The organism is Bradyrhizobium nivariense (genome assembly GCF_029846695.2).
Lineage (GTDB): Bacteria > Pseudomonadota > Alphaproteobacteria > Rhizobiales > Xanthobacteraceae > Bradyrhizobium.
Map to the genome: position 1 here is coordinate 1 of NZ_JARWCR020000035.1, position 56118 is coordinate 56118.

A 56118-nucleotide genomic window follows, 5' to 3' on the forward strand; every position below is an offset into this window, starting at 1 on the left:
TCTTCTGCAAGCTCAAGGAATTCAAACGTATCCCGTTGCGCGCAGATAAGACCGATCAAAGCTTCGCAGCCATGATCCATCTGGCCGCAGCCGTGATAAACTCCCGATGAATCCCAACAGACCCTAGCCCGCAGTCATGATCTGAACAGCCGCGTATATTGCGTCTCGTGCCGCAGGCTGGCGAGGTCGGCGCGAAACGTCGCGCCACCGAGGTCGTCCAATGTCGCATTCAGCGCACGATTGGCAGTCGCGGCGACCGCGGCTTCCAGCCTCACCAGTACACGCTGGCTGTCGGTCTGGCCGAGCGGAACGAGGCGGCTGGCCGCCGAAATCCAGTTCGAGACCAGCGCATGCAGGAAGCCGTGCAGCGTCGGCGCCAGCGGGACGCCGTGCACCGCGGCAACGACGCCGACCGCCACAGGGTAGACCAGCGGCGTGCGGCATGCCGCAATCATGGCATCCAGGCCGTCGGCATCCCAAGCGGCGCGGGCGATGTCGATGAAGGCACGGCCCTGCGAAGTCGTCTCCAGTTGCCGCTCGCGCGACGGCACGAAGGCTGCGGCAAGCTCGGCGATATCGCTCAAGGTGGCGTCCTCGCCCACTTCAGTGGCGCGATGGGCGTGGACCAGAAACGTCGCGTCGCAGAAGCCCGAGCCATCGCGGAGCATCGCATCGAGCCAGTCCGCCAGCGATGCGGTGTCGGTGATATCGCCGGCCTCGACCGCCCATTCGAGGCCGCTGGAGTAGGAAAAGCCGCCGACGGGAAACGCCGGCGACAGCCAGGTCATCAGCCGGTACAGCGCCGCTGCCTCGCGCTCCGCGAGATCACCGGCGCTGACCGGCTCATTTGTGGTCATGAGCATGCTTGTGGCCGTGGTGATGATCGGGATGGTCGCAATGCTCGTCGTGGTGATGATGGTGATCGTGACCATGGTCATGCGCAGCATGATCATGCTGGTGGTGATCATGGTGATCGTGGCCGTGATCGTGATGATGCCCGTGATCGTGATGCGCGTGGTCGTCGTGCCCATGTGCATGGCCGGCATCGGCATAGGCGCCGCCTTCGGGATCGAATGGCGCCTCGATCTCGATCACGCGCGCACCGAGGCCCTTCACCATGGCTTCGATGACGTGGTCGCGGCGGATGCGCAGGCCCTTGGCCATGATCTGCGTCGGCAGATGGCGATTGCCGAGATGCCAGCCGACGCGGATGAGGTGGTGCGGATCGTGGCCGCGGATCTCGAGCAGCGGCTCGGGCGCGGCGACCACCTCGACCAGCCGGCCGTCCTCCAACACCAGCGCGTCGCCGCCGCGCAGCGCGACGGCATTCTCCAGGTCGAGCAGGAACTCGAGCCCCCGCGTCCCCGTCATCGCCATGCGGCGGCGGTGCCGATCGTCGAAATCGAGCACGACCGTATCCGCCGGCGCTTCCGTGAAGCGGTGTTGTCCCCTGACCTGCGTCGCCCGGATCATGCGCTTTTACCCCGTTACCGTGTCTCGACCTTCTCGGGCGTGATCACTTCGATCTTCGGCGGTGCCGTGAAACACTTCACCGCGACGCGGCCAAACGTCTTCATGTGCTCCTGGCCGCGATGCGGCACCAGCGCCTCGGCATTCTCCCACTGCTCGACGAACACCATCTTGGCGGGATCAGTGACGCTCTCGTGCAGATCATAGGCGATATTGCCGGGCTCTTTCCGCGTCTCCTTGATGCAGGCGGTGGCGGCTGCAATGAATTCGGCGCGCGTTTCGGGCTTGATGGTCAAGGTGGCAACGACGTAGATCACGAGAAATCCTCCCGGCTTTTCTTCTGGGCTTCAGATACCGGGCGGGACATTAGACCAGGCGGGATCGAACGCAAAACCGTAAATCCGTTCCCCGGACGCGCCGGGGAGATGTGTCGAGGCGCTATTTCAGTACATGAAATATCGCTGCGCCATCGGCAGCACCTCGGCCGGCGCGCAGGTGAGCAGCTCGCCGTCGGCGCGCACCTCATAGGTCTCCGGATCGACCTCGATATTGGGCGTAGCGTCGTTGTGGATCATGCTCTTCTTCGAGATTTTTCCACGGGTGTTCTGGACCGCATAGAGCTTCTTGTCGATGCCGAGTTTTCGCGCCAGCCCGCCGGTGATCGCAGCCTTCGAGGTGAACACCACGGACGATGCGGTGCGCGCCTTGCCGAAGGCGCCGAACATCGGCTGGTAATGCACCGGCTGCGGCGTCGGGATCGAGGCGTTGGGATCGCCCATCGGGGCGGCGACGATCATGCCGCCCTTGACGATGCAGTCCGGCTTGACGCCGAAGAAGGCCGGCGACCACAGCACGAGATCGGCGAGCTTGCCCTTCTCCACCGAGCCGATCAGTTTCGACACGCCGTGCGCAATGGCCGGATTGATCGTGTACTTGGCGATGTAGCGCTTGACGCGGAAATTGTCGTTGTCCTTGCCCTTGTCCTGCGGCAGCGATCCACGCTGCTTCTTCATCTTGTCGGCAGTCTGCCAAGTCCGGATGATGACTTCGCCCAGACGCCCCATCGCCTGCGAGTCCGAAGAGATCATCGAGAGCGCGCCGAGATCGTGCAGGATGTCTTCGGCCGCGATGGTCTCCTTGCGGATACGGCTCTCGGCGAAGGCGAGGTCTTCCGCGATCGAGGGATCGAGGTGGTGGCACACCATCAGCATGTCGAGATGCTCGTCGAGGGTGTTGCGGGTGAAGGGCCGCGTCGGATTGGTCGAGGACGGCAGCACGTTCTTCAGGCCCGCGACCTTGATGATGTCAGGCGCGTGGCCGCCGCCGGCCCCCTCGGTGTGGAAGGCGTGGATGGTGCGGCCCTTGAAGGCCTTGATGGTGTCCTCGACGAAGCCGGATTCGTTCAGCGTATCGGTGTGGATCATCACCTGGATGTCGTAATCGTCGGCCACCGACAGGCAGTTGTCGATCGCAGCCGGCGTCGTGCCCCAGTCCTCGTGCAGCTTCAGTGCGCAGGCGCCGGCTTTGATCATCTCGACCAGCGCGGCGGGCCGCGAGGCATTGCCCTTGCCGGAAATGCCCAGATTGACCGGGAAGGCGTCGAACGACTGGATCATCCGCCCCATGTGCCACGGCCCCGGCGTGCAGGTGGTGGCGAAGGTGCCGTGCGAGGGACCGGTGCCGCCCCCTAACATCGAGGTGACACCGGACATCAGCGCGTGCTCGATCTGCTGCGGACAGATGAAATGGATGTGGCTGTCGAAGCCGCCGGCGGTGAGGATCTTGCCTTCGCCCGCGATCACGTCAGTGCCGGGGCCGATGATGATGGTGACGCCCGGCTGGATGTCGGGATTGCCGGCCTTGCCGATCGCGGCGATCATGCCGTCCTTGATCGCGACGTCGGCCTTCACGATGCCCCAGTGATCGACGATCAGCGCATTGGTGATGACGGTATCAGCCGCGCCCTGCCGGTTGGTGACCTGCGACTGCCCCATGCCGTCGCGGATCACCTTGCCGCCTCCGAACTTCACCTCCTCGCCGTAGGTGGTGAAATCCTTCTCCACCTCGATGATGAGATCGGTGTCGGCCAGCCGCACCCTGTCGCCGGTGGTCGGCCCGAACATGTCGGCATAGACGGAACGCTTTATTTTGACGGACATCACAAGCCCCGTTTGCGTTTGAATTTTGGATCGGTGCTCACAGCGAGGCCCTCGCTGTGAGCACCATGTCGTCGAATGCCGTATCGAGCCAGGCGGCACCGCCGCGACAGCCCGCGACCACCTGCTCGGCCCAGCCGGCATAGTCGGCGAGGTCATCGCGCTCCTCGGCGGTCGGATCGGAATGAATGCGTGCGCCGATGTTGCTGATCTTGTCGGCGATCTTGATCAGCTTAGCGCTCGCCGATTTCTTCGGTGCATCGACGATCTGCCGGCGCCGTCGCGCGGGTTTGGGCAGGCGCATGTCGTCGGTGCATTCAACGACGAGGGAGGCAACACGTTCAGAGAACTTCTCCGCGAGCTCCTCGCACGTGGTGTCGGTGTCCTCGATCGAGTCATGCAGCCAGCCGGCTGCGACCAGCTCGGCATCGGCGCCATCGGTCGCGGTCGCAAGCAGGTTCGCGACCTCGGCGAGGTGGTTGATGTAGGGCTCATGACCGCGGCCCTTGCGCGCCATCCCGTTATGCCGGCGCGCGGCGAGTTCGGCGGCTTCGGAGACGAGGCGGACGGGTGACAGCATGGCAAAGACCTCCGTTTTCGTCTCAACCGTGCCGCGCCGCGCTCGTTCCTGTGGAGTTCACAGCTTCCCCATCACGTCGCCGCGGAAGCCGTAGATGGTCTTCTTGCCGGCCACCGCGACAAGCTGGACGTCGCGGGTCTGGCCGGGCTCGAAGCGGACGGCGGTGCCGGCGGCGATGTCGAGGCGCATGCCGCGGGATTTCTTGCGGTCGAACTTCAGCGCCGGGTTGGTCTCAAAGAAATGGTAGTGCGAACCGACCTGGATCGGGCGGTCGCCGGTGTTGGCGACCGTCAGCGTCACGGTCTTGCGGCCGGCATTGAGCTCGATCTCGCCGTCCTGGATGAAGAGTTCGCCGGGAATCATGCTCTCGCTCCTACCTGATCGGCTCGTGCACGGTGACGAGCTTGGTCCCGTCCGGAAACGTCGCCTCGACCTGGATGTCGTGGATCATCTCGGAGATGCCGGGCATCACCTGGTCGCGGGTGAGGACCTGCGCGCCTGACTGCATCAGCTCGGCGACGGTGCGGCCGTCGCGCGCGCCCTCGAGGATGAAATCGGAGATGAGCGCGATCGCCTCGGGATGGTTGAGCTTGACGCCGCGATCGAGCCGGCGGCGCGCCACGATGGCCGCCATCGAGATCAGAAGCTTGTCCTTTTCGCGGGGAGACAGGTTCATTGCGAAATCTCTTCCGTTCAACTCATCAATTCAGCCACAATCGCGGCAGTGCCGCACCGGTGCGCGCCAGCACGGTCATCATGTCGGCGCGTAAGCACGCCGCATCTTGGGCACAGAACCGAGCCATTGCAAAGCCATTCCAGGCGGATATCCCGACCTCACCGGCGAAGGATTCCGAAGCTTCCCGGATGCGCTCGATCAATGCCTCGTCGCCGGGCACGATCAGCGCCGTGCCGATCGCGGCGCCGCCCTTCGCCACCGCCGATCGCCCAAGTTTTGCGCCGATATTGCCGTCGAGCCTGATAGTTTCGGCGAACACCAGCTTGCCGCCACGACGCAGCCGCCAGCGATCGACGAACTCGCCCTGCTCCATCCGTTCGCCCATGGCGATACGACCGAATACGACGATCTCGCAAAGCAGGAGTGAAGCCGTCTCATCGAGCGCGATGTCGAAGCTACGATGGACACGGGCGCGATCGAACAGGATCGTCTCTTGCGGCAGCCAGCCGAGATGTGCACCCGCGGCGACCTTTAGCGCGATATTGAGCTCTGCCGTCTGCCCCGGCGCGCGATAGACCTTTTCTGCGGCCGCCGTAGTCAACGTCAGCCGGGCGGCATCAGCGGCCGTGATCTCGATGTCGAAGCGATCGCCGCCGGCGACACCACCGGCCGTATTGACGAACACGCCGGACAAGCCCTCGTCCTCCGGCGAAGGAAAGCGCACGCGCAAGGAGCCGGACTCATGCAAGGTCCCCCGACGCGTCACGCCATCGCGCGCGTGGACGTCGAAGCGCACTGCGCCGCGGGCGCGGTTGGCTTCAAACACCGAAGAGGTCGTTAAAACGTCGCTGCGCATCCGTCTCCCCAGCCGGCCGCGGCAGAAATTTTGGGATTACAGCGCCATCTGGCGGCTGATTTCGGCCGGGTCGAGATTGGAGCGGTCGCAGGTGAACTTCACCGCGCCGCGATCCATCACCGCAAAACTGTCGCCGAGTTCGCAGGCAAAGTCGAGATATTGTTCGACCAGCACGATGGCGATGCTGCCGAGGTTGCGCAGGTACGAGATGGCACGGCCGATGTCCTTGATGATCGAGGGCTGGATGCCTTCGGTCGGCTCGTCCAGCAGCAGCAGCTTTGGCCGCATCACCAGCGCGCGGCCGATCGCGAGCTGTTGCTGCTGGCCGCCGGAGAGATCGCCGCCGCGCCGGCCGAGCATGGATTGCAGCACCGGGAATAGCGAGAACACGTCGTCGGGGATGTGCCTGTCCTCGCGCTTGAGCGGGCCGAAGCCGGTCTTGAGGTTCTCCTCGACCGTCAGAAGCGGAAAGATCTCGCGGCCCTGCGGCACGAAGCCGATGCCTTTGCGCGCGCGTTCATAGGGCTTCAGGCCCGTGATGTCGCTGCCGTCGAGCACGATCGCGCCCGACGATATCGGGTACTGGCCGACCATGGCACGCAAGAGCGAGGTCTTGCCGACGCCGTTGCGTCCGAGCACGCAGGTCACCTTGCCGGGCTCGGCCGCGATCGAGACGCCGCGCAAGGCCTGCGCCGCGCCGTAGAACAGGTTGATATCCTTGACCTCAAGCATGGCTCAGCGTCCCAGGTAGACTTCGATGACCCGCTCGTTGGACGAGACCTGGTCGATGGTGCCTTCCGCGAGCACGGTACCCTCGTGCAGGCAAGTGACCTTGACGCCGAGCTCGCGCACGAACGTCATGTCGTGCTCGACCACCATCACGGTGTGGGTCTTGTTGATCTCTTTCAGCAGCTCGGCCGTGAGATGGGTCTCGACGTCGGTCATGCCGGCGACGGGCTCGTCGACCAGCAGCAGCTTCGGATCCTGCGCAAGCAGCATCCCGATCTCCAGCCACTGCTTCTGGCCGTGGCTGAGGCTGCCGGCGAGACGGTTGCGGGCGTCGGTGAGGCGGATCGTCTCCAGCACCTTGTCGATGCGTTCGGACTCCGCCCTGCTGCCGCGCCAGAACAACGTGCCCTTGACGCTATGATCGACATTGAGCGCGAGCAGCAAATTGTCCTGCACGGTCTGGCTCTCGAACACCGTCGGCTTCTGGAATTTGCGGCCGATGCCGAGCTCGGCGATGCGGGTCTCGTCCAGGCGCGTCAGATCGGTGACGCCGTCGAACAGCACCGTGCCTTCGTCCGGCTTGGTCTTGCCGGTGATGATGTCCATCATCGTGGTCTTGCCGGCGCCGTTCGGGCCGATGATGGCCCGCATCTCGCCGGGTTCGAGCGTCAGCGACAGATTGTTGATGGCATGGAAGCCGTCGAACGAGACGTGCACGCCGTCGAGATAGAGCATTGCGGAGGTCGCGCGGGTGTCCATGACGTTCATCGCGCTACTCCGCCATCTTGGGATGGGTGACGCCGTCTTCGGCCGCGGCGCTCGCCGTCGTCGCAGCGGCGCGCTTTTCCTTTGACGAGTCCCACCAGGCATTGAAGGTGCCGACGATCCCCTTGGGCAGCAGCAGCGTCACCAGGATGAACATCGCGCCCAGCATGAAGAGCCAGTAGGGCGCGAGCATGCCCGAGGTGAAGACCGTCTTGGCGTAGTTGACGACGACGGCGCCGAGTGCCGCGCCGACCAGCGTGCCGCGGCCGCCGACAGCGACCCAGATCACCGCCTCGATCGAATTGCCCGGCGCGAATTCGGACGGGTTGATGATTCCGACCTGCGGCACATAGAGCGCACCGGCAACGCCGGCCATGCAGGCCGACAGCGTGAACACGAACAGCTTGTAGGATTCGACGCGGTAACCGAGGAACCGGCTGCGCGATTCCGCGTCGCGGATTGCGATCAGGACCTTGCCGAGCTTGGAGGACACCACGGAGCGGCAGATCAGGAAACTCGCGATCAGCGCCAGGCAGCTCAGCGCGAACAGCGCAGCACGGGTGCCCTCAGCCTGCACGTTGAAGCCCAAAATGTCCTTGAAGTCGGTCAGGCCGTTGTTGCCGCCGAAGCCGAAATCGTTGCGGAAGAAGGCGAGCAGCAGTGCATAGGTCATCGCCTGCGTGATGATCGACAGATACACGCCGGTGACCCGCGAGCGGAAGGCGAGCCATCCGAAGCCGAAAGCGAGCAGGCCGGGCACGAACAGCACCATCAGCGCCGCAAACCAGAACATGTCGAAGCCTTGCCAGTACCAGGGCAGCTTCGAATAGTTCAGGAACACCATGAAGTCGGGCAGGATCGGATTGCCGTAGACGCCGCGGGTGCCGATCTGCCGCATCAGATACATGCCCATGGCGTAGCCGCCGAGCGCGAAGAAGGCGCCGTGGCCGAGCGAGAGGATTCCGCAATAGCCCCAGATCAGGTCGATCGAAAGCGCGAGAATGGCGTAGCAGACATATTTGCCCCAGAGCGCGACCAGATAGGTCGGCACCTGCAGGAACGAGCCCGCGGGCAGCAGCAGGTTGGAAAGCGGGATGAGGATGCCGCAGGCCGCGACGACGGCAAGGAAGATCGTCGCGCCGCGGTCCAGCGATCGGGTCAGCATGTGAGGGGTCATGCTTCCACCGCACGGCCCTTGAGCGCGAACAGGCCGCGCGGCCGCTTTTGAATGAACAGGATGATGAGAACGAGGATCGCGATCTTGCCAAGCACGGCGCCGGCGACCGGCTCCAGGAATTTGTTGGCAATGCCGAGCGTGAAGGCACCCACCAGCGTGCCCCAGAGATTGCCGACGCCGCCGAACACCACGACCATGAAGCTGTCAATGATGTAGCTCTGGCCGAGATTGGGGCTGACATTGTCGATCTGCGACAGCGCCACGCCGGCGATGCCGGCAATGCCCGAGCCGAGACCGAAGGTCAGCGCGTCGACCCGCGAGGTGGCGATGCCCATCGAGGCTGCCATGCGGCGGTTCTGCGTCACCGCGCGCATCTCGAGCCCGAGCGCGGTGTAGCGCAGCATCGCGAGCAGGATTGCGAACACCGCGAGCGTGAAGACCAGGATCCAGAGCCGGTTATAGGTGATGGTGATCTGGCCGAGCTCGAACGCGCCGCTCATCCAGGAGGGATTGCCGACCTCGCGGTTGGTCGGACCGAACATGGTGCGCACCGCCTGCTGCAACACCAGCGACAGGCCCCAGGTCGCCAGCAGCGTCTCCAGCGGACGGCCGTAGAGGAAACGGATGATGCTGCGCTCGATCAGGACGCCGAGCGCGCCGGCGACCAGGAAGGCGAGCGGCACCGCGATCAGCAGCGAATAGTCGAACAGGCCGGGATAGCGGGTGCGGATCACTTCCTGCACCACGAAGGTGGTGTAGGCCCCGATCATCACCATCTCGCCATGGGCCATGTTGATGACGCCCATGACGCCGAAGGTGATGGCAAGCCCGATCGCGGCCAACAGCAGCACCGAGCCGAGCGAGAGGCCGTACCAGGCATTCTGCACCATGGACCAGACCGCGAGCGAGCTCTGGATCGAAGCAATGCCGCTCGCCGCCGCCTTCGTCACCGAAGCCGGCTGATCGCTGCCGATGCCGGTGAGAAGCGCGAGCGCTTCCTGGTCGCCGCGCGCCTTGATGATGGCAACGGCCTCGAGCTTCTGCACTTCGGTAGCGTCGGGTTTGTACAGCAGAATTGCGGCACGAGCGTCGCCCAGCGTGGCCTTGACCGCCCTGTTGGTTTCCTTGGCGAGCGCGCCTTCGACGGCTTCGAGCGCGGACTCCTCGTGCGACTTGAAGACGGATTGTGCGGCTTGCAGGCGCATTCCGAGATCCGGCGACATCAGCGTCAGGCCGCCGACGGCAGCGTCGACGCTGCGGCGCAGACGATTGTTGAGACGGACTGCGCTCGCGCTGTCGGGGACGCTGGCGACCGGCTGGCCGGTCGCGGCATCGATCGACTTGCCGTCCGCGCCGGTGACGTAAACCTTCTTGCTGTCCGGATCGGCCATCAGACGGCCGTCCTGAAGCGCGCTGATGATGGGGTAGGCCAGCGGATTGCCGCTGCTCGCGACCACGCCGATCGCTTCCTCGGTGTCGGAAAAATCGTCGTTGGCGAATTTGGCGACCGCATCCTCGAACGGACCGGCGAAGGCCGGCAGTGCGAACGCGATCAGGGCCAACGAGAGCACAAGCGAACAGAGACGGGCGGACAGATTGGCTGGCACTGTGATTGACCCCGGCAGAAAAGAGTGGAGAAGGCGGCGGGATCGCCGCCTTCTCCGATCGTGCAATGGAGCGTCAGATCCGGATCAGGAGCCCGAACCGAGGCACTTGTTGGTCTTGGTGTTGAAGTTGCCGCACTTCTTGCCGACCCAGTCGCCGACCAGGTCCTTGGAGCCGTCGAGCTCCTTGGACCAGGCGTCGCCCGCGACAAGACCCGGGGTCTTCCACACCACGTCGAACTGGCCGTTGGCTTTGATTTCGCCAATGAACACCGGCTTGGTGATGTGATGGTTCGGGAGCATCTTGGAGGTGCCGCCGGTCAGGTTCTTGGCTTCGATGCCGGGCAGCGCGTCGATCACCTTGTCCGGATCGGTCGACTTCACCTTCTCGACCGCCTTGACCCACATGTCGAAGCCGATCACGTGCGCTTCCATCGGATCGTTGGTCACGCGCTTCGGATTCTTGGTGTAGGTCTGCCACGCCTTGATGAACTTCTCGTTCTCCGGCGACTTGATCGACTGGAAGTAGTTCCAGGCGGCGAGATGGCCGAGCAGCGGCTTGGTGTCGATGCCGGCGAGCTCTTCCTCACCCACCGAGAACGCGACCACCGGGATGTCTTTCGCCTTGATGCCCTGGTTGCCGAGCTCCTTGTAGAAGGGGACGTTGGCGTCGCCGTTGATGGTCGAGACCACCGCGGTCTTCTTGCCGGCCGAGCCGAACTTCTTGATGTCGGCCACGATCGTCTGCCAGTCGGAATGACTGAACGGCGTGTAGTTGATCATGATGTCTTCCTGGGCGACACCCTTCGACTTCAGATAGGCTTCCAGGATCTTGTTGGTGGTGCGCGGATAGACGTAGTCGGTGCCCGCGAGCACCCAGCGCTTCACCTTCTCGTCCTTCATCAGATAGTCGACGGCGGGGATCGCCTGCTGGTTCGGCGCGGCACCGGTGTAGAACACGTTGCGCTCGCTCTCCTCGCCCTCGTACTGCACGGGGTAGAACAGGATGCTGTTCAGCTCCTTGAACACCGGGAGCACCGACTTGCGCGACACCGAGGTCCAGCAGCCGAACACGACCGACACCTTGTCCTTGGTGATCAGCTCGCGCGCCTTCTCGGCGAACAGCGGCCAGTTCGAAGCGGGATCGACGACGACGGCTTCGAGCTTCTTGCCGTTCACGCCGCCCTTCTTGTTCTGCTCGTCGATCAGGAAGAGGATGGTGTCCTTCAGCGTGGTTTCGCTGATGGCCATGGTGCCGGACAGGGAGTGAAGCACGCCGACCTTGATGGTGTCGTCCGCGGCCTTCGCACCGGAAATGGAGGCCAGACCGAGCATCAGTCCGGCGGTCGCGGCGAGAACGCCACGGCGGCTAAATGACGCCGCTATATCGTGAGTGGATTTGCTATGCATGAGTGTCTCATCTCCCTGACGCAGACGTGAAAAACGCTGCGAAACGGCCCCACGGCCGCCTGCGATTAACGGATTCGCAAGAACCGTGCCATGGCTTGAGCACCCATCAAGCCCTTGGTTTTGTTTATAAAATCGTCAGAAAACGAAGTATGGTTACAGCCGATCCGCCTAGACATTAGGCAACCCAAATGTGTGCGAAAGCGGCAAACAGATCATTTTCTGAGCAAATTGCGCGCTCTGGCTAAATTTCCGGCACAACTATTTCTGCACCGCAATCGCCATTTGTGGTGGGCGTGCCTTGAAAGCGCCGCCTCAATGTTCCATATCGAGGCCGAGGCTTCTTGCGAATCAAAAGGCCGTTGCGAGCCGCGTGTTCTTAAGCCCTTACGGGCGTCTGGCTTGCCCCATCCCATCAAGCCATCCGACACCCCAAGCACGCAGGTGTCCTTCTCGACACCCTTTTGCGCGCGCCGCGCCGAATGCGCCGGGCGCCCGCTTTTGACATGGAAAGAACCCCGCTTTTGACTTCGTTTCAGGATTTCGGCCTCGCCGAACCCATCGCTCGTGCTCTCACCGAAGAGAACTACGTCACCCCCACCCCCATCCAGACCCAGACGATTCCGACCGCGCTGACCGGCCGCGACGTCGTCGGCATCGCCCAGACCGGAACCGGCAAGACCGCGTCCTTCGCGCTGCCGATCCTGCACCGCCTGCTCGAGAACCGCATCAAGCCGCAGCCGAAGACGACCCGCGTCCTGGTGCTGTCACCCACGCGCGAGCTGTCCGGCCAGATCCTCGACAGCTTCAACGCCTACGGCCGCCACATCCGCCTGTCCTCGACGCTCGCCATCGGCGGCGTGCCGATGGGCCGTCAGGTCCGCTCGCTGATGCAGGGCGTCGAAGTGCTGGTCGCCACCCCCGGCCGCCTGCTCGATCTTGTGCAGAGCAACGGACTGAAGCTCGGCAGCGTCGAATTCCTCGTGCTCGACGAGGCCGACCGCATGCTCGACATGGGCTTCATCAACGACATCCGCAAAATCGTCGCCAAGCTGCCGATCAAGCGGCAGACGCTGTTCTTCTCGGCCACCATGCCGAAGGACATCGCCGAGCTCGCCGACGCGATGCTGCGCGACCCCGCCCGCGTCGCGGTGACCCCGGTCTCCTCGACCGTGGAGCGCATCCAGCAGCGCATCATCCAGGTCGACTTCTCCGCGAAGCCGGCGTTCCTCGCCCAGCTGTTGAAACAGGAGCCGGTCAACCGCGCGCTGGTTTTCACCCGCACCAAGCACGGCGCGGACAAGGTGGTGAAGACGCTTGAGAAGGCGGGCATCCCCGCCAGCGCCATCCATGGCAACAAGTCGCAGAACCATCGCGAACGGACGCTCGCTCTGTTCCGCTCCGGCGATATCCGCACCCTGGTCGCCACCGATATCGCCGCCCGCGGCATCGATGTCGACGGCATCACCCACGTCATCAATTTCGACCTCCCCAACGTGCCCGAGACCTATGTGCACCGCATCGGCCGCACCGCGCGCGCCGGCGCCGAGGGCACCGCGATCTCGCTGGTCGCAGGCGGCGAGGAACTCGCCTATCTCCGCGACATCGAGCGGCTGATCAAAGTGGCGCTGCCGCGCGAAGACCACCGCACCGACGCGGGCCGCCGCGATGCAGGTCCTCCCCCGTCGCAGCAACGCCAGGGCCGCCCCGGCCGCCCAGGCCAGCGCCCGCAAGGCGCACGGCATGGCGACGGGCGACGTGCCGACGAAAGGCATGCCGACGGGCGCCACCACAGCGCCGGCAAGCAGGGCGACGGAAGGCCCGGCGAGGGACGGCACGGCGAAGCCAGGCATGTTGACGGACGGCCCGGCAGTGGCCCGAAGGCTTCGAAGCCAGCTCGTCGCGGCCACTCCGGCGGCAAGGCGCATTCTTCGCCAAACGGCCGTCCTGAACAGCGTTCCGCGCATAGCGCCGGCGCGTCTGATGGGATACAAGGCGTTGCCTTTTTGCGCCGCGAGAGTCGGCCGAACGGCCAACCGACCCGCAAACCCCATTCGCACTAGCCGTCCACGACCTGGAGAAATTCATGGCTAAGGAAGAGCTGATCCAGTTCGAAGGACTGGTCACCGAAATCCTCCCCGACGCGCGCTACCGCGTGCAGCTCGACGCCGGGCACGAGATCGTCGCCTACACCGCCGGCAAGATGAAGAAGAACCGCATCAAGACGCTGGCGGGCGACCGCGTGACGGTGGAGATGTCGCCCTATGACCTCGAAAAGGGCCGGCTGATTTTCCGTCACAAGGACGAACGCCCGAGCGGCATGGGCGGACCTCCCCGTCCCGGGCAGCGTGGTGGCCAGTTCCGCCGGCGCTAATCGGGGCTCGGCGCGCGAGCGCGGACGTAGAATTCTGACCCGTATGCTGATCCGCCGTGGACATTACGGCGGATCAAAAAATCGTGCATGTCAGGATTGTTATGGGGCCTTATTTCCAGTAAAAACAGCTCATCGATTTTCGGCCGGACGACATTGGCATCCACCGGTACAGCCGGTTCAGACACGCTGACGACCCTTCCAAAATTCGATCTAACCTGCCTGCGCGAGCGGGCTCTTACATTGTGTTATCTGAGAAGGGACTACCCCATGAGCATGGGAACCGTGAAGTGGTTTAACGCGACCAAAGGCTTCGGCTTCATCCAGCCCGACGACGGCGGCCAGGACGTATTCGTCCACATCAGCGCCGTCGAGCGCGCTGGCCTCGGCACACTGAACGAAGGCCAGAAGATCTCCTACGAGATCGTGGCCGACCGCCGTTCCGGCAAGTCGGCAGCGGACAACCTCCGCTCCGCCGGCTGAGCCTACCGCTTACGGCCCCGATCGGCTCAAGCGAACAAGTCAAAAGAAAAGGCCGGGCGCGACGCCTGGCCTTTTTTCACTCCAGGACCTGCTTTCATTCAGGACCTGCTTTCATTGCTTTCAGTCTAGGACCTGCTCGCAGATTTCAGCACGTCGACGGCACACCGTTGTAGGGAACGCAGGTGACCTGGCGCGGCCGCGTGTAGGAGACATCGCTCAGCGTGATGCCCGACTTCAGGACGAATTTGACGGAAGGCGTGTACAGGTAACTCGCCTGGCTGAAGATGAGGTAGGTCGACGGGATCAAGAGCGTTGACGGAATCATCGAGGTGACCGTGGTACCAGGTGCCAGAGACGGAGGCGGAGCCGTCAGCGTGGCCTGCGTCGCACCGTTCGCAATGGTGGCGGACTTGCTCCATTGAATCTTGGCGACGCTGCTTGCGTCGATATAGATCTGAACAATCGTGCCGTTCACGAGCGTAGCGTCGTAAGGCATGATGATCGATATGCTTGCCGTGAACGTGTCCTGCATGTCGGTATCGGCGAGCGTCGTTGACTGCGACGTCAGATCGGACAGGGTCCGTGCGATCATCGTGACTTTGCGATCGATCGCCACGGCTGAGGAAAATTCGACGGTGCCGAAGAACATCACCAGCATCAGCGGTACGATGACCGCGAATTCGGTCGCGGCGAGCGCGCGCTTGTCGGCGACGAAGTCGCGCACGAAGCTACGGGCATTTCTCCAGATATTCGCAATTGCCTGCATCGGTCCGCTCGGATCCATCTGTCTCAGAAGGGTTCATTCTTGAAGGCCGCGGTCGCCACCAGCAGCCGCTTGTTGCTGCACCCCATGTTGAAGCCGAGGCCGGTGACGAAGAGCGGCCACTGATAGAACAGCCGCACCACGACGACCTGGCCGGCGCTCCCGGCACCGTATTGCACGCCGGTTGGATTGAAGCTGCAGGAATCGCCATAGCTGGTGAGGCTTAGCGATCCGAAGGAGCTCGTACTCACGACGTCGACGTAGAGCTTGCTGCAGTCAAAGAGCGCCGGGATCTGGCTACAGACATAAGCCTTGAACGTCGTTTGCGAGCAGGGTGTGCTCACGCCGGACACCGCGCAGGCCGTCACCGAACCAGATTGCGCCTGCCCGGTCAGCAACACCCTCGCGGAATTCTGGGTGATGGTCTCGAGCACCTGGCTCGCGAAGAACATCAGCGCCGTCTCGATGACGGCGAAAAGCAGCGCGAAGAACATCGGTGCGACCAGCGCGAACTCGACGGCTGCGGAGCCGCGGCGACTGCCGCGAAACCGGCGGAGCGCAGCGAGGAGCGTGAACCTCTTAGGTGCAGGCGATGGCATCAAATTCCCCAGCAGCGGCGATCATCTGCCCATTCAGTAGCGGAAACTGATTGTTTAAGTGTTTCAAGCGATCCGTCCCCGGCGGCCCGCGCCGTTAAGGGTGCGTTAATCACGAACGACCCAAGGCACTGAGAAGGCACTGAGACAAGGCACTGAGCGAGGAACACGCACGCGCACGCGCGCGTGTCGGGCGGAACGGTCGTGCCCGGGCAAACCCGCCAATCGGTCTCGCTAGTTGGACTTGCTAGTTGGTCTTGCTAGTTGGTCTTGCTAGTTGGTCTTGGCGCCCGCACCGGCACCGCTGGCCGTGCTGCTCAACGAACCGGCCTGGTTCATCGTGTTGTTGAAGTAGGTGTCGCTGTCGCCGAGCGTCACGCGGCGCTGGCAAAGCGGCACGCAACTGTAGGACTCGCGCTCGATCCCGCGATAGACGGTGACGAGCCGGTCGCTCGGACCTTCGACCTGGATCTGGCGGTCGACCAGAATCTCGCCGCCCCGGTCGAGCGCGATGAAATTGGTGGCGCCATAGCCCTTTCCGGTCACGATGATCATGCCGCCGGGCTGGAGCGTGACGTCGGCGATCATGGGATTGCCGACCACGATGGTCGCCACCTTGCCGGGCAGCCGCACCAGCTTGGCCTGGTCGACATTGACGGCGATGGTATCGGCGGTCGATTCGGCAAGGCCGGCAGCCGGCGATGCCAGCACCGTAGCCGCAACCAGAAGACAGACGCGCGCATGACGGCGCAGCAATTGTTTACGCATACTCATACCCCCGGGACGACACAAACCGGCAGAAGCGATCAGATAACAGCGGAGCCGGTGCCCGACCCGGCTAACCTGCCCTCAATTCGTGAACGTTCCGCAAATTCGCCGACTATTGTTTGAACGGACTGGCGTTTTGCGGCCATCGAGGACTCTAGCGGCGGAACGGATAGGCAAGCTGCCCTCCAATCTCCTTCGGCATAGTGGCTTCGTCCTTGCCGTAATCCTGCGGCAGTTTCCCCTCGGGCATGCTGAAGGTGCCGAACAGCACGTCCCAGATCGGGAACGTGCCGGCAAAATTGGTGTCGCCGCCCTCTTCAAGCGAGGTGTGGTGCCAGCGGTGGAACACCGGCGTCGCCAGCAAATATTTGAAAGGCCCGAAGGTCCAGTTCAGGTTGGCGTGCACGAAGGCCGAATGGAAGGTCGTGAACGGGGCGAGCCAGACCATGGCGTTCGGCGAAATGCCGGCCATCAGCAGCACGACGTCGACCCCGATCGTGCCGAGCATGAGATTGACGGGATGGAAGCGGGCCGCCGAAATCCAGCTTATCTCCTCCGAGGAGTGATGGATCGCGTGGTACTTCCAGAACCCGCCGCCGTGGAACAGCCGGTGCAGCCAGTACAGCATGAAATCGGACAGGACCAGGAACAGCACGGCCTGGACCCAGAGCGGCAATAGCGACAGCGGACCGTGGCCATTGTCGTAGAAGGCGATGAGCTCGTCGGCATCGTGGATGTTGAAGACGAAGCTCGCGCCGACGATCAGAAGTCCGATCCGCATGATGCGTGCGAACACCGGAACGAAGAACCAGTAGCAGATGTCCGTGAGGATCTCGCGCTTGCGCCACCAGGGCACGCCGGGATTGCAGGCCCAGAAATGCTCGAGCACGGTGAAGACCACCGCGAGCGCGAAGGTCGTGGGGATCACCTTCGCGATGGTCTCGCCGAGCATCAGGGCGACTTGCATGGGCAGGCTCGACATCGTCGCCTCTCTTGCGAATTGCTGTCCCGCCTACGCGTACTCCCCTAAATTTAAGGGACGGTGAAGCCGGTGCTGCGCTTGCTGCACATCCGGAACCGGGACGAATCGCGGCTGCCCCCTTAAGGCGAAATTCACTCTGGCCGGCGGGAAGCGGGTTTGCCCGGTCGAATTAACTTTACCGAAAGAGCTCGGATCTCATGGTCATTGCGTCAAGCACACCGCCGAACGAGGCGATCTCACCCTAGATGGAGTTTTGTTCATGAAGAACTTGATTGCGCGTTTCGCGAAGGATGAATCCGGCGCCACCGCCATCGAATACGGTCTGATCGCCGCCGGCATCGCGCTGGCCATCATCACTGTCGTCAATAGCCTGGGCGTCACGTTGAACGGCAAGTTCACCTCGATCAGCAGCTCGCTGAAGTAAGCCACCGGCGAACGACGGCAAAAGCCCCGGACCTCCGGGGCCTTTGTTTTTTTGAAGACGGCGAGTTCCAGTGGCGTTGCGCAAGTACAGAACCGGTGCCGCGGTCGCGGCGAACGAGGCGGAAGCGGCGCAGGCCGGTTCGCCGGCCTTCTGGGTCTGCCTGGCCCTGCTGCTTGCGACGGCCGCGCTCGCCGCGCGCATTGCCAGCCTCTGGTAAGCACGCTTTCGGCGGTCCCGCCTCGCGAGACCGCTGCCGCCGTTGTCGGTTTGTTTAGCACTGCCGGCTAGCATCCGGCGACGCCGGCTCCGCGGCAAACCCCAGGCCTCAAGACGCAGCCCATGCTCCTCGACCTTGCGCGCCTTCTGCTTTTCCCTGCCCTGATGGCGTTTGCCGCCGCGAGCGATCTCTTCACCATGACGATCTCGAACCGCGTGTCGCTGGTGCTGGTCGCCGGCTTCTTCGCGCTCGCTTTCGCCGGTGGCATGGCACCTTACGAGATGCTGAGCCATGTCGGCGCCGGCGCGCTTCTCCTGGTCGTGGCCTTCACCTGTTTTGCAATGGGCTGGGTCGGCGGCGGCGACGCCAAGGTCGCGGCCTCCGTCGCGCTCTGGTTCGGTTTCGCACAGCTGATGAACTTCCTGCTCTACGCCTCGCTGTTCGGCGGGGCGCTGACGCTGCTCCTGCTCCAGTTCCGGCAGTGGCCGCTGCCTTACGGGCTAACGGGCCAGGCCTGGCTCGCGCGGCTGCATGCCAAGGAGAACGGCATTCCCTACGGCATCGCGCTCGCACTGAGCGCGCTGATGGTCTACCCGGAGACCGAATGGGTGAAGGCGATCGACCTCGCTCACCTTGCATTGCGCTGAACGCACCGGGTGAACCCGGCGTTAAGGCGATTTAGATACGCCTCATTAACCATGCTTTGACGAATAGCTGGTCAACTGCCGATTACGGCGGCGGCCGCGTCGCGGCGTTTAGTTGGAAAGTGAAGCGTATGAATAGGGCACGCACTGTCGTCCTGACGGTCGCGATCTGCGCCGGCGGTGTCGCCGCGTACCTGGCGAGCGGCTCGGACAATTCTGCGCCCCCTCCGGCTCCGGTCGCGCAGCTTCCGACTGTGGACGTCCTGGTGGCCAAGAACGACATCGGCCTCGGCCAGACCGTCAAACCGGAAGACGTGCAATGGCAGACCTGGCCGACCGCGACCGCCAGCGCCACCTTCATCCGCCGCACCGAGCGCCCCGAGGGGGCAACCCAGGTCACCGGCTCGATCGCACGCGCCCCCTTCATCCAGGGTGAGCCGATCCGCGACCAGAAGCTGGTCAAGGCCGAAGGCTCCGGCTTCATGGCGGCAATCCTGCCCACCGGCATGCGCGCGATCTCGACCGAAATCTCGCCGGAGACCGGCGCAGGCGGCTTCATCCTGCCTAACGACCGCGTCGACGTGCTTCTGACGCGCCGTCTCAAGAACCCGGACCAGAGCAGCGGTGCCCCTGATCTGGTCACGTCCGAGATCATCCTGGCCAATGTCCGCGTCCTGGCCATCGACCAGGCGCCGAAGGAGAAGGACGGCCAGAACGCGGTGGTCGGCAAGACCGTCACCCTCGAGCTCAACCCCGCGCAGACCGCGACGCTCTCCTCCGCGCGCCAGAGCGGCACGCTGTCGCTGGCGCTGCGCAGCATCGTCGACGTCAAGCTGAGCGAGATCACGCTCGATGAATCCGCACAGAAGCGCGATGGCGTCTCGATCATTCGCTACGGCATCCCAAGTCAGACGGCGAAAGCACGATGAGGACAGGCGATATGAAATGCGGGGCGGAGTTGGCGACGATGCGAGCCTCAATGGTCCGCGCCCTGTCGTTTTCGGCTGCCTTCGCGTTGGCCCTCAACCCGGTGCTGACCCCTGTGGTCGCCGCCGACTATCGCCCTGTGGCGCAGGCTGCAGCGGACGGTCAGATGAACGCACGCTTCCTCTCGCTCGGCGTCGGCAAATCGATCGTCATCGACCTGCCGCGCGACATCAAGGATGTGCTGGTCGCTGATCCCAAGATCGCCAATGCGGTAGTCCGCTCGGCGCAGCGCGCCTACATCATCGGTGCCTCGATCGGCCAGACCAACATCGTGTTCTTCGATTCCGCCGGCCAGCAGATTGCGGCCTATGACATCGCGGTCAAACGCGACCTCAACGGCGTGCGGGCCGCGCTGAAGCAAGTCCTGCCCAATTCAGACATCCAGATCGACGGGCTAGGCGACGGCATCGTCCTGACCGGCTCGGCCGCGAACCCAGCCGAAGCCCAGCAGGCCAACGACCTCGCCGCGCGCCTTGCCGGCGGCTCCGAGAAGGTGGTGAACTCGATCGTGGTCCGCGGCCGCGACCAGGTCATGCTCAAGGTGACGGTCGCCGAAGTCGCGCGCAGCATCGTCAAGCAGCTCGGCATCGACCTCACCGCCAGCCTCAACTACGGCACCTCGGTCGTCAGCTTCACCAATTCCAATCCGTTCACGGCGCTTGGCCACAATCTCGTGGACGGCAACAGTCTGACCACGAAGTTCGGCGCGACCCCGTCTGTGCAGGCCACCCTGCGCGCGATGGAAACCGCTGGCGTGATCCGCACGCTGGCCGAGCCGAACCTGACCGCGATCTCCGGTGAATCGGCAACATTCATCGCCGGCGGTGAATTCCCGGTCCCTGCGGGCTATTCGTGCGACCCCACCACGCATGTCTGTACCACCCAGATCAGCTTCAAGAAGTTCGGCATCTCGCTCAACTTCACCCCCGTCGTTCTCACCGAGGGCAAGATCAGCCTGCGGGTGATGACCGAGGTCTCGGAGCTCTCCAACGAAAATGCGATCACGCTGTCCCAGGCCGTGACCTCGACTTCGGTCAACTCGCTGACGGTGCCCTCGATCAAGACCCGCCGCGCCGAGACCTCGCTGGAAATTCCCTCCGGCGGCGCGATGGCGATGGCCGGCCTGATCCAGCAGCAGACCAAGCAGGCCGTCAGCGGACTGCCGGGCCTGATGCAGCTCCCGATCCTCGGCACGCTGTTCCGCAGCCGCGACTTCGTCAACAACGCGACCGAGCTGGTCGTCATCGTGACGCCTTATATCGTTCGGGCAGTTTCGCAGAAGGACCTGTCGCGGCCGGATGACGGCTTTTCCGCGCCTGCGGATCCGCAGGCCGAGCTGCTCGGCAACATCAACCGCATCTACGGTGTGCCCGGCCGGACCGACCCGGCCAAGAACTACCGCGGCACCTACGGCTTCATCACCGACTGAGGCGGAACGGGGACTTCATGAAGATCACAAGACCACCCCAGATTCGCAGCCGCGCCATCCATCTCGGTGGCGCGCTCGTCGGCATGGCGCTCGCCCTTGGCGGCTGCCAGCACGACGAAGCGGTCACGGCCTCCATTCCCGACGACTACAAGCAGCGCCATCCGATCGCGATCGAGGAACAGAACCGCTCCATCGTCGTCTTCGTCGGCCATGCCCGCGGCGGATTGACCGCCGCCCAGCGCGCCGACGTGATGGGAGTTGCATCGGCCTGGCTGCACGAAGGCACCGGGGCGATCCGGATCGACGTGCCATCCGGCACGCCCAACGCGCGTCCGGTCGCGGACACGATGCGTGAAATCCAGGCGATGCTGTCGGCAGCGGGCGTTCCGCCGCGCGGCGTCAGCGCGCGCCCTTACCAGCCGGAAGACAAGCGCTTCCTGCCGCCGATCCGGCTCACTTATTCCAAGATCGCCGCGGTCGCGGGTCCCTGCGGCCTGTGGCCGGAGGACATCGGCCCTTCGATGAAGAACAAGAGCTGGTTCGAGAACAAGGACTATTACAATTACGGCTGCGCTTATCAGCGCAACCTCGCGGCGATGGTCGACAATCCGTCCGATCTCGAGCAGCCGCGGCCCGAAACGCCGTCCTACACGGCGCGGCGCACCGCCGCGTTCGAGAAGTATCGCAAGGGAATGTCGACGGCGATCACCTATCCTGAGGCCGACAAGGCCAAACTCAGCGACACCGGCAGATGATCAGCTACGCTCGCCAGCCCCAAGAAGAGCAGCCTGAGGCATCTCTCCCGCCGATCGAGGAGCATATTGCGCCTGCGCCGCGCGTCTCGGTCCAGGCTTTCTGCGAGACCGTGGAAACGGCGGCCGCCGTGCAGTCGGCCGGCGAGGATCGCCGTCTCGGCAAGGCCCATCTCAAGATCCAGATGGGCGGTATGGCAGCTGCGATCGAAGCCTACCGCTCGGCGCCCACGCCGAACGTGATCGTGCTCGAGAGCGACGGACGCAACGACCTCCTGGGCGGGCTCGACCATCTCGCAACCGTCTGCGACGCCGGCACCCGCGTGGTGGTGATCGGCCGCATCAACGACGTCATGCTCTACCGCGAGCTGGTGCGCCGTGGCGTCAGCGACTACGTGCTTGCGCCGGTCGGCGCGATCGACGTCGTGCGCTCGATCTGCAACCTGTTCTCGGCGCCGGAAGCCAAGGCCGTCGGCCGCATCATCGCAGTGGTCGGCGCCAAGGGCGGTGTCGGCGCTTCGACCATCTCCCACAACGTCGCCTGGGCGATCGCCCGCGATCTCGCGATGGACGCGGTCGTCGCCGACCTCGACCTCGCCTTCGGCACTGCCGGGCTCGACTATAACCAGGATCCGCCGCAGGGCATTGCCGACGCCGTGTTCTCGCCCGATCGCGTCGATACCGCCTTCATCGACCGCCTGCTGTCGAAATGCACCGACCACCTCAGCCTGCTGGCGGCGCCGGCGACGCTCGACCGGGTCTATGATTTCGGCACCGACGCCTTCGATGCCGTGTTCGACACGCTGCGCTCCACCATGCCTTGCATTGTGCTCGACGTCCCGCACCAATGGTCGGGCTGGACCAAGCGCGCCTTGATCGGAGCGGACGACATCTTGATCGTGGCGGCGCCCGACCTCGCCAATTTGCGCAACGCCAAGAACCTGTTCGATCTCCTGAAGGCCGCGCGCCCCAACGACCGGCCGCCACTCTACTGCCTGAACCAGGTCGGCGTGCCGAAACGGCCCGAAATCGCCGCGGCGGAGTTCGCCAAGGCGATTGAGAGCCAGCCGGTCGTCTCGATCCCGTTCGAGCCGCAGATCTTCGGCTCGGCGGCCAATAACGGCCAGATGATCGCAGAGATCTCGGCCAACCATAAGTCGATCGAGATGTTCCTTCAGATCGCGCAGCGCCTGACCGGCCGCAGCGAGACGAAGAAGCAAAAATCGTCCTTGCTTTCACCCCTGATTGAGAAGTTGCGGGGAAAATAAGCCGCCGCATGGAGTTGTTAAGTGTTCGGTAAGCGTAGCGGAACAGACACCGACCCTCGGGCCCCGAAGCCCGGCGCCATGGCACCAGAGCCTGCCCAGGCTCCGGCGCCCGCTGTGTCGCGCGCGCCGTCGCCGCCGGTGGTCGCCTCGCCGCCGCTTGCCCCGGCGAAGCCTGCGCCGACCATGGAAGCCCGCCGCTCGGACAATTATTACGAGATCAAGGCGACCATCTTCGGCGCGCTGATCGAAGCCATCGACCTCGCCCAGCTCGCCAAGCTCGATTCCGAGTCCGCACGCGAGGAAATCCGCGACATCGTCAACGAGATCATCGCGATCAAGAACATCGTGATGTCGATCGCCGAGCAGGAAGAGCTGCTCGATGACATCTGCAATGACGTCCTCGGCTACGGTCCGCTGGAGCCGCTGTTGTCGCGCGACGACATCGCCGACATCATGGTCAACGGCGCCAACACCGTCTACATCGAGGTCGACGGCAAGATCCAGCGCACCGGCATTCGCTTCCGCGACAATCAGCAGCTGCTCAACATCTGCCAGCGCATCGTCAGCCAGGTCGGCCGGCGGGTCGACGAATCCTCGCCGATCTGCGACGCGCGCCTGGCCGACGGCTCCCGCGTCAACGCCATCGTGCCCCCGCTGTCGATCGACGGTCCCACCCTCACCATCCGCAAATTCAAGAAGGACAAGCTGACGCTCGATCAGCTCGTCAAGTTCGGCGCGATCTCGCCGGAAGGCGCCGAAATCCTCCAGATCATTGGCCGCGTCCGCTGCAACGTGCTGATCTCCGGCGGTACCGGCTCGGGCAAGACCACGCTGCTCAACTGCCTGACCAACTACATCGAGCACGACGAGCGCGTCATCACCTGCGAAGACGCCGCCGAACTCCAGCTCCAGCAGCCGCACGTGGTGCGGCTGGAAACCCGCCCGCCCAACATCGAGGGCGAAGGCCAGGTCACCATGCGCGAGCTCGTGCGCAACTGCCTGCGTATGCGCCCCGAGCGCATCATCGTCGGCGAGGTCCGCGGACCCGAGGCGTTCGACCTGCTCCAGGCCATGAACACCGGCCATGACGGCTCGATGGGCACGCTGCACGCCAACAATCCGCGCGAGGCGCTGTCGCGCTGCGAATCCATGATCACGATGGGCGGCTTCTCCCTGCCTTCACGCACCATCCGCGAGATGATCTGCGCCTCGATCGACGTCATCGTCCAGGCCGCGCGCCTGCGTGACGGTTCGCGCCGCATCACCCACATCACCGAGGTGATGGGTATGGAAGGCGACACCATCATCACCCAAGACGTCTTCCTCTACGACATGATCGGCGAGGATGCCAACGGCAAGATCATCGGCCGGCACCGCTCGACCGGAATCGGCCGCCCGAAGTTCTGGGAACGCGCCCGCTATTACGGCGAAGAGAAGCGCCTTGCCGCGGCGCTCGACGCCGCAGAAGTGGCGCCCACGACGTGAGCAGATCGGCGCAGCCATGAACATGCAAGTCCTTGCCCTCGCCTTCCTCGCCACCGCCGCCGTCGGCGGCCTCGCCTGGGTCTTCCTTTATCCAATACTGTCCGGGGAGCGGAAGGCGGAGAGCCGCCGGGCCTCGATCTCGCGCGCGGAGGCGCCCACGGCCCGCACTGCCGAGAAGACGCAGCGCTCGCGCCGCGAGCAGGTCGAGACCTCGCTCAAGGATCTCGAGGCGCGGCGCCAGCAGGAGAAGAGCGTACCGCTCAATCTTCGCCTGTCGCAGGCTGGCCTCGACTGGGCGCCGCAGAAATTCTGGATCGTGTCCGCCGTCGTGGCGGGCGTGCTGTTCGCAGTCGCCTTGTTCGTCGGCGGCGGCCTGCTCGGCGCCGCCGGTCTCGCCTTTGCCGGTGGCTTCGGCCTGCCGCGCTGGGCGCTGGGCTTCCTGAAGAAGCGCCGCGAAAACAAGTTCCTGGCCGCGTTGCCCGACGCCGTCGACGTCATCGTCCGCGGCATCAAGGCGGGCCTGCCGCTGTTCGAATCGATCAAGGTCGTCGCCGCCGACGCGCCGGAGCCGCTGCGCTCCGAGTTTCTGTCCATCATCGAGACGCAGGCGATCGGCATGCCGCTCGGCGAGGCCTGCACGCGACTCTACGATCGCATGCCGCTGCCCGAGGCCAATTTCTTCGGCATCGTCATCTCGATCCAGCAGAAATCGGGCGGCAACCTCTCCGAAGCGCTCGGCAACCTCTCCAAGGTGCTGCGCGACCGCAAGAAGATGAAAGAGAAGATCCAGGCGATGTCGATGGAAGCCAAGGCCTCGGCCGGCATCATCGGCTCGCTGCCGCCTATCGTGATGTTCCTCGTCTACCTCACGACGCCGCAATACATCTCAATGCTTTGGACTCATCCCACCGGCCAGCTCATGCTGGTCGGCTGCGTCGTCTGGATGTCGGTCGGCATCATGGTGATGAAGAAGATGATCAACTTCGACTTCTGATGGTGCCTTATGGTAGAGTTCCTCGTTTCAAAACTTCACGACGTCCACTTCATGACCATGCTGCTGGCGGCCATCGCGGCCAGCGCCACCGTCTATACGCTGGTGATGCCGTTATTCGCCGGCGAGGGCCTCTCCAAGCGCATGAAGGCGGTGGCGAACGAACGTGAGCGCATCCGGCAGCGTGAGCGCGAGCGCCTCCACAAGAGCGAAAAGGTCTCGCTGCGCCAGACGCCGAAGCAGATCGTCTCGAAGGTCGTCGACGACTTCAACCTGACCAAATGGCTTGCGCAGGAAGCGGCGCGAGACAAGCTCATCATGGCGGGCTATCGCGGCCAGGCGCCCTACATCACCTTCCTGTTCGCCCGCCTGGTGGCTCCGATCGTGCTGTTCGTCGGCTCGGTCATCTACGTGTTCCTGATCGCGCACATGGAGAAGCCGATGCCGATCAAGATCGGCATCTGCGTCGGCGCGGCCTATCTCGGCCTTCAGGCGCCGATGCTGTTCCTCCGAAACGCAATCTCCAAGCGCCAGCTCTCGATCAAGCGGGCCTTTCCCGATGCGCTCGACCTGCTCCTGATCTGCATCGAATCCGGCATGTCGGTCGAGATGGGGTTCCGGAAGGTCGCGGTCGAAATCGTGGGCCAGTCGATCGCGCTGTCGGAGGAGTTCACCCTGACTACGGCCGAGCTGTCCTATTTGCAGGATCGCAAGGTCGCCTATGAGAACCTGGCGCGGCGCACCGGGCTGGAGGGCGTCAAGTCGGTATGTCTCGCGCTTCAGCAGGCGGAGCGTTACGGCACCCCGCTCGGCCAATCCTTGCGGGTGATGGCGCAGGAAAACCGCGACATGCGCATGAACGAAGCCGAGAAGAAGGCCGCCGCGCTGCCGCCGAAGCTGACGGTGCCGATGATCCTGTTCTTCCTGCCGGTGCTGTTCGTCGTCATTCTCGGACCGACCGGCATCAAGGTCAGCGAGATGCAATGACGTAAGACGCGGTCCGCGGGCGTCTTCAAGATTGGAAAATCACGTCTGATCAGTCGGGCTGGCCGAGCGAGGCGACCGGAGTCCGCTTCGGCGCACCCCGCCTGACGTCGCTGCGGCTCAGCATTTCCTTGAGATAGGCGACATTGGCCGCAGCCTGGTCCGGCGGCAGGTCCGCCTTCACGATGGTCTCGGCTTCGGCGAAGCGGCCCTGAAGACCGACGACCAGACCGAGATTCTGCCGCACCCGTGCGCTTGCGCGCGGCGAGGCGTAGGCCTGCCGCAGCGCGTCTTCGGCCTTCGGCAAGTCTCTCGACAACATGTAGGACAGGCCGAGATTGGAGAGCACGCCCGGATCGCCCGGCGCGATCTTCAGCGCGCTCGCATAATAGGAGCGCGCTTCCTCGTGACGGCCCATCTGATCGAGCGCGGTACCCTGCACCGAGAGCAGGCGCCAATCCGGGTTGTCGGGCGAATGCGCCTTCGACAGCACGTCGAAGGCTTGCTGGAAATTGCCGTTGTCGGAGAGCGCGCGGCCGTATTGGGCCATCAGCGCCTTGTTGCCGGGATTGGCGATGGTCGCCTGCTCGAGCACGGCGGCGGCCTGGGCGCGCTGACCGTTGGCGCGCAGGGCCTGACCATAGGCGAGCGCCGCGTCGGCGTCCTTGGGATTGGCACGATAGCGCTCGCCATAGACTTCGGCAGCGCGCGCGGGATCGGTGGGAGCGGCTTCCGCCTGCGGCCCGACCGAGCCCGTGACGTCGGAGAGTTTCGACATCGCCGTGCAGCCGCCGAGGCCCATGGCCACCGCCGCGACCAGCGAGGTGGACGCAAGAAGCCGGGCAAGACTGAACCGTTGACGCATGACGCTTTGACTCTCGAGCCGATTGATCGAGCCGAACGCGCCAGCAATAGACTGTTAACCCTAACGGCCGGTTAACGCCCCCGACCTGCGCCCCTCACCGCGGCGTCTGCGGCGGCACCTCGCCGCCGAGACCCAGATCGAGGCCGAGCGCCTTCGCCTGCTCGTTCAGGTCCCGCAGCAATTGCAGTCGTTGTCGGGCCTCTGCCTCAACATCGATCTCAGGGAGCGTCCCTCCCGGCAATTCGCGCCGAAGATCGTCACGATTGACCAGACGCCTCGCGCGGAGCTCGTCGAGCTGAAAATCATCGATGCCGAGCACATCGGCCGATTGCTCGATCAGTCGGCGCAGCAGCGATGTCACCACGGCCGCCGCCTCGACGTCATGCTTGCGGGCAGACCTCAACAACTTGCCCTCGAGATCGGCCCAGGCGTGAGAGGTGACGAGATAGACGTGGAACACGTTGGCCCAATCCACCTCGCCGTCGGCATAGAAGGCGCGGCGCAGCAGGAGCCGGCGGGCGAATACTGCGACCTGGTCCCGCTTCAGCGTCGTGCATGCGTCGATCTCGATGGCCGACTCGACAGCCGAGTCACGCGAAAAATCCCGCCCGGCCGGCAGCCTGATGACGCCGTGCGGCAGGTTCGAATCGAGCGGCCCGAAGACACCATCGTTGCGTGGCCGCGAGTAGCGGGCAATCGCGAAGCGATACTCCGTGCGGCCGGCATGGGACATCGGGCCGAAATGGATGACGTTGAAGCCGGCATCGTCACCGGCCTGCCCGGTCGATGACGGACAGGACAAGACGTAGATCGTGCGCCAGAACGCTTGATCGCTCTCGCTCGACGTGGCGCGCGGATCGGGCATCGAATAGCGTGTCAGCCCCTCGACATGCCGGTGGCCGTGCAGAACCAGATCGACGTTGAGCGAGGTCGCCGCTTCGAGGAAGGTCGCGGGCGCGGCGAGATACATCAGCGGCTCGTCGGGCACGCCGAGAAACCGCTTCCCCTCTCCGGTTGCCTGCGGCAGCGGATGATGGTGCAGCGCCAGCACGCGCACCAGGTTTTCCACCGGCTCGGCATAATCGGCACGGCCTGCCGACCCAAGGCTGCCCGCGAGCTCGACGCTCAGCCGCGCGGAATCCGCAACCATGGCGTGATAGGCCGTCTGATCGACATTGCCGTTCGCAATTGTCGTGAGGCTCGCGTGGTTGGAATCCAGCAGCACCAGATCGAGGCCAGCCTGGCGGTAGTAGACGCTCTTCGAGGTCCGCGGCAGATGCAGGTAATCATAGACGTCGTGACGGCCTGCACGCTGGCTCGGGCGCTTGACGTCGTGATTGCCGGCAACTGCCTGGATATCGGTGAACAGCCCGGTCTGCCGGAAGGACGCGATGACGGCGAGCGCTTCGTCGAGCGCACGCGGCGTCGGGTCGTCCACGAGATCGCCCGTGATCAGCAGGATGCGATCGGGAACGTCCGCGAAGTCCGCCATCCTCTCGCGAATTGCGGCATTGAGCGTCTCGATCGTCGCAAGCAGCCGGCCCGACCCGTCCAGATGCAGGTCGGTGATCTGTACAATAACGAACGATCTATCCATTTTGCGCCGCTCATGTGCGAATGCTGCGCCGCTCAAACGATGAGAGAAATGCTTCGATGATCAAGTTCAGTCCGGTATCGGCCCGGGCCGTGATGAGCCCGGGTAAGTATCGACCGCGTGCCGCGTTCTCGACGTGCAGAACCGCACGACACAATCTAAAATATTCGTAGATAATGCCACAACCACAACGCTAGTAAAGCCCTGCGGCCGCGCTCGCGTGAACGGCAGTTCTCAGCATGGAGACGAGGCCTACCTGATGATGGTTTCGCTCGCCCGATCAATATTCGATGGCAAGCCGCTTGCGGATTTCGTCGATACGCCTGTCAAGTGCATCGAACCGCGCGTGAACGGAGCGGTCGTGGAGATAGAAGACGTAACCGCCGGCAAGGAATGCGAAGATCCAATGATGATGCTCGACATAGCCGAAAATCGCCTCGACGACCTGGCCCATGAATGTGACCACGCTCCACACAAATTCCATTGCATTTCCTCCCGGCCGGCTTTGTCGTCGGCCGCCGGAGATCTCCGCACCTGACGGCCGTTGCCGGAACCTAGCATGGCCCCCTCGCTACGAGTAGCGGATCGCCGAACGGTGACAGCAAAGCCGATTGCAGCGGCGGCGAAACTCTGCGAAGTCTCGTCCGTTCGTATGACCCGCTCGATCTGACGATCCGGACCCGCCAATGCCTTCTGTCTTCGACACGTCGCCCCACGCCATCCCGATCACCTTCGTCACCAAGTCGAACTGGGATCAGGTCGCCGAGACGCTGCCGCCGGCGCAACGCCAGTTCGCCACTGCGAGCGCCTTTACCGCAAAGCCGGGCGGCTATCTCGTGCTGCCCGCGCCGGATGGCGCGATCGCGCAAGTGCTGTTCGGCCTCGAGGATGAAGGCGCAAGATCGCGCGACCTGTTCCGGCCGGGCGCCCTGCCCGGTCTGCTGCCGCCGGGCATCTATCGCTTCGCCAACGCACCACACGATGCACGGCTCGCTGCGCTCGCCTTCGCGCTCGGCAGCTATCGCTTTGCCCGGTACCGCAAGGCGGATCGTCCCGAGGTCCGCCTCGAGCCGCCCGATGGCGTCGACGCGGCCGAGATCAACCGCATGGCGGACGCTGCGATGCTGGCGCGCGACCTCATCAACACGCCGGCCAATGACATGGGGCCGGAAGAGCTGGCCGCAGCCGCGCAAGTTCTCGCCGCCGAATTCGGGGCAAGCTTTGCCTGCACCGTCGGTGAGGAGTTGAAGACGAATTTTCCGCTGATCCACGCCGTCGGCATGGCCTCGGACCGTGCGCCGCGGCTGATCGACATCGGCTGGGGCGACCCGGTCCATCCCAAGGTGACGCTGGTCGGCAAGGGCGTCTGCTTCGACACCGGCGGGCTCGACCTGAAACCGTCGAGCGGCATGCTGATCATGAAGAAGGACATGGGCGGCGCCGCCAACGTGCTGGCGCTGGCGCGCATGGTGATGGATGCGAAGCTCAAGGTCCGCCTGCGCGTGCTGATTCCGGCCGTGGAGAACGCGGTCGCGGGCAATGCCTTCCGCCCGCTCGACATCTTCACCTCGCGCAAGGGCATCACGGTCGAGATCGGCAATACGGACGCGGAGGGTCGCCTCGTGCTCGCCGACGCGCTGGCGCTGGCCGACGAAGAAAAGCCGGACCTGCTGATCGATCTCGGCACCTTGACGGGAGCGGCACGCGTCGCGCTGGGGCCTGATTTACCTCCCTTTTACACCAACGATGAGACGCTGGCTGCCGACGTCGCGCGATGCGCGGTGAAGGAGAACGATCCGTTGTGGCGCATGCCGCTGTGGCCACCTTACGATGCGTGGCTGGACTCCAAGACGGCCACCATCACCAATGCGCCCTCTGGCGGGTTTGCGGGCTCGATCACCTGCGCGCTGTTCCTGCAACGCTTCGTCGAACAGGCCAGGAGCTGGCTGCATGTCGACATCTACGGCTGGACGCCGTCGGCGAAGCCCGCACGCCCCGAGGGCGGCGAGTGCCAGGCCGCGCGCGCGATCTACACATTGCTGAGCGAGCGCTATGCATGATTCAGGACGAGATCCAAAACACGATCCGCGGCTGACGCCGGCGCGAAGCGACCTCGCCGCGAAATATCTCGAAGGCAAGGTGCAGGCGGATCGGTTCGTGACGGGCGAGGAATTCGAGATAGTCGAGGCGATCGCACCCGTGCGCGAGCAGCCGTCGTCGAACGCGATGCTGATGACGCAAGCGCTGCGCGGCGAGCGCGTCACGGTCTACGATCGCAACGGCGAAGGCTGGGCCTGGGGTCAGCTTTCCGGTGACGGCTATGTCGGCTGGCTGCCGGATGCAGCGCTCATGAAGCCCTCGGCCGCCCCGACCCACATGGTCAGTGCGCTACGAACCTTTGCTTTCCCCGGTCCCTCGATCAAGCTGCCGCCGGCAGACACGCTGGTGATGGGATCGAAGATCGCGGTCGCGCGCGAGGACGGCAGCTTCGCCGTGACGCGCGACGGACAATATCTGCCCAAGGCCCATCTCGCCCCGCTTGGTCATCGCGAGCCGGATTTCGTCACAGTCGCCGAGCGCTTCGTCGGCACGCCCTATCTCTGGGGCGGCAAAAGCAGTTTTGGCATCGATTGCTCCGGCCTCGTCCAGGTCTCGCTGACGTCGGCGGGCACCGGCTGCCCGCGCGACAGCGACATGCAGCAGGCGGGTCTCGGCCGCGCGCTCGAACCGCACGAGCGGAACAAGCTGCAACGCGGCGATCTCATTTTCTGGAAGGGCCATGTCGCCATCGTCCGTGATGGCGCCACCATGGTTCACGCCAACGCCCATCACATGGCGACGGTGATCGAAGCGGTCGAGCCGGCGATTGCGCGGATCAAGCAGGCCGGCAGCGAGGTCGCCGCGATCAAGCGGCTCTGACCGCGGCTACGTCGCCACCGATCCATTCCCCTCCGTCTCCAGCCGGAACGCCGCCGCAAACAGCGCGCGCGTATAATCCGTCTTCGGGCTCTTGAACAGTTCGGCGGCCTGGCCTTCCTCGACCACCTTGCCGCCGCGCATCACGATCAGATGGCTGGCGAGCGAGGCGACGACGCGCAAGTCGTGCGAGATGAACATGTAGGTGAGATCGCGCCTGCGCTGCAGCTCGCGCAACAGATCGACCATCTGTGCCTGAATCAGCATGTCGAGCGCGCTGGTCGGCTCGTCCAGCACGACGAAATCCGGCTCCAGCACCACCGCGCGTGCGATGCTGATGCGCTGGCGCTGGCCGCCGGAGAATTCATGGGGATAGCGGTGGCGGGTATCTGCCTTCAGTCCGACGTCCTCGAGCGCCTTGACGACGCGCGCCTCACGCTCCTCGCGCGAGAGCTTCGGCTGATGCACGGAGAGGCCTTCGGCGATGATGTCGGCGATCGACATGCGCGGACTGAGCGAGCCGAAAGGATCCTGGAACACGACCTGCATGTCGCGCCGAAAGGGACGCATCTCCTTGAAGCGCAGACACTGGATATCTTTTCCCAGGAACACGATGCGTCCGTTCGAGGAGATCAGCCGCATCAATGCGAGCCCCAGCGTGGTCTTGCCCGAGCCGGACTCGCCGACGACGCCGAGCGTCTCGCCCTTGCGCACGGCGACGCTGACGCCGTCGACCGCCTTGATGTGACCGACCGTCTTGCGCATCAGCCCGCGCTTGATCGGAAACCAGACTTTCAGGTCATCGGCGGACATCACCACCGGCGCATCCGGCTGCGGCGGCGCCGGATCCGGCTTCGGTTCCGCTGCGAGCAGGTCGCGCGTATAGGGATGCTTCGGACTCTTAAAGACCTGCTCGACCGGCCCCTGCTCGACGATCTCGCCGCCCTTCATGACGCAGACCTGGTCGGCGATACGGCGCACGATGCCGAGATCGTGGGTGATGAAGAGCAGGCTCATGCCGAGCCGGCCGCGGATCTCGGCGAGCAGCGTCAGGATCTGCGCCTGCACGGTGACGTCGAGCGCCGTGGTCGGCTCGTCCGCGATCAACAGATCCGGCTCGTTGGCGAGCGCCATCGCGATCATGACGCGCTGGCGCTGGCCGCCGGAGAGCTGGTGCGGATAGCTCTTCAGCCGCGTTTCAGGCTCGGGAATGCCGACCTGCGTCAGCAGCTCCAGCGTCCGCCTGCGCGCCTCGGCATTGCTGGTCGGATTGTGCAGCTGGATGATCTCGCCGATCTGCGCCTCGATCGTGTGCAGTGGATTGAGCGAGGTCATCGGCTCCTGGAAGATGATGGAGATGTCGCTGCCGCGAATCTCGCGCATCTCCCGTTCCGACTGGTCGATCAGTTCGCGCCCCTTGAAGCGGATGCTGCCCGAGGGATGCGAGGCATTCGGATAGGGCAAGAGCTTGAGGATCGAGAGCGCGCTGACCGACTTGCCGGAGCCGGACTCGCCGACCAGCGCCACGCACTCGCCGCGCTTGATCTGGAACGAGATCTTGTCGACCGCGAGCGTGGTGGCGCCGCCCTGGTGGAAGGCCACCGAGAGGTCGCGCACGCTGAGCAGGGGCTGGTTGATCGCGTCCATTGGCTTACCTGAACGTCTTGCGCGGATCGAAGGCATCGCGCACGGCCTCGCCGATGAAGATCAAAAGCGACAGCATGATCGCGACCGAGAAGAAACCGGAGAAACCGAGCCAAGGCGCCTGCACGTTGGACTTGCCCTGCGACAGCAGCTCGCCGAGCGACGGCGAGCCGGGCGGCAACCCGAAGCCGAGGAAATCGAGGGCCGTGAGCGTCATGACCGACGAGGAGACGATAAACGGCAGGAACGTCATCGTCGCGACCATCGCGTTCGGCAGCAGATGCCTGAACATGATCACGGCGTTGGACACGCCGAGCGCCCGCGCCGCCTGGATGTACTCGAAATTGCGCCCGCGCAGAAATTCCGCGCGCACGAGTCCGACCAGCGACACCCAGGAAAACAACAGCAGGATGCCGAGAAGCACGAAGAAACCCGGCACCAGCACCGACGACAGGATCAGCAGCAGATAGAGTGAAGGGATCGCAGTCCATATCTCGATGAAGCGCTGGAACAACAGGTCGATCCAGCCGCCGAAATAGCCCTGCACCGCCCCGGCCGCGATGCCGACAATGGAGGAGATGATGGTCAGGCAGAGGCCGAACAGCACCGAGATGCGGAAGCCGTAGATCAGCCGCGCCACCACGTCGCGGCCCTGATCGTCGGTGCCGAGCCAGTTGTATTCGAGATCGCGGCAGCTCTTGAGGCCTTTCTTCTCGACGACAGGCTTGCACTGCGCTTCCGTCAACATCCAGGTCGGCGGCGACGGCGCTGGCGTCGGCAGATCGAGATTGTGGGTGTCGTAGGAGTAGCGGATCAGCGGCCAGACGATGCTGCCGCCCTTGTCCCTGATCAGCTTCTGCAAATAGGGATCGCGATAGTCGGCTGCCGTTTCGAAGTCGCCGCCGAAAGTGGTTTCCGAATAGGTGACGACCGACGGCCAATAGAGGTGGCCATCATATTTGATCAGGAAGGGCCGATCATTGGCGATCAGCTCGGCGAACAGCGACACCACAAACAAGATCAGGAAGATCCAGAACGACCAGTAGCCGCGCCGGTTCGCCATGAAATTCTGCCAGCGCCGCCTGTTGAGCGGCGATGGCACGAACGGTTTGCGCGTGATCGGCACGGCATCGCCGAGCGGCGACTTCGCAGTGGTTTCGATCGGCGTGGTGGGGGCGGCCAGCGTCATCAGACCTCCCGCGCCTCGAAATCAATCCGCGGATCGATCCACATATAGGTCAGGTCAGAGATGAGGTTGATGACGAGGCCAACGAGCGAAAAGATGAAGAGCGTGCCGAACACCACGGGGTAGTCGCGGTTGAGAACGCTCTCGAAACTGAGCAGCCCCAGCCCGTCCAGCGAGAAGATGGTCTCGATCAGAAGCGAGCCCGAGAAGAAGGCGTGGATGAAGGTGCTGGGAAAGCCGGCGATGACGATGAGCATCGCGTTGCGGAAGACGTGACCATAGAGCACCCGATTCTCGCTGCAGCCTTTCGCGCGCGCGGTCATCACGTATTGCTTGCGGATCTCGTCCAGAAACGAGTTCTTGGTCAGGAACGTCATGGTGGTGAACGCGCCGAGCCCCATGGCGATCAGCGGCAGCGTCAGATGCCAGAAGTAATCGATGATCTTCCAGTACCACGGAAACTCCGACCAGCCGTCTGACGTCAGTCCGCGCAGCGGGAACCAGTTGAAAAACGAGCCCCCGGCAAACAGGATGATCAGGAGGATCGCGAACAGGAAGCCGGGTATCGCATAGCCGAGCACGAGCACGCTCGACGTCCAGGTGTCGAAGCGCGTTCCGTCCCTGACCGCCTTGCGGATGCCGAGCGGAATCGAGATCAGGTAGGTTAGCAGCGTCAGCCAGATGCCGAGCGAGATCGAGACCGGCAACTTCTCCTTGACCAGCTGCATTACGCTGACGTCGCGAAAATAGCTCTTGCCGAAATCGAAGCGGGCGAAGTTCCACACCATCAGGAGAAAGCGTTCCGGTGCCGGCTTGTCGAAGCCGAACTGCACCTCCAGCTTCTTGATGAAATCGGGATCGAGCCCTTGCGCGCCACGATATTTCGAGTTCATGGCATCGCCGCCGGCGCCGACTTGGCCCGGCGTGCGCTGTGCAAAGTCGCTGCCGCCTGAAATGCGCGAACTGCCGCCGGTGTCGGCGCCCGAGAGCTGCGCGATCACGCGCTCGACCGGGCCGCCCGGCGCGAACTGCACGACGATGAAGGAGACGAAGAGGATCCCGAGCAAGGTCGGGATCATCAGCAGGATGCGGCGGGCGATATAGGCGCTCATGGCTATTTCGCCTGCTCGAGCTTGGCGGCCTTGCCGCCATCATGCCACCAGATATCGGGGGCGCCGACGCCGTTGGCATAACGCGGCAGCTTCTGCGGATGGCCGAATTGGTCCCAATAAGCAAGCCGATGCGTCTTGTTGTACCATTGCGGCACCCAATAACGGCCGGCCCGGAACAGGCGATCGAAGGCCCGGCAGGCGACGGTCAAGTCCTCTCGGTTGTCCGCCGCCATGATTTTTTCGATCATGGCGTCGATGGCTGGACTGGCGACGCCCGCCAGATTGTACGAGCCCTTGGTTGCGGCGACCTGCGAGGAAAAGAACGCGCGCATGGCATCGCCCGGTGTCGCCGACATGCTGAAGCGCTGGATCGTGATGTCGAAGTCGAAATCTTCCTGGCGCGCCTTGTGTTGCACGGCATCGACGAGGCGCACGCTCGCTTCGATGCCGAGCGTCGCGAGATTCTTGATGTAGGGGGCATGGTGCGGCTGGAACGAAGGCTCGTCCAGCAGGAACTCGATCCTGAACACCTCACCATTCGGCAGCACCCGTTTGCCGTCCTTGATCGGCAGGCCGGCCTCGCTGAGCAGTTGCTGCGCCTTGCGCAGCAGGCTGCGGTCCTGCCCGGAGCCGTCCGAGACTGGCGGCGTGAACGGTGCGGCGAACACTTCGTCGGGAACCTGGCCGCGAAACGGCTCCAGCAGCTTCAGCTCGTCCGGCGACGGAGGTCCGTCGCTCGCCATGAGATCCGAATTCTGAAATGGCGACACCGTGCGGGCATAAGCACCGTACATGATGGTCTTGTTGGTCCACTCGAAGTCGAAGGCGTCGATCAGGGCCTCGCGCACGCGAGGATCCCTAAACTTGTCGCGCCGCGTGTTGATGAACCATCCTTGCGCGCCGGACGGCGTGTCGTCGGGCACGACCTCCATCTTGACGCGACCGTCCTTCACCGCAGGGAAGTCATAGCGCGTCGCCCAGATCCGAGAGGTGAACTCCTCGCGGTAGAGATAGTTCTTGCCGGTGAAACCTTCGAAAGCGACATCGCGGTCGCGGTAGAATTCGTACCGCACGACGTCGAAATTGTAGCTGCCTCGGCAGGCCGGAAGATCGGTTGCCCACCAGTCCTTGACGCGCACGTATTCGATGTAGCGGTTGACCTCGAACTTGCCGACCTTGTACGGCCCCGAACCCAGCGGGATCTCCAGAGACGTTTCGTCGAACGGACGGGAGGCATAGTAAGCTTTCGAGAAGATCGGCAGTCCCGCGACATAGAGTGGCACGTCGCGCGCGCGTCCCTTGGCAAAGCTGACGACTAGTGTCGCATCGTCAACGGCTTCCGCGCTGATCATATCGCGCATCTGCACGATGATCAGCGGATGGCCCTTCGTCTTCAGCGCCGTCAACGAAAATGCCGCGTCGTGCGCGGTGAGCTTGGTGCCGTCGTGGAATTTCGCCTCGGGCCGCATGGTGAAGCGATAGACCAGCTTGTCTGCCGATATATTTACAGACTTGGCGGCAAGCCCGTACATCCCATCCGGTTCGTCATTGGCTCGCACCATCAGCGGCGCAAAAGTCATGTCCATGCCCTGCGCGCCATCGCCTTTGAGGATGAAGGCATTGAGCGAATTGAAGGTCTGGTAGGACTGGTTGTAGGCGCGCACCGACGGGATAAGCGAGAACGTGCCGCCCTTCGGCGCGTCAACATTGACGTAGTCGAAGTGATGGAAGTCGGCGGGATATTTGAGGTCACCGAACGCCGACATGCCGTGGGCCTCGGCGGGCATCTCGGACGCTGTCGCGCCCCGGAGCCAGGCGGCGCTGAACGCACCGCCGGCACCCAGGGCCAGCACATGCCGGCGTGACATCTGCGTCATGCGGGGAGCGTCCTTCACGACTTCTTTGCGATCCGCGCCGCCTTGTCCGCGTCGTACCACCAAATGAACGGAAAGCCGGACTGACCGTATTTGGGCAATTCCGCCGGCCGGCCGAAGCGATCCCAGCGCGCGGTGCGCACCTTCGTATAGGTCCACTGCGGCACCACGTAGTGATTCCACAGCAGGACGCGGTCGAGTGCCTTGGTTGCCGCGACGAGATCGTCGCGGTTCTTGGCGTAGATTACCCGCTCGATCAGCTTGTCGACCGCCGGGTTCTTGATGCCGGTAATATTGCGTGAACCGGCGATGTCGGCCGTCTTCGACGACCAGAATTCGCGCTGCTCGTTACCCGGCGACTGCGACTCGCCCCAGGAGTTGGTGACGATGTCGAAATCCCACTCGCGAGTCCTGTTCTCGTATTGGGTCGGATCGACCGTCCGCACGCTGACGGCAATGCCGAGCCGTTCCAGCGACGGCTTGTAGAACAGCGTGATCCGCTCGAAGCTCGGATCCGAGTTCAGCAGTTCAAGCGAGAACTGGGCGCCCGTCTTGACGTCGATCAGCTTGCGGTCGCGCACTTCGTAGCCGGCTTCCTTGAACAGGCGAAGCGCCTCGCGCAGATTGTCGCGCACGGCTTCCGGACTGCCGCCGACTGGATTGGTATAGGCCGTCGTGAAGACTTCGGGCGGGACTTCGGCGCGGACCGTCTCGAGGATCTCGAGCTCCTTGCCCTGCGGCAAACCGGTCGCCATCAGCTCATCGATGCCATCGAAATAACTGCTGACGCGCTTGTACTGGCCGTAGAAGATCTGCTTGTTCATCTCCTCGAAGTCGAACGCGTAGTTGAGCGCTCGACGCACGCGCGGATCCCTGAACTTGGCGCGGCGCAGGTTCGGCACGAAGGCCTGCATGACGCCCGAGCTGCGATTGGCGAACTCCTCGAGGAGCACGCGCTTTTCGGTGACGGCCGGGAAGTCGTAGGCCGTCGCCCAGTTCTTCGCGCTGTTCTCGGTGCGCCAATCGACCTGATCGGCCTTGAAAGCCTCGATCGCCACGGTGGCGTCGCGGAAATACTCGTAGCGCATCTCGTCGAAATTATTGCGGCCCACATTGGCGGCGAGATCGCGCCCCCAATAATCCTTGACGCGCTCCAGCACGATCGACCGTCCGGCAACGAATTCCTTGACCCTGTAGGGGCCCGACCCCAGCGGCACTTCGAGCGTGGTGGCGGAGACATCGCGCTTGCGACCCTGCGCGTCGGTCCCCTCCCACCAATGCTTCGGCAAGACGGTCAGCTGCCCGACGATCTGCGGCAGCTCGCGGTTGCCCGGCGCGTCGAACACGAACTTCACCTCGCGCTCGCCGACCTGCTCGGCCTTCGTCACATGGCTGTAATAGGCCGAGTACTGCGGGTGGTGCTTCTTGAAGGAATCGAGCGAGAAGATCACGTCTTCCGCGGTCACAGGCTTGCCATCATGCCATTTGGCGTCGGACCGCAAACGATAGCTGACGAAGGAAAAATCGTCGGGGTGGCTGATGGCCTCGGCCAGTGCGCCGTATTCGGTCGAGACTTCGTCGAGCGCGGGTGTCAGGAGCGATTCATAGACGAACGCCACGGCACCGGCGACCTGCCCCTTCACTCCGGAGACGACGATGTTGAAATTGTCGAATGTGCCGACGGCGATCTGGCGCGCGGCGCCGCCTTTGGGCGCTTCCGGATTGACGTAGTCGAAGCGCTTGAAGTCGGCGGGGTATTTGACCTTTCCGAACAGCGACAGTGCGTGGCGCCAAGTGAGCTCACTGGCCGATTGCGCGTGCGCCGCGCCGACGACGGGAAGACCCGCTACGGAACCGAGGGCGGGGAGCGCTGCTGCGGCAGTGCCAGTGAGCAGGAGATCGCGTCGGGTAATGGCCAAATCAACATTCCTGTCTTGAAGGAGGCTACTCCTTTAAGTTCGCAATATAGGCGAGGTTTCGACGGAATATGTTGCTTTTTCCTCATCTTGGAAGCCCGGGCCGGCGGCTCACTGCGGCCAAACGCCCCGATAACGTCACCGCGAGGCCTGGATAAACGAACGGCCAGGCTTTCCAGCCTGGCCGCATATTCCAAGGTCGATACTCAAGCGCCTTATTTCGCCGCGGTCGGCAGCGGCTTCGGGCTGTCGGAGAGGCTGTTCAGGTAGGCGATGACGTCGGCGCGCTCGCTATCCTTCGGGATACCGGCAAAACCCATCGCGGTGCCGGGGACGGCCGCCTTGGGATTGGCAATGAACTTGTTGAGCGCCTCGAAGTCCCAGGCGCCGCCCTTGCCCTTCATCGCAGCAGAGAAGTTGAAGCCGCCGCGGCCTTCGCCGACATGGTCGCCGACAACGCCATAGAGGTTCGGACCGACACGGTTCGGGCCGCCCTTCTCGAAGGTGTGGCAGGCACCGCACTTCTTGGCGGCGGAGGCGCCCTTCTCGACCGAGGCGGTCTGGAGCAGCTTTTCGATCGGCTCGGCGGCCGCGGCGGCAGCGCCGCCTTCCTTGCCGTGACCGGCGTCTTCCTTCACGGCGATCTCGAAGCCCGGCTTTTCCGGCATCTTGGGCGAGAACAGCGCACTCGCGGTGAAGCTCGTCACCAGCAGGATGAGACAGGTGCCGAGCACGGCACCGAGAATCTTGTTCAGTTCGAAAGAGTCCATTTCCGGCCAGGCCCCACACCGCAACAAGGATCGAGCGGCCCAAAGCGGCCGCCAGGACGAGCCTCAGAGAATCAAACGTTCCTTATTGTTTCCCCGAGTTTTGCCATTGAGATATCGGTTTGCCCGGGGTCTGGCAACCCGTATAAGCGAGCGGGCTTCAAGCCCGTCCCCACCCCATTTCTCGGCGCGGAAAACGCCCCGTTTCCAGGCTCTTGAACCGATGATCGATCCCCGCATCCTGGTGCTGATTCCGGCCCGCATGGCCGCCACCCGCCTGCCCGGCAAGCCGCTCGCCGATATCGCGGGGCTGCCGATGATCGTGCATGTGCTGCGCCGTGCCGAGGCCGCCGGCATAGGCCGGGTCGCGGTCGCGACCGACACGGCGGAGATCGCGTCGGTCGTAACCGCCCATGGCGGCGAGGCCGTGATGACCCGCCCGGAGCACCCCTCCGGCTCCGACCGCATCCACGAGGCCATGCAGAAGCTCGATCCGGACGGCAAGGCCGACATCGTGGTCAATCTTCAGGGCGACTTCCCGACCATCACGATCGACAACATCCGCGAGGTGCTGCCGCCGCTGCAAGACCCCGCCGTGGACATCGCCACGCTGGCCTCGCAGATCCACACCCAGGAGGAGGACCTTGCGCCGAGCGTCGTGAAGGCGATCGGAACCTCGCTCGGCGGCAGACGCATGCGCGCACTTTATTTCACCCGCGCCACCGCGCCGACCGGCGACGGGCCGCGTTACCACCATATCGGCCTCTACGCCTATCGCCGCGCCGCGCTGGAGCGCTACGTCCGGCTGCCGCCCTCGCCGCTGGAATTGCAGGAGAAGCTCGAGCAGCTCCGGGCGCTTGAGGCCGGAATGCGCATCGACTTCACCATTGTCGACACCGTGCCCCGCGGGGTCGACACGCCGGCGGACCTGGAAACCGCCCGCAGCATCCTTTCCAAATCCTGAGCCGCTGTTACAAGGCCGAGCATGAGCAAGCTGAAAATCGCATTCCAGGGCGAGCCTGGGGCCAATTCACACATCGCCATCGTCGAGGCCTATCCCGACGCCGAGCCGATGCCATGCGCCACCTTCGAGGACGCATTGTCGGCGATCTCGTCGGGCGAGGCCGACCTCGGCATGATCCCGATCGAGAATTCGGTCGCAGGCCGCGTCGCCGACATCCATCATTTGCTGCCGGCCTCCGGCCTCTTCATCGTCGGCGAATGGTTTCTGCCGGTTCGCCATCAGCTGATGGCGGTGAAGGGGACCAGGCTCGAAGACATCAAGAGCGTCGAGAGCCATGTGCACGCGCTCGGCCAGTGCCGGCGCATCATCCGCAAGCTCGGCATCAAGCCAATCGTGCACGCCGATACCGCCGGCAGCGCCCGCGACATTTCCGAGCGCAACGACAAGTCCGTCGCCGCGATCGCCTCGCGCCTCGCCGCGCAGATCTACGGCCTCGACATTTTGGCTGAGGACATCGAGGACGAGGCCCACAACACCACGCGCTTCGTGGTGCTGGCGCGCGAACCGAAATGGGGCGCTCAGGGCTCCGGTCCTCTGGTCACCACTTTTGTGTTCCGGGTGCGCAATTTGCCGGCCGCGCTCTACAAGGCGCTCGGCGGCTTTGCCACCAACGGCGTCAACATGACCAAGCTCGAGAGCTACATGGTCGACGGCAATTTCTTCGCCACGCAATTCTATGCCGACGTCGACGGCCATCCTGACGACAAGGGTCTCGCCTTCGCGATCGAGGAGTTGAAATTCTTCTCGCGCGAATTCCGCATCGTCGGCGTGTATCCGGGGCACCCGTTCCGGGCGACGATGGAATAGTTTCGTGTCCCGGACGCGCGAAGCGCGAGCCGGGATCCAGAGGCTGCGAAGCGCAGAGGCGCCATGGGCCCCGGCTCTGCAGTGCACCGCTGAAGGGCGCTGCGCTGCGTCCGGGGCACGAGAGTGTTTACGCGGCCGCTCTCAGCCCGAATGCATCTGCCAACAGCGAATACGATTTCTTCCGCGCGTCGTGATCGTACACAGCCGTGATCACCATCAACTCATCCGGCTTGCTCGCGTCGATCAGCGGCTGCAGCGTCTTCTGCACCGTCGCAGGGCTGCCGACGAACAGGCGCGAGCGGTTGCGCGAGATCGAGGTGCGCTCAGAGCCCGTGTAGGGATAGGCCAGCGCCTCTTCGACACTGGGCAGCGGCAGATACTGGCCGCGGTCGCGGCGCAAGCGGTTGAGATCGAAGGAGGTGGCGAGCTTTTCGGCCTCATCATCGGTGTCCGCGGTGATGACGGCGACGGCGAGGATCGCGCGCGGGCTCGCGCTCCAGGCCGTGGGCTGAAAACGATTGCGGTAATGCACCATCGCATCGATCGCATCGTGGGACGCAAAATGATGGGCGAAGGCGAAGCCCATGCCGACCTGCGCGGCGAGCTCCGAGGAATAATCGCTGGAGCCGAGCAGCCAGATCGGCGGCAACGGCGTATCGTCGGGCATCGCGACGACGTTGTGGTAGGGATGGCCGGAGGGGAATTCCCGGGTCTGCCACAGGATCAATTCGTGCAGCCGCTCGAGGAAATCGTCGCCTTCGCGGCGATCGAGCCTGCTACGCAGCGCATAGGCCGTGGCGCCATCGGTGCCGGGGGCGCGGCCGAGGCCGAGATCGATGCGGCCGGGAAACAGCGCCTCCAGCATCTTGAAGCGCTCGGCCACGACCAGCGGCGCGTGATTGGGCAGCATCACGCCGCCGGAGCCGACGCGGATGTGCTTCGTCACCGCCGCGATCTGCCCGATCATCACGTCGGGGGCCGGGCTCGCGACGGAGGCGAGGTTGTGATGCTCGGCGAGCCAATAGCGGACATAGCCGAGCCCGTCGACATGGCGCGCCAGATCGATGCTGTTGCGCAGCGCCGCGGCGGGCTTTGTGCCTGTTGTGACGACGGAGAGATCGAGGACTGAGAGCGGGATCATGGCGCGTTAACGTAGTCGAGGGCAGCGCGGCGGCAATGGGCAGGCCGCGCAGGTCTGACGTGCAGGTCGCGAGTCGGTACGCTTAAGCGAGCCGTTGGGACGAAAACCCCTCATCACCTTAAACCCACAATCGCCCACCAACAAAAAATCGGCTGCCAAACCACCTGAATTCCGTCAAAATCTTGATATTATGAACTTTTTTTCTCAAATCAGGCATCCCACGATTTGCCGGCAGGGTACAAAAACTCAACTCAATGCACCAAAAGTGGGCGACTTCCCATTGATGATGGGCTGTCGATCAGCCCGCCTTTGCCCTATCTTAGGCCTCCGAAACCAGACCTGAATGCCGGCCGCCTGAAACTGGAATGAGTGGTGCCATGACTGACGTGACGACGCCTGCCCACACCGACGGGCAAGACGGGCACCTGAAGCGGCCTGCGATCTCGTTCGAGTTTTTTCCGCCCAAGACGGAAGATATGGAGCGCAATCTCTGGGACACGATCAACCGGCTGGCCCCGCTCGACCCGAAATTCGTTTCGGTGACCTATGGCGCCGGCGGCTCGACCCGTGAGCGCACCCACTCGACCATCACGCGCATCCTCAAGGAGACCGCGCTGCTGCCGGCCGCGCATCTGACCTGCGTCGGCGCCTCGCGCGGCGAGATCGACGAGATCGTCGACCGTTATCACGAGGTCGGCGTCCGCCACATCGTCGGCCTGCGCGGCGATCCCGCGGGCGGCATCGGCACGGCCTATGCCAGCCATCCCGACGGCTATCAAAGCTCCGCCGACCTCGTCGCCAGCATCAAGAAGCGGCACGGCGACATCGAGGTGTCGGTCTCGGCCTATCCCGAGAAGCACCCCGAGGCGCGCGACTTCGACGATGATATCGACACGCTGAAGGCCAAGGTCGAGGCGGGTGCGACCCGCGCGATCACGCAGGTCTTCTTCGATAACGATCTCTACTTCCGCTATCTCGACCGCGTGCGCGCGCGCGGGATCAACATCCCGATCGTGCCGGGCATCATGCCCATGCACAATTTCAAGCAGGCGAGAGCCTTCGTCACCCGCGCCGGCACGTCCGTGCCGGACTGGTTCGCCGCGAAATTCGAGGGGCTCGATGACGACGCCGAGACCCGCAAGCTGGTGGCGGCCACCGTCGCGGCCGGCCAGGTGCAGAAGCTGGCGAAGCACGGCGTCGACACCTTTCATTTCTACACCATGAACCGCGCCGATCTCGTGTTCGCGATCAGCCATTTGCTCGGCATCCGCGCCAAGAGCGCGCAGAAGGCGGCGTAAGACACCATGACCGTATCCACCTCTCCCAAGCGAACTGCCCTGCTCAACGCCGCGCGCGAGCGCATTCTCGTGCTCGACGGCGCCATGGGCACGATGATCCAGAACCTCCAGTTCGACGAGGCCGCCTTCCGCGGCGAGCGTTTCAAGAACTTCCATCGCGATTTGCGCGGCAACAACGACCTCTTGATCCTGACCCAGCCGCAGGCGATCGAGGACATCCACGCCGCCTATTTGCGTGCCGGCGCCGACATCGTCGCGACCAACACCTTCTCCACGACCTCGATCGCGCAGGCCGATTACGACCTCACCGACATCGTCTACGAGATGGCGCGCGAAGGCGCCCGGCTCGCGGGCAATGCCGCACGCCGCGTCGAGGCCGAGGACGGCAAGCCGCGCTTCGTCGCCGGCGCCATCGGACCGACCAACCGCACCGCCTCGATCTCGCCCGACGTTTCCAATCCCGGCTACCGCGCCGTCACGTTCGACGATCTGCGCAAATCCTATGGCGAGCAGATCAACGGCATGCTCGACGGCGGCGTCGATCTGCTGCTGGTCGAGACCATCTTCGACACGCTGAACGCCAAGGCGGCGCTCTACGCGATCGCCGAGATCACCGAACAGCGCGGCATCGACATGCCCGTGATGGTGTCGGGCACCATCACGGACAAGTCCGGCCGCCTGCTGTCCGGCCAGTTGCCGGAGGCGTTCTGGAATTCGGTGCGGCACACAAAGCCCGTCACCATCGGCTTCAACTGCGCGCTCGGCGCCGAAGATCTGCGCGCGCATATCGCCGATATCGGCCGCGTCGCCGACACTCTTGTTTGTGCTTACCCCAATGCCGGCCTGCCCAACGAGTTCGGCCAGTATGACGAGACCCCGGAATACATGGCCCGCCTGGTCGGCGAGTTCGCGCGCGACGGCCTCGTCAACATCGTCGGCGGCTGCTGCGGCACCACGCCGGACCATATCGCGGCGATCGCCGCCGCGGTCGCACCGCACAAGCCGCGCATCGTGCCGGAGATCGAACCTCGCTTGAGACTCTCCGGCCTCGAGCCGTTCATCCTGACCGACGCCATTCCTTTCGTGAACGTCGGCGAGCGCACCAACGTCACAGGCTCTGCCCGCTTCCGCAAGCTGATCACCAACGGCGACTACACGGCAGCGCTGCAAGTGGCGCGCGACCAAGTCGAGAACGGCGCGCAGATCATCGACGTCAACATGGACGAGGGTCTTCTGGACTCGGAAGCGGCGATGGTGACCTTCCTCAACCTCGTCGCCGCCGAGCCCGACATCGCCCGCGTGCCCGTGATGGTCGATTCTTCGAAATTCTCCGTGATCGAGGCCGGCCTGAAATGCGTGCAGGGCAAGCCGGTCGTCAATTCGATCTCGATGAAGGAAGGCGAAGAGAAGTTCATCTTCGAGGCCAAGATCGCCCGCCGTCACGGCGCGGCCGTGGTGGTGATGGCGTTCGACGAGGTCGGCCAGGCCGATACCTTCAAACGCAAGACCGAGATCTGCAAGCGCGCCTACGACATCCTGGTGAACCGCGTCGGCTTCCCGCCGGAAGACATTATCTTCGATCCGAATATCTTTGCGATCGCAACCGGCATCGAGGAACACAACAATTACGGCGTCGACTTCATCGAGGCGACGCGCTGGATCCGCAAGAATCTGCCGGGCGCGCACATTTCTGGTGGTGTGTCCAACCTGTCGTTCTCGTTCCGCGGCAACGAGCCGGTGCGCGAGGCCATGCACTCGGTGTTCCTGTATCACGCCATCAAGGCCGGCATGGACATGGGTATCGTCAACGCCGGGCAGATGATCGTCTATGACGACATCGATGCCGAATTGCGCCAGGTGTGCGAGGACGTCATCCTCAACCGCGACCCCGGTGCGTCCGAGCGTTTGCTGGCGCTCGCGGAAAAATTCCGTGGCAACAAGACCCAGACCAAGGAAGCCGATCTCGCCTGGCGCGAATGGCCGGTGGCGAAGCGGCTGTCGCACGCGCTGGTTCACGGCATCACGGAATTCATCGAGCAGGATACCGAGGAAGCCCGCAAGGCCTCGACGCGGCCGCTCGACGTGATCGAGGGCCCGCTGATGGCCGGCATGAACGTGGTCGGTGATCTCTTCGGCGATGGAAAAATGTTCCTGCCGCAAGTGGTGAAATCCGCGCGCGTGATGAAGCAGGCTGTCGCCTGGCTGATGCCGTTCATGGAAGAGGAGAAGGCGCGCAATCTCGCCAACGGCATCGGCACGGAAGGCTCCTCGTCCGCCGGCAAGATCGTGCTCGCGACCGTGAAGGGCGACGTCCACGACATCGGCAAGAACATCGTCGGCATCGTGCTCCAGTGCAATAATTACGAGGTCATCGACCTCGGCGTGATGGTGCCTGCGGCCAAGATCGTCGAGACCGTGAAGGCGGAGAAGGCCGACATCGTCGGCCTGTCCGGCCTGATCACGCCCTCGCTCGACGAGATGGCGTTCTTCGCCGGCGAATTGCAGCGCGAAGGCCTCAAGCTGCCGCTCTTGATCGGCGGCGCCACCACGAGCCGCGTGCATACGGCCGTGAAGATCGACCCGAGCTATCGCGCCGGCCCCGTGGTGCATGTCAACGACGCCAGCCGCGCCGTTGGTGTTGCGTCTGCGCTGCTGTCGCCCGAGAAGCGCGAGGCCTATGCCGCCGAGGTGCGTGCCGAATACGCAAAAATCTCGGACGCGCATGTGCGCGCCCAGGCCGACAAGAAGCGGCTGAAGCTGGCGACTGCCCGCGCCAACCGCGTGCCGGTCGACTTTGCCGCCAACAAGCCGGTGAAGCCGACCTTCCTCGGCACCCGGAGCTTTGACGACTACGATCTCGCCGAGCTCGTGCCCTATATCGACTGGACGCCGTTCTTCCAGACCTGGGAGCTCGCCGGGCGCTTCCCCGCCATCCTCGACGATGCCAAGGTCGGCGAAGTCGCGCGCTCGCTCTACGACGATGCGCGGAAAATGCTCGATCTGATCGTCAAGGAAAAATGGTTCCGCGCGCGCGCCACCGTCGGCTTCTGGCCGGCGAATGCGCAGGGTGACGACATCGTGCTCTATGCCGACGAGAGCCGCACCAAGGAGATCGCGACGCTGCACACGCTGCGTCAGCAGCTCGAGAAGCGCGAGGGCCGTTTCAACGCCGCGCTCTCCGACTTCATCGCGCCCGCCGGCGTGCCTGACTATGTCGGCGGCTTCGTCGTCACCGCCGGCATCGGCGAGGATGTGGTCGCCGACCGTTTCAAGATGGCCAATGACGACTACTCCTCGATCCTGTGCAAGGCGCTGGCCGACCGCCTTGCGGAGGCCTTCGCCGAGCGCATGCATGCCCGCGTGCGCCGCGAGTTCTGGGCCTATGCGCCTGACGAGGCGCTGTCGACTAACGAGCTGATCCTCGAAAAGTACCAGGGCATCCGCCCCGCCCCCGGCTATCCGGCGCAGCCCGATCACACCGAGAAGGCGACGCTGTTCGAACTGCTCGACGCCGAGAACACCGCCGGCGTGAAGCTGACCGAGAGCTTTGCGATGTGGCCGGGCTCTTCCGTGTCGGGGCTCTACCTCGCGAATCCCGCGAGCTATTATTTCGGCGTCGGCAAGATCGAGCGCGATCAGGTCGAGGATTATGCCGCGCGCAAGGGCATGACGGTCGCCGAGGCCGAGCGCTGGCTCGCACCGATCTTGAACTACATCCCGGCGCGAGAGGGCGCGAGCGACAAAGCGGCGTTCGCGGCAACCCCGGCGAATGACGAGACGTCGAAGGACCTCGCGTCGCATCCGCCGGGCTGCACCTGCGCGGTGCATCTCGTCTGGCAGAAGAAGCGCGCGGGCGCGGGATAGGCCCGCCTCCAAGCAAAAGCGAGAAAACAACCCCATGCACAGTAGGGATGGGGTTGAAAAAGCTCGATAAATTTTCGGCCTTACCGAAACGGCTTGCGGCGTCGGGCAAAACACCTGTATGAATGCACGATCGCCCACCGCGCCCGTTTGATACTCACTGCCTCGCCCGTCGCCATCATGGGCGCGTGCCACACGTTCGGTGTCGTCCTGGCGAAAGCCGGCGAACGCCAGGACCCATACCGCGTGATCCATCGGTGACGATCGCTGGCGATACCGAACGACGAATCTTCGCCAAATTACCCGCTGGGGTAATGGGTCCTGGCTTTCGCCAGGACGACATTGGCGAAGCAAATGCTCAGCCTGTACCGGACGACGCAAGGCATCGAACAGCTGCGGATGCGCCGCTCGGGAACCCGCCGCTTGTGAACTCGTTCACTTGTCGGCTCAACCTTGATTCGCTATTCTGTCGGTCTACTACCTTCAAACCGCTGGTTTGGTTGGGATCGAACATATGAAGCAGTTCATTGCACTCTTCGTCGCCGCGATCGTTCTTGTCGTGCTGCCCTCGATTGCCTCGGCGGACTGTCCGAAAGGCTACGTGCCATGCGGCGAGCGAAGTCAGTTGTGCTGCCCAGGAAAATAGCAAGCCGCAAATGGCTTTGGCTTGGTAGCGGAGTTTTTGTCGCGATAGCCCTCCTGATGGTCTCGGTCTGGGCCGGATTCCCGCGAAAGAAGCAGACGATCACCGCCATCCTCTCCGAGACCGGATATTTCGAGGTGGTGCCGCCAAGCACCTTCGGCGGCCCTGGCACGATCAACACGATCGAATATCTCAGCAACGGCCGGCTGGAGCTGCATCCGACCTGCGATGTCGATCCCACGCTGCTGACCGGCAAGATCCAGAAATCGCGGACCGTTGACCGGGACCTGAAGCAGTCGCTTGAGAAAAAGCTCGACGTGTCGGCCCAGGTCAGGGACAAGCTGTCGGCCGTCGCCGGGATGCAGCAGGTCGAGGCAGTCAACCTCAAACTCGAGAACGCCAACATTCTCCTGATTTCCGACGAGTCGCTGATATCGACCCGGAACGCATTGCTGAAGGCCGAATGCGCGGACGCGGTCACCCAGAACGTTTCGAGCGGCGGCGTCGTGTGCCAGACGCGGTCCGTGCTGGAGGCCGACGTCGTCTACGAAATCAAATATCACGACGAGATTTCGATGGAGGAGAAGGCCAAGCTGACATCCGAGATCGCCGCGAAGCTCGACCTGGACGTACACCAGGGGTCAGACGACAAGGTGTCCGGCTCTCAATTGTTCTTTGGGATAAGATTGTCGCCAAACCCGATCGTCCTGAAGACCGCGACGGGGGAGATCAAGCCCTGTACGCGGAAGTAGGATCGACGCCGCACCCATCCCTGCCGTGAACGTAACGCGCGCTCGCGGCGACCAATGGCGGTCGCCGCCAAAGAGCAGGGGAATCGGATGCTGAACGCCCAACAATTGATGTGGACACAGATTGCCGCCGGCATCGCAGTGCTGCTGTCTGGATTGATGCTGTTCAATCTGGTCCGCATGCGGGGCCGGATGCAGGCCGCGCGGAGCTGGGACAAGGTGGAGGGCATCATCACGGTCTCCAGGGTCGACCAGCCCACGGCGCACGCCTCGGACGATCGGAACGACGCCAAGCCCATCATCCGCTATCGTTATCAGGCCGGCGGCCAGGAGCTGGAAAGCGACAAGATCTTTGTCGGCGGCCCCGCCATTACGACGAGGGTCCTGGCCGCAAAACTGACCGGACGATATCCGGTCGGCGCGCATGTCGACGTCCATGTCGATCCGAAGCAACCGACCGAGGCGCTGCTGGAGCCCGCTGCCGCGCAGAACGTCGCGGCGCTGGTGGCGTTCACGATCGTGTTCGGTTTCATTGCGGCCACCCTGACCGCGCATTCACTCGCGGGTCACGTGCTCTACGCCGACAATGGCGTTCCGCTGTTCGCGTTCGGGCTGCCGATCATCGTGCTCGTGGGCGGCGTGTTCTGCGTCGCCGAGTATGTCCGGACGCGCCGGCTGGCGAGCGCCAGCCTGCGCTGGCCGACCGCGTCGGGCAGGGTCACCCATTGCGACGTGATTGAGGAAATCGTCGAGGAGAAGACCGAGCATGACAATCGACCGACGACTTCAAAGCTCGTACACCGCTATCAGGTCGACCTGCGCTACGCCTACAGGGTCGGCAAGCGCGACTTCATCGGCACCGAAGTCGATTGGAACGGCACCATGATCTCCGGGCTGCGCGAGGTCGCCGCAGAGGCCGCGGCGAAATATCGTCCCGGGCAGAGTGTGAAGGTTTATTACGATCCGGACCAGCCGGGACAAGCCGTGCTGGAGCCTGCAAGCCGGGAAGGCGCGCTGGGGCCGCTGATCGGTGCCGCAGTCTGCGCGGTGGTCGGAGGCCTTTTCCTGACCATCCTTATCAAGGTCGGCTTTGCGTAGCGGCGCCTCTCCCTTCGCCTCTCCCCGCTAGCGGCAGGGCAATCGCATATGACGTCTCAGCGGCGCCTGAGCGAGCGCCTCGTCCTTCGAGACGACCGCTTCGCGGCCTCCTCAGGATGAGGCTCAGCTGCATCCATCTGCGTTGAAATGCTGCCGCATACTCATCCCTCATCCTGAGGGCCCGCCGCAGGCGGGCGTCTCGAAGGATGGCCGCAGTCGAGCTTCCGGCCATATGTTTCTTCATATGCAATTGCCTGACGCCCGCGGGGAGAATTGAAAAGGCTCACCCCTTCGGTGGTGCCAGCGGTTGCACGATATCCCGGAACGGCGCCAGCGCCTCGCAGCGTTCGGCATGTGCCGACAGCGCCGGATAACGCGAGGGCTCGAACAGCTGCGGGTGCGCCTCGCGCGTGAAGCGGACGACGCAGGCCACCGCGATGTCGGCGTGGCCGATGCGGTCGCCCAGCCAGTACGGCGTCGGCACCTTGGCGCGTTCGGCCTCCAGCACGCTCAAGACGTCCGCGATCTGCGCCTGGCAGCGCTCGACCCACAGCGTGAGCTGCTCCTTCCGCAGCACGCGCTCGTAGAGCAGGCTCACCGCCTTGTCGCCGAGGCCGGAGGCGAGCGCACAGATGCGCAGGTGCTTGCGCCGTTCGGCGCCGCCTCGCGGCAGCATCGCTTTCTCCGGCCCCACCATCTCGTCGAGATAATCGAGGATGATCGTGCTCTCGATCAGCGCCTCGCCGTCGTCGAGCACCAGCGTCGGTACGCGGCGCAGCGGATTATAGGGCGCGATCTTGTCGGCATCGCCGAAGGTCGACCACGGCCGGTGCTCGAAGGCAAGCCCGTAAAGCCGGAGCGCAATCGCGACGCGGCGAACGAAGGGGGAATCGTATTGGCCGATCAGGAACATGGTTTTGCGCTCTTCTGGCTTTGGACGAGGCAGGGCCGATCAGTTTCCACGGCAAGGCCGCAGTGGCGCAAGCAAAATCATGGAAGTGGAGCATTGCGCCGGATGCAACGGCGCCGCGACAGCGTCTGCCGGATGCGCTATCAAGGACGGCATCATGACAGCAACAATGGACATCAATCGGGAGCGGATCGCGGCGACCGAGGCCGTCATCCGTCCGCACATACGACGCACGCCGCTCGTCCAGGCCGATCTCGCCGATTTCGGCCTGCCGTCCGCACCGGTCATTTTCAAGCTCGAGATGCTGCAGCATTCCGGATCGTTCAAGGCGCGCGGCGCCTTCGCCAACCTGCTGTTGCGGCAGGTGCCGGAGGCCGGTGTCGTCGCCGCATCGGGCGGCAATCACGGCGCGGCGGTGGCTTATGCGGCGCAGCGGCTCGGCATCCCGGCCACGATTTTCGTGCCCGACATCACCTCGCCGGCCAAGGCCGAGCGCATCAAAGGCTACGGCGCGCAGCTCGTGGTCGCGGGCAGCCGCTATGCCGACGCGCTCGCCGCGAGCGAAACCCATGTCGCGCAGACCGGCGCCATGGCGGTGCATGCTTACGACCAGGTCGAGACTTTGCTCGGTCAGGGCAGCGTCGGCATGGAGCTGGAGCAAGATGCAGCGGGCGTCGACACGGTGCTGGTTGCAGTCGGCGGCGGCGGCCTGATCGGCGGTATGGCAGCCTGGAGCGCCGGCAGGACGCGCATCGTGGCGGTCGAGCCGGAGCAATCGCCAACGCTTCACGCCGCCTTCGCGGCGGGCGCGCCGATCGATGCGCCCGCAGGCGGCATCGCCGCCGATAGTCTCGCCCCGCGACGTGTCGGACAATTGATGTTTCCGATTGCGCGGGCCCACGTCGAGCGAGTCGTCCTGGTCACCGACGACGCGATCCGGCAGGCGCAGGCGGCGTTGTGGTCGAGCCTGCGCCTGGTCGCCGAGCCCGGCGGCGCCGCCGCATTTGGCGCCTTGCTCTCCGGTCGCTATCGTCCCTCACTGGGCGAGCGGGTCGCGGTGCTGGTTTGCGGCGCCAACACAACGGCGGTCAATTTCAACGGCTAGCGAGCTTCGCATGATCGCCTATCGCGGACTCATCCTGACGTCGATCCTGCTTGCCCTGGCCGGCCACGTCGTCCACGCGCAGGACCGTCCCATCGGCTTCCAGACGCCGTCGAAAAACATCGCCTGCCAGTTCTTCACCGACAACGGGCAAAGGAATGACCAAGGCGTGCTCCGCTGCGACATCATGAACCTGGAGGCGCGCCCGCGCCGTCCGGCCGATTGCGAGCTGGAATGGGGCAACGCCTTCGAGATGAGCGCGAAGGGAGCCGCAGGCCGCATCTGCGCCGGCGATACGGTCATGGACCCGTCATTGCCCATGCTCGCCTATGGTGAGGTGTGGCAGCGGGCTGGGTTTACGTGCCGGTCGGAGCCGACGGGGTTGACGTGCTTCAACGCGATGCAGCGCGGGTTTTCGTTGGCGCGAGGGAAGCAGGAGGTGTTTTGAGACAGGCCATCTTGGTATGTGTCGTCACCTGCGCTACTTTGACGTGCACCTTGGCCAAGACCCTGCAAGATGACCGCAAGCAAATCCCCTCCCCTGACAGTCATCGGAATCTATTCGCTCAGCGCTGACTGGACTGCGTACAGCCGCTTTCTACGTCAGGAAATCGACTCCCGCGACGCGACCAATTTTCCGGACGACTTGAAAGAATTCCTGCGCCGACATGGTCGCGGTGATGAAATACGGCCGCTCAAGGTCGAAGATCGGCAGGAATGGGAACAGTACCTTCGTTCTTACATGGATGATGTAGCTATGATCGAGGTGCTCGTAACGGATCCTGATGCGGCTTTCAACATCAGCGACTTCGTTCAGCCGGATCCAGTGCGCTCTGAAAAGGAGTGGCGGGTGGCGTGGAACGAAAAATTTCTGACTGCCGATGGCGAGACGGTGATCGGCGAATATCCGTGCAACTTGCCCGACGCGCTGCAGTATCGGGTGGTCTTTGCGATTCACTCATGGAATCCAGATCTGCCGCTTCGCTCCAGCTATGGCGAGCTTATATTTCCGGCAATGGAACCGCTGCCTGAACGGCTGTGGCGCCTTACGCCATATGAAGTGCCGACCTGAACAAGGCTTGGCCCGGAAAGGGCGCAACGAAATCCGGGATCAGTGAGAATGAGAGAAATCCCGGATTTCGCTTCCACCTTCGCTTTTCGGAGAAAGTTGCTTCGTCCTGGTTACGGCTTCCCCGCGCGCTCCTCGATGATTGGCACATGCGTTGCCGCGGACCGCGGCGCCGTGCCATCGACGCGCGGGTCGTCGGCGATCTCGATCTGGCGACGGAACGGGCGAAAGCCGGAGCGCTGGTAGAACGCGAGGGCGGACGGGTGGTCGAAGGTGCAGGTGTGCACCCAGACGCGACGGACATCGCGTGACCATGCGATCTCAAGCGCGCGGTTCATCATGAAGCGGGCGGCACCGCTGCCGATCAGTTTTGCGGTGACACCGAAATACACGAGTTCACACTGGCCGGCCTCGCGAAAGTCCAGCTCCAGCAGACCTTCATCGTGGCCGTCCACGACCAGGGCGTAGACTTCGATCCCTGGTGCGCGGATGATTGTGGCGAGCTCGGCATCGTTCATGCGCGCCCGCGAAAACCACAACCACTCCTCGCCGACGCGGCGATGGAGGTCGCGATACCAATGAAGCGCGGGGGTATCGACCTTGCGCAGCGTCCACGCACCGGCGGGATCGTCACGCAGCGCCGGACGCGCGGTCATCTCGAGATGAGTGACGACGGCAGCGATCTTGCCGGCGGGGATGTCGGAATGGCCGTCGGGGAGGATCATGGGATGCGTCTCTTTGAAGCTGAACTCCAGCCACACATTCCGGGTCGTCCTGGCGAAAGCCAGGACCCATTACCACAGCTGATCGCTGTTGCGGCAGGCTGGGGCCGCCAGCGGTCCAAGGCAACTTAGCTCGGTGGTTGTGGGTCCTGGCTTTCGCCAGGACGGCGGAGTTTGTGGATACGCCTCGTTCACCGCGGGGTCAGGGTAATCGCTTCCAGAGAACCCCGGATTTCGCTGCGCTCCATCCGGGCTACGAGTTCGGCCTATCCCTCGCCCTCGTCGCTCGCGAGCACGCCCTTCACCGCCCTCGCCCAGCCCGCCAGCTTCCGCTCCCTTGTCGCCTGGCTCATGTTCGGTTTGAAGCGGTGCTCGAGCCGCCAGTTGTCGGCGAATTTCGTCGGCTCGGGATAGACGCCGGCCTGGAGGCCGGCGAGATAGGCAGCCCCTAACGCCGTCGTCTCCTGGATCACGGGACGGTCGACCGGCGCGTCGAGCAGATCGGCGAGGCGCTGCATGGTCCAGTCCGATGCGGTCATGCCGCCGTCGACGCGGAGCACGACGCTGGCCGTTTCCGAGCTCGGCCAGTCGGCGCGCATCGCGGCCCAAAGGTCAAAAGTCTGGTAGCAGACGCTTTCCAGCGCGGCGTGGGCGAGCTCGGCCGGGCCGGTGTTGCGGGTGAGGCCGAACAGCGCGCCGCGCACGCGCGGATTCCAGTAGGGCGCGCCCATGCCGACGAAGGCCGGCACCAGATAGACGCTCTGCATGGAGTCCGACTGATCGGCGAGCGGGCCGGTCTCGGCGGCGTGCTTGATGATGCCGAGGCCGTCGCGCAGCCATTGCACTGCGCTGCCCGCGACGAAGATCGAGCCTTCGAGCGCGTAGGTGCGCTTTCCGCCGAGCTGATAAGCGATGGTGGTGAGCAGCTTGTTCTTAGAGGCCACCGGCGTGGTGCCGGTGTTGAGCAGGGCAAAGCAGCCCGTGCCGTAGGTCGACTTCATCATGCCCGGGCGGAAGCAGGCCTGGCCGATGGTCGCGGCCTGCTGGTCGCCGGCGATGCCGGAGATCGCAATCGCGCCGCCGAACAGGTCTGGCACGGTCTCGCCGAAACGGGCGGAGGAATCCTTCACCTCGGGCAGCATCGAGCGCGGCACGCCGATGATCTCCAAGAGCTCGTCGTCCCACTGCCCCGTGTGGATGTTGAACAGCAGCGTGCGCGAGGCGTTGGTGGCGTCGGTGGCGTGCACCTTGCCGCC

Annotated in this window: 54 protein-coding genes (1 of these 54 only partly in view); 24 read left to right on the forward strand and 30 right to left on the reverse strand. The window is 64.0% G+C overall.

What is annotated here, in order from left to right; translation table 11 throughout:
• Positions 1–134 precede the first annotated feature (134 nt).
• From QCM77_RS25655 to urtA, 13 genes are all read right to left on the reverse strand, one after another.
• Positions 135–863 carry an urease accessory protein UreF gene (locus QCM77_RS25655; RefSeq protein ID WP_279662577.1) on the reverse strand — a complete coding sequence of 243 codons (729 nt, stop codon included), beginning with the start codon at positions 861–863 and terminating at the stop codon, positions 135–137.
• The gene (locus QCM77_RS25660) at positions 844–1473 is read right to left on the reverse strand and encodes an urease accessory protein UreE (protein ID WP_279662470.1); all 630 of its coding nucleotides are present in this window, start codon (positions 1471–1473) and stop codon (positions 844–846) included. Before QCM77_RS25660 ends, QCM77_RS25655 begins: the two co-directional genes overlap by 20 nt.
• Before the next feature lie 14 nt (positions 1474–1487).
• Positions 1488–1787, reverse strand: coding sequence for a putative quinol monooxygenase (locus QCM77_RS25665; RefSeq protein WP_247440139.1), 300 nt, complete (start codon positions 1785–1787; stop codon positions 1488–1490).
• A gap of 126 nt (positions 1788–1913) precedes the next feature.
• The gene (gene ureC, locus QCM77_RS25670; RefSeq protein ID WP_279662469.1) at positions 1914–3629 is read right to left on the reverse strand and encodes an urease subunit alpha; all 1716 of its coding nucleotides are present in this window, start codon (positions 3627–3629) and stop codon (positions 1914–1916) included.
• Between the two features lie 37 nt (positions 3630–3666).
• Complete coding sequence (locus QCM77_RS25675; RefSeq protein ID WP_279685388.1) at positions 3667–4206, reverse strand: HD domain-containing protein; 540 nt, start codon at positions 4204–4206, stop codon at positions 3667–3669.
• A gap of 57 nt (positions 4207–4263) precedes the next feature.
• A complete protein-coding gene (locus tag QCM77_RS25680) occupies positions 4264–4569 on the reverse strand; it encodes an urease subunit beta (protein ID WP_247388141.1) in 306 nt (101 codons plus the stop codon).
• 10 nt (positions 4570–4579) lie between these two features.
• Positions 4580–4882, reverse strand: a complete 303-nt coding sequence (locus QCM77_RS25685) for an urease subunit gamma (RefSeq protein ID WP_279662467.1) — start codon at positions 4880–4882, stop codon at positions 4580–4582.
• 25 nt (positions 4883–4907) lie between these two features.
• Positions 4908–5738, reverse strand: a complete 831-nt coding sequence (locus QCM77_RS25690) for an urease accessory protein UreD (protein WP_279685389.1) — start codon at positions 5736–5738, stop codon at positions 4908–4910.
• A gap of 36 nt (positions 5739–5774) precedes the next feature.
• A complete protein-coding gene (gene urtE / locus QCM77_RS25695; protein WP_279662465.1) occupies positions 5775–6470 on the reverse strand; it encodes an urea ABC transporter ATP-binding subunit UrtE in 696 nt (231 codons plus the stop codon).
• Positions 6471–6473: 3 nt separating this feature from the next.
• Positions 6474–7235: an urea ABC transporter ATP-binding protein UrtD gene (gene urtD, locus QCM77_RS25700; protein ID WP_279662464.1), complete on the reverse strand. Its 762-nt coding sequence runs from the start codon at positions 7233–7235 to the stop codon at positions 6474–6476.
• Positions 7236–7239: 4 nt separating this feature from the next.
• Positions 7240–8409, reverse strand: a complete 1170-nt coding sequence (urtC, locus tag QCM77_RS25705) for an urea ABC transporter permease subunit UrtC (protein ID WP_279662463.1) — start codon at positions 8407–8409, stop codon at positions 7240–7242.
• Positions 8406–10016: an urea ABC transporter permease subunit UrtB gene (urtB, locus tag QCM77_RS25710; protein ID WP_279685390.1), complete on the reverse strand. Its 1611-nt coding sequence runs from the start codon at positions 10014–10016 to the stop codon at positions 8406–8408. The genes urtC and urtB overlap by 4 nt, the downstream gene beginning before the upstream one ends.
• An 84-nt stretch (positions 10017–10100) precedes the next feature.
• Positions 10101–11423 (reverse strand): urea ABC transporter substrate-binding protein, encoded by a 1323-nt coding sequence (gene urtA, locus QCM77_RS25715; RefSeq protein ID WP_279685391.1) that lies wholly within the window; start codon positions 11421–11423, stop codon positions 10101–10103.
• A 479-nt stretch (positions 11424–11902) separates the two neighbouring features.
• On the opposite strand from urtA, the gene QCM77_RS25720 reads away from it, so the two are divergent.
• The 3 genes from QCM77_RS25720 (at position 11903) to QCM77_RS25730 (ending at position 14274) form a co-directional block, all read left to right on the forward strand.
• Positions 11903–13483, forward strand: a complete 1581-nt coding sequence (locus QCM77_RS25720) for a DEAD/DEAH box helicase (protein WP_279685392.1) — start codon at positions 11903–11905, stop codon at positions 13481–13483.
• 23 nt (positions 13484–13506) lie between these two features.
• Positions 13507–13794, forward strand: coding sequence for a translation initiation factor IF-1 (gene infA, locus QCM77_RS25725; protein WP_007599789.1), 288 nt, complete (start codon positions 13507–13509; stop codon positions 13792–13794).
• Between the two features lie 267 nt (positions 13795–14061).
• Positions 14062–14274 carry a cold-shock protein gene (locus tag QCM77_RS25730; protein ID WP_247320093.1) on the forward strand — a complete coding sequence of 71 codons (213 nt, stop codon included), beginning with the start codon at positions 14062–14064 and terminating at the stop codon, positions 14272–14274.
• A gap of 145 nt (positions 14275–14419) precedes the next feature.
• Here QCM77_RS25730 and QCM77_RS25735 read toward each other — a convergent pair whose 3' ends face one another.
• From QCM77_RS25735 to QCM77_RS25750, 4 genes are all read right to left on the reverse strand, one after another.
• Positions 14420–15040: a TadE/TadG family type IV pilus assembly protein gene (locus tag QCM77_RS25735; RefSeq protein WP_279685393.1), complete on the reverse strand. Its 621-nt coding sequence runs from the start codon at positions 15038–15040 to the stop codon at positions 14420–14422.
• A gap of 23 nt (positions 15041–15063) precedes the next feature.
• Positions 15064–15636, reverse strand: a complete 573-nt coding sequence (locus tag QCM77_RS25740; protein ID WP_279685394.1) for a TadE/TadG family type IV pilus assembly protein — start codon at positions 15634–15636, stop codon at positions 15064–15066.
• 270 nt (positions 15637–15906) lie between these two features.
• The gene (locus QCM77_RS25745) at positions 15907–16401 is read right to left on the reverse strand and encodes a pilus assembly protein N-terminal domain-containing protein (RefSeq protein WP_279662457.1); all 495 of its coding nucleotides are present in this window, start codon (positions 16399–16401) and stop codon (positions 15907–15909) included.
• 154 nt (positions 16402–16555) lie between these two features.
• Entirely contained in the window at positions 16556–17383 is an 828-nt protein-coding gene (locus QCM77_RS25750; RefSeq protein WP_279685395.1) for a sterol desaturase family protein, read from the reverse strand.
• A 259-nt stretch (positions 17384–17642) separates the two neighbouring features.
• Between QCM77_RS25750 and QCM77_RS25755 the strand changes: the two genes are divergently transcribed.
• The 10 genes from QCM77_RS25755 (at position 17643) to QCM77_RS25800 (ending at position 26567) form a co-directional block, all read left to right on the forward strand.
• A complete protein-coding gene (locus QCM77_RS25755; RefSeq protein WP_279662455.1) occupies positions 17643–17807 on the forward strand; it encodes a Flp family type IVb pilin in 165 nt (54 codons plus the stop codon).
• A gap of 76 nt (positions 17808–17883) precedes the next feature.
• The gene (locus QCM77_RS25760; RefSeq protein ID WP_279685459.1) at positions 17884–18024 is read left to right on the forward strand and encodes a hypothetical protein; all 141 of its coding nucleotides are present in this window, start codon (positions 17884–17886) and stop codon (positions 18022–18024) included.
• A gap of 122 nt (positions 18025–18146) precedes the next feature.
• Positions 18147–18671 carry an A24 family peptidase gene (locus QCM77_RS25765; protein ID WP_279685396.1) on the forward strand — a complete coding sequence of 175 codons (525 nt, stop codon included), beginning with the start codon at positions 18147–18149 and terminating at the stop codon, positions 18669–18671.
• Positions 18672–18799: 128 nt separating this feature from the next.
• Positions 18800–19597 (forward strand): Flp pilus assembly protein CpaB, encoded by a 798-nt coding sequence (cpaB, locus tag QCM77_RS25770; RefSeq protein WP_279662452.1) that lies wholly within the window; start codon positions 18800–18802, stop codon positions 19595–19597.
• An 11-nt stretch (positions 19598–19608) separates the two neighbouring features.
• The gene (locus tag QCM77_RS25775; RefSeq protein ID WP_279662576.1) at positions 19609–21084 is read left to right on the forward strand and encodes a type II and III secretion system protein family protein; all 1476 of its coding nucleotides are present in this window, start codon (positions 19609–19611) and stop codon (positions 21082–21084) included.
• Between the two features lie 17 nt (positions 21085–21101).
• Positions 21102–21839 (forward strand): CpaD family pilus assembly protein, encoded by a 738-nt coding sequence (locus QCM77_RS25780; protein ID WP_279662451.1) that lies wholly within the window; start codon positions 21102–21104, stop codon positions 21837–21839.
• A complete protein-coding gene (locus tag QCM77_RS25785; protein ID WP_279662450.1) occupies positions 21836–23104 on the forward strand; it encodes a CpaE/TadZ family protein in 1269 nt (422 codons plus the stop codon). Before QCM77_RS25780 ends, QCM77_RS25785 begins: the two co-directional genes overlap by 4 nt.
• Before the next feature lie 21 nt (positions 23105–23125).
• A complete protein-coding gene (locus tag QCM77_RS25790; protein ID WP_279685397.1) occupies positions 23126–24589 on the forward strand; it encodes a TadA family conjugal transfer-associated ATPase in 1464 nt (487 codons plus the stop codon).
• Positions 24590–24605: 16 nt separating this feature from the next.
• Positions 24606–25583, forward strand: a complete 978-nt coding sequence (locus QCM77_RS25795) for a type II secretion system F family protein (RefSeq protein WP_279662448.1) — start codon at positions 24606–24608, stop codon at positions 25581–25583.
• A gap of 9 nt (positions 25584–25592) precedes the next feature.
• Positions 25593–26567, forward strand: coding sequence for a type II secretion system F family protein (locus tag QCM77_RS25800; RefSeq protein ID WP_279662447.1), 975 nt, complete (start codon positions 25593–25595; stop codon positions 26565–26567).
• A gap of 49 nt (positions 26568–26616) precedes the next feature.
• Here QCM77_RS25800 and QCM77_RS25805 read toward each other — a convergent pair whose 3' ends face one another.
• From QCM77_RS25805 to QCM77_RS25815, 3 genes are all read right to left on the reverse strand, one after another.
• Positions 26617–27429, reverse strand: coding sequence for a tetratricopeptide repeat protein (locus tag QCM77_RS25805; RefSeq protein WP_279685398.1), 813 nt, complete (start codon positions 27427–27429; stop codon positions 26617–26619).
• A 94-nt stretch (positions 27430–27523) separates the two neighbouring features.
• Positions 27524–29026, reverse strand: coding sequence for a metallophosphoesterase family protein (locus QCM77_RS25810; protein ID WP_279685400.1), 1503 nt, complete (start codon positions 29024–29026; stop codon positions 27524–27526).
• Positions 29027–29303: 277 nt separating this feature from the next.
• Positions 29304–29507, reverse strand: a complete 204-nt coding sequence (locus tag QCM77_RS25815; RefSeq protein ID WP_279662444.1) for a hypothetical protein — start codon at positions 29505–29507, stop codon at positions 29304–29306.
• 202 nt (positions 29508–29709) lie between these two features.
• Between QCM77_RS25815 and QCM77_RS25820 the strand changes: the two genes are divergently transcribed.
• Together QCM77_RS25820 and QCM77_RS25825 are read left to right on the forward strand one after the other, a co-directional pair.
• Positions 29710–31083, forward strand: a complete 1374-nt coding sequence (locus tag QCM77_RS25820) for a leucyl aminopeptidase family protein (RefSeq protein ID WP_279685401.1) — start codon at positions 29710–29712, stop codon at positions 31081–31083.
• Entirely contained in the window at positions 31076–31942 is an 867-nt protein-coding gene (locus QCM77_RS25825) for a C40 family peptidase (protein WP_279685403.1), read from the forward strand. Before QCM77_RS25820 ends, QCM77_RS25825 begins: the two co-directional genes overlap by 8 nt.
• Before the next feature lie 6 nt (positions 31943–31948).
• Here QCM77_RS25825 and QCM77_RS25830 read toward each other — a convergent pair whose 3' ends face one another.
• The 6 genes from QCM77_RS25830 to QCM77_RS25855 all read right to left on the reverse strand — a co-directional run bounded on the left by QCM77_RS25830 (position 31949) and on the right by QCM77_RS25855 (position 40441).
• On the reverse strand, positions 31949–33586 hold the full coding sequence (locus QCM77_RS25830) for an ABC transporter ATP-binding protein (RefSeq protein WP_279685404.1): 1638 nt from the start codon (positions 33584–33586) through the stop codon (positions 31949–31951).
• Between the two features lie 4 nt (positions 33587–33590).
• Entirely contained in the window at positions 33591–34772 is a 1182-nt protein-coding gene (locus QCM77_RS25835; protein ID WP_279662440.1) for an ABC transporter permease, read from the reverse strand.
• Positions 34772–35881 (reverse strand): microcin C ABC transporter permease YejB, encoded by a 1110-nt coding sequence (locus QCM77_RS25840; RefSeq protein ID WP_279685405.1) that lies wholly within the window; start codon positions 35879–35881, stop codon positions 34772–34774. Before QCM77_RS25840 ends, QCM77_RS25835 begins: the two co-directional genes overlap by 1 nt.
• Positions 35882–35883: 2 nt before the next feature.
• The gene (locus QCM77_RS25845; RefSeq protein WP_279685406.1) at positions 35884–37758 is read right to left on the reverse strand and encodes an extracellular solute-binding protein; all 1875 of its coding nucleotides are present in this window, start codon (positions 37756–37758) and stop codon (positions 35884–35886) included.
• 14 nt (positions 37759–37772) lie between these two features.
• On the reverse strand, positions 37773–39674 hold the full coding sequence (locus QCM77_RS25850) for an extracellular solute-binding protein (RefSeq protein ID WP_279685408.1): 1902 nt from the start codon (positions 39672–39674) through the stop codon (positions 37773–37775).
• A gap of 212 nt (positions 39675–39886) precedes the next feature.
• Positions 39887–40441, reverse strand: a complete 555-nt coding sequence (locus tag QCM77_RS25855; protein WP_279685415.1) for a c-type cytochrome — start codon at positions 40439–40441, stop codon at positions 39887–39889.
• A gap of 220 nt (positions 40442–40661) precedes the next feature.
• Between QCM77_RS25855 and QCM77_RS25860 the strand changes: the two genes are divergently transcribed.
• Complete coding sequence (locus QCM77_RS25860; protein WP_279662435.1) at positions 40662–41402, forward strand: 3-deoxy-manno-octulosonate cytidylyltransferase; 741 nt, start codon at positions 40662–40664, stop codon at positions 41400–41402.
• A gap of 21 nt (positions 41403–41423) precedes the next feature.
• Entirely contained in the window at positions 41424–42269 is an 846-nt protein-coding gene (locus tag QCM77_RS25865; protein ID WP_279662434.1) for a prephenate dehydratase, read from the forward strand.
• A gap of 127 nt (positions 42270–42396) precedes the next feature.
• On the opposite strand, the gene QCM77_RS25870 is transcribed toward QCM77_RS25865, so the two are convergent.
• On the reverse strand, positions 42397–43410 hold the full coding sequence (locus tag QCM77_RS25870) for an LLM class flavin-dependent oxidoreductase (RefSeq protein WP_279685416.1): 1014 nt from the start codon (positions 43408–43410) through the stop codon (positions 42397–42399).
• Positions 43411–43787: 377 nt separating this feature from the next.
• Here QCM77_RS25870 and metF point away from each other — a divergent pair, with 377 nt between their 5' ends.
• The 4 genes from metF (at position 43788) to QCM77_RS25890 (ending at position 51059) form a co-directional block, all read left to right on the forward strand.
• Positions 43788–44708, forward strand: a complete 921-nt coding sequence (gene metF, locus QCM77_RS25875) for a methylenetetrahydrofolate reductase [NAD(P)H] (protein ID WP_279685417.1) — start codon at positions 43788–43790, stop codon at positions 44706–44708.
• Between the two features lie 6 nt (positions 44709–44714).
• Positions 44715–48572, forward strand: coding sequence for a methionine synthase (gene metH / locus QCM77_RS25880; RefSeq protein ID WP_279685418.1), 3858 nt, complete (start codon positions 44715–44717; stop codon positions 48570–48572).
• Positions 48573–49271: 699 nt separating this feature from the next.
• Positions 49272–49964 carry a hypothetical protein gene (locus QCM77_RS25885; RefSeq protein ID WP_279662430.1) on the forward strand — a complete coding sequence of 231 codons (693 nt, stop codon included), beginning with the start codon at positions 49272–49274 and terminating at the stop codon, positions 49962–49964.
• A gap of 87 nt (positions 49965–50051) precedes the next feature.
• Positions 50052–51059, forward strand: a complete 1008-nt coding sequence (locus QCM77_RS25890; protein ID WP_279685419.1) for a DUF3592 domain-containing protein — start codon at positions 50052–50054, stop codon at positions 51057–51059.
• 283 nt (positions 51060–51342) lie between these two features.
• On the opposite strand, the gene QCM77_RS25895 is transcribed toward QCM77_RS25890, so the two are convergent.
• Entirely contained in the window at positions 51343–51972 is a 630-nt protein-coding gene (locus QCM77_RS25895; RefSeq protein WP_279685420.1) for a glutathione S-transferase family protein, read from the reverse strand.
• Between the two features lie 154 nt (positions 51973–52126).
• On the opposite strand from QCM77_RS25895, the gene QCM77_RS25900 reads away from it, so the two are divergent.
• The 3 genes from QCM77_RS25900 (at position 52127) to QCM77_RS25910 (ending at position 54143) form a co-directional block, all read left to right on the forward strand.
• Entirely contained in the window at positions 52127–53074 is a 948-nt protein-coding gene (locus QCM77_RS25900; protein ID WP_279685421.1) for a threonine/serine dehydratase, read from the forward strand.
• A 10-nt stretch (positions 53075–53084) separates the two neighbouring features.
• Positions 53085–53519 (forward strand): DUF6636 domain-containing protein, encoded by a 435-nt coding sequence (locus tag QCM77_RS25905; RefSeq protein WP_279685422.1) that lies wholly within the window; start codon positions 53085–53087, stop codon positions 53517–53519.
• Positions 53520–53588: 69 nt separating this feature from the next.
• Entirely contained in the window at positions 53589–54143 is a 555-nt protein-coding gene (locus QCM77_RS25910; protein WP_279685423.1) for a hypothetical protein, read from the forward strand.
• A 110-nt stretch (positions 54144–54253) separates the two neighbouring features.
• On the opposite strand, the gene QCM77_RS25915 is transcribed toward QCM77_RS25910, so the two are convergent.
• Positions 54254–54865 carry a GNAT family N-acetyltransferase gene (locus QCM77_RS25915; RefSeq protein ID WP_279662424.1) on the reverse strand — a complete coding sequence of 204 codons (612 nt, stop codon included), beginning with the start codon at positions 54863–54865 and terminating at the stop codon, positions 54254–54256.
• Between the two features lie 263 nt (positions 54866–55128).
• A protein-coding gene (gene glpK, locus QCM77_RS25920) for a glycerol kinase GlpK (protein WP_279685424.1) crosses the window boundary here: on the reverse strand, positions 55129–56118 show its 3' portion. 516 nt of this gene lie beyond the right edge of the window; 990 of the gene's 1506 nt are visible here — the last part of the coding sequence; its start codon lies beyond the right edge, outside the window; the stop codon is at positions 55129–55131.

Excerpts from the sequence above, each read along its gene's own strand:
- QCM77_RS25755 (WP_279662455.1), top strand. The coding sequence starts at position 17,643 with ATGAAGAACTTGATTGCGCGTTTCGCGAAGGATGAATCCGGCGCCACC.
- ureC (WP_279662469.1), bottom strand. The coding sequence starts at position 3,629 with ATGTCCGTCAAAATAAAGCGTTCCGTCTATGCCGACATGTTCGGGCCG.
- QCM77_RS25660 (WP_279662470.1), bottom strand. The coding sequence starts at position 1,473 with ATGATCCGGGCGACGCAGGTCAGGGGACAACACCGCTTCACGGAAGCG.
- urtD (WP_279662464.1), bottom strand. The coding sequence starts at position 7,235 with ATGAACGTCATGGACACCCGCGCGACCTCCGCAATGCTCTATCTCGAC.
- infA (WP_007599789.1), top strand. The coding sequence starts at position 13,507 with ATGGCTAAGGAAGAGCTGATCCAGTTCGAAGGACTGGTCACCGAAATC.
- QCM77_RS25775 (WP_279662576.1), top strand. The coding sequence starts at position 19,609 with ATGAAATGCGGGGCGGAGTTGGCGACGATGCGAGCCTCAATGGTCCGC.
- cpaB (WP_279662452.1), top strand. The coding sequence starts at position 18,800 with ATGAATAGGGCACGCACTGTCGTCCTGACGGTCGCGATCTGCGCCGGC.
- QCM77_RS25890 (WP_279685419.1), top strand. The coding sequence starts at position 50,052 with ATGCTGAACGCCCAACAATTGATGTGGACACAGATTGCCGCCGGCATC.
- QCM77_RS25910 (WP_279685423.1), top strand. The coding sequence starts at position 53,589 with ATGACCGCAAGCAAATCCCCTCCCCTGACAGTCATCGGAATCTATTCG.
- QCM77_RS25860 (WP_279662435.1), top strand. The coding sequence starts at position 40,662 with ATGATCGATCCCCGCATCCTGGTGCTGATTCCGGCCCGCATGGCCGCC.
- QCM77_RS25745 (WP_279662457.1), bottom strand. The coding sequence starts at position 16,401 with ATGCGTAAACAATTGCTGCGCCGTCATGCGCGCGTCTGTCTTCTGGTT.
- QCM77_RS25780 (WP_279662451.1), top strand. The coding sequence starts at position 21,102 with ATGAAGATCACAAGACCACCCCAGATTCGCAGCCGCGCCATCCATCTC.
- QCM77_RS25915 (WP_279662424.1), bottom strand. The coding sequence starts at position 54,865 with ATGATCCTCCCCGACGGCCATTCCGACATCCCCGCCGGCAAGATCGCT.
- QCM77_RS25765 (WP_279685396.1), top strand. The coding sequence starts at position 18,147 with ATGCTCCTCGACCTTGCGCGCCTTCTGCTTTTCCCTGCCCTGATGGCG.
- QCM77_RS25835 (WP_279662440.1), bottom strand. The coding sequence starts at position 34,772 with ATGACGCTGGCCGCCCCCACCACGCCGATCGAAACCACTGCGAAGTCG.
- QCM77_RS25820 (WP_279685401.1), top strand. The coding sequence starts at position 29,710 with ATGCCTTCTGTCTTCGACACGTCGCCCCACGCCATCCCGATCACCTTC.
- QCM77_RS25865 (WP_279662434.1), top strand. The coding sequence starts at position 41,424 with ATGAGCAAGCTGAAAATCGCATTCCAGGGCGAGCCTGGGGCCAATTCA.
- urtA (WP_279685391.1), bottom strand. The coding sequence starts at position 11,423 with ATGCATAGCAAATCCACTCACGATATAGCGGCGTCATTTAGCCGCCGT.
- QCM77_RS25655 (WP_279662577.1), bottom strand. The coding sequence starts at position 863 with ATGCTCATGACCACAAATGAGCCGGTCAGCGCCGGTGATCTCGCGGAG.
- QCM77_RS25685 (WP_279662467.1), bottom strand. The coding sequence starts at position 4,882 with ATGAACCTGTCTCCCCGCGAAAAGGACAAGCTTCTGATCTCGATGGCG.
- QCM77_RS25870 (WP_279685416.1), bottom strand. The coding sequence starts at position 43,410 with ATGATCCCGCTCTCAGTCCTCGATCTCTCCGTCGTCACAACAGGCACA.
- QCM77_RS25720 (WP_279685392.1), top strand. The coding sequence starts at position 11,903 with ATGCGCCGGGCGCCCGCTTTTGACATGGAAAGAACCCCGCTTTTGACT.
- metF (WP_279685417.1), top strand. The coding sequence starts at position 43,788 with ATGACTGACGTGACGACGCCTGCCCACACCGACGGGCAAGACGGGCAC.
- QCM77_RS25785 (WP_279662450.1), top strand. The coding sequence starts at position 21,836 with ATGATCAGCTACGCTCGCCAGCCCCAAGAAGAGCAGCCTGAGGCATCT.
- QCM77_RS25795 (WP_279662448.1), top strand. The coding sequence starts at position 24,606 with ATGAACATGCAAGTCCTTGCCCTCGCCTTCCTCGCCACCGCCGCCGTC.
- QCM77_RS25905 (WP_279685422.1), top strand. The coding sequence starts at position 53,085 with ATGATCGCCTATCGCGGACTCATCCTGACGTCGATCCTGCTTGCCCTG.
- QCM77_RS25830 (WP_279685404.1), bottom strand. The coding sequence starts at position 33,586 with ATGGACGCGATCAACCAGCCCCTGCTCAGCGTGCGCGACCTCTCGGTG.
- QCM77_RS25680 (WP_247388141.1), bottom strand. The coding sequence starts at position 4,569 with ATGATTCCCGGCGAACTCTTCATCCAGGACGGCGAGATCGAGCTCAAT.
- QCM77_RS25735 (WP_279685393.1), bottom strand. The coding sequence starts at position 15,040 with ATGCAGGCAATTGCGAATATCTGGAGAAATGCCCGTAGCTTCGTGCGC.
- QCM77_RS25675 (WP_279685388.1), bottom strand. The coding sequence starts at position 4,206 with ATGCTGTCACCCGTCCGCCTCGTCTCCGAAGCCGCCGAACTCGCCGCG.
- urtE (WP_279662465.1), bottom strand. The coding sequence starts at position 6,470 with ATGCTTGAGGTCAAGGATATCAACCTGTTCTACGGCGCGGCGCAGGCC.
- QCM77_RS25885 (WP_279662430.1), top strand. The coding sequence starts at position 49,272 with ATGGTCTCGGTCTGGGCCGGATTCCCGCGAAAGAAGCAGACGATCACC.
- QCM77_RS25800 (WP_279662447.1), top strand. The coding sequence starts at position 25,593 with ATGGTAGAGTTCCTCGTTTCAAAACTTCACGACGTCCACTTCATGACC.
- QCM77_RS25845 (WP_279685406.1), bottom strand. The coding sequence starts at position 37,758 with ATGACGCAGATGTCACGCCGGCATGTGCTGGCCCTGGGTGCCGGCGGT.
- QCM77_RS25855 (WP_279685415.1), bottom strand. The coding sequence starts at position 40,441 with ATGGACTCTTTCGAACTGAACAAGATTCTCGGTGCCGTGCTCGGCACC.
- QCM77_RS25750 (WP_279685395.1), bottom strand. The coding sequence starts at position 17,383 with ATGTCGAGCCTGCCCATGCAAGTCGCCCTGATGCTCGGCGAGACCATC.
- metH (WP_279685418.1), top strand. The coding sequence starts at position 44,715 with ATGACCGTATCCACCTCTCCCAAGCGAACTGCCCTGCTCAACGCCGCG.
- QCM77_RS25805 (WP_279685398.1), bottom strand. The coding sequence starts at position 27,429 with ATGCGTCAACGGTTCAGTCTTGCCCGGCTTCTTGCGTCCACCTCGCTG.
- QCM77_RS25900 (WP_279685421.1), top strand. The coding sequence starts at position 52,127 with ATGACAGCAACAATGGACATCAATCGGGAGCGGATCGCGGCGACCGAG.
- QCM77_RS25810 (WP_279685400.1), bottom strand. The coding sequence starts at position 29,026 with ATGGATAGATCGTTCGTTATTGTACAGATCACCGACCTGCATCTGGAC.
- urtC (WP_279662463.1), bottom strand. The coding sequence starts at position 8,409 with ATGACCCCTCACATGCTGACCCGATCGCTGGACCGCGGCGCGACGATC.
- QCM77_RS25825 (WP_279685403.1), top strand. The coding sequence starts at position 31,076 with ATGCATGATTCAGGACGAGATCCAAAACACGATCCGCGGCTGACGCCG.
- QCM77_RS25815 (WP_279662444.1), bottom strand. The coding sequence starts at position 29,507 with ATGGAATTTGTGTGGAGCGTGGTCACATTCATGGGCCAGGTCGTCGAG.
- QCM77_RS25730 (WP_247320093.1), top strand. The coding sequence starts at position 14,062 with ATGAGCATGGGAACCGTGAAGTGGTTTAACGCGACCAAAGGCTTCGGC.
- QCM77_RS25840 (WP_279685405.1), bottom strand. The coding sequence starts at position 35,881 with ATGAGCGCCTATATCGCCCGCCGCATCCTGCTGATGATCCCGACCTTG.
- QCM77_RS25895 (WP_279685420.1), bottom strand. The coding sequence starts at position 51,972 with ATGTTCCTGATCGGCCAATACGATTCCCCCTTCGTTCGCCGCGTCGCG.
- QCM77_RS25740 (WP_279685394.1), bottom strand. The coding sequence starts at position 15,636 with ATGCCATCGCCTGCACCTAAGAGGTTCACGCTCCTCGCTGCGCTCCGC.
- QCM77_RS25690 (WP_279685389.1), bottom strand. The coding sequence starts at position 5,738 with ATGCGCAGCGACGTTTTAACGACCTCTTCGGTGTTTGAAGCCAACCGC.